The 55793-nt window shown below is 72.0% G+C and carries 54 protein-coding genes and 1 tRNA gene (1 of these 55 running past the window's edge); 15 read left to right on the plus strand and 40 right to left on the minus strand.

What is annotated here, in order from left to right:
• Window positions 1–223: 223 nt before the first annotated feature.
• From ACWEVP_RS12190 to ACWEVP_RS12300, 23 genes are all read right to left on the minus strand, one after another.
• The gene (locus ACWEVP_RS12190; protein ID WP_452062596.1) at window positions 224–979 is read right to left on the minus strand and encodes an SRPBCC domain-containing protein; all 756 of its coding nucleotides are present in this window, start codon (window positions 977–979) and stop codon (window positions 224–226) included.
• Between the two features lie 77 nt (window positions 980–1056).
• The gene (locus ACWEVP_RS12195) at window positions 1057–1911 is read right to left on the minus strand and encodes an FAD binding domain-containing protein (RefSeq protein ID WP_452062597.1); all 855 of its coding nucleotides are present in this window, start codon (window positions 1909–1911) and stop codon (window positions 1057–1059) included.
• A complete protein-coding gene (locus ACWEVP_RS12200; RefSeq protein ID WP_452062598.1) occupies window positions 1908–4349 on the minus strand; it encodes a xanthine dehydrogenase family protein molybdopterin-binding subunit in 2442 nt (813 codons plus the stop codon). The genes ACWEVP_RS12195 and ACWEVP_RS12200 overlap by 4 nt, the downstream gene beginning before the upstream one ends.
• On the minus strand, window positions 4349–4873 hold the full coding sequence (locus ACWEVP_RS12205; RefSeq protein WP_372670547.1) for a (2Fe-2S)-binding protein: 525 nt from the start codon (window positions 4871–4873) through the stop codon (window positions 4349–4351). The genes ACWEVP_RS12200 and ACWEVP_RS12205 overlap by 1 nt, the downstream gene beginning before the upstream one ends.
• A 204-nt stretch (window positions 4874–5077) precedes the next feature.
• Window positions 5078–6190: an XdhC family protein gene (locus ACWEVP_RS12210; RefSeq protein WP_452062599.1), complete on the minus strand. Its 1113-nt coding sequence runs from the start codon at window positions 6188–6190 to the stop codon at window positions 5078–5080.
• On the minus strand, window positions 6183–7292 hold the full coding sequence (locus ACWEVP_RS12215; RefSeq protein ID WP_452062600.1) for a vWA domain-containing protein: 1110 nt from the start codon (window positions 7290–7292) through the stop codon (window positions 6183–6185). The genes ACWEVP_RS12210 and ACWEVP_RS12215 overlap by 8 nt, the downstream gene beginning before the upstream one ends.
• Before the next feature lie 197 nt (window positions 7293–7489).
• Window positions 7490–7563: transfer RNA gene (locus ACWEVP_RS12220), tRNA-Arg, on the minus strand.
• A 256-nt stretch (window positions 7564–7819) separates the two neighbouring features.
• Complete coding sequence (locus tag ACWEVP_RS12225; protein WP_452062601.1) at window positions 7820–9547, minus strand: hypothetical protein; 1728 nt, start codon at window positions 9545–9547, stop codon at window positions 7820–7822.
• Between the two features lie 39 nt (window positions 9548–9586).
• Window positions 9587–10465 carry an AAA family ATPase gene (locus tag ACWEVP_RS12230; RefSeq protein ID WP_452062602.1) on the minus strand — a complete coding sequence of 293 codons (879 nt, stop codon included), beginning with the start codon at window positions 10463–10465 and terminating at the stop codon, window positions 9587–9589.
• A 26-nt stretch (window positions 10466–10491) separates the two neighbouring features.
• Window positions 10492–11079 (minus strand): nucleotidyltransferase family protein, encoded by a 588-nt coding sequence (locus ACWEVP_RS12235; RefSeq protein WP_452062603.1) that lies wholly within the window; start codon window positions 11077–11079, stop codon window positions 10492–10494.
• A gap of 225 nt (window positions 11080–11304) precedes the next feature.
• The gene (locus tag ACWEVP_RS12240) at window positions 11305–12135 is read right to left on the minus strand and encodes an IclR family transcriptional regulator domain-containing protein (protein WP_452062604.1); all 831 of its coding nucleotides are present in this window, start codon (window positions 12133–12135) and stop codon (window positions 11305–11307) included.
• 9 nt (window positions 12136–12144) lie between these two features.
• Window positions 12145–12546, minus strand: coding sequence for a 4-carboxymuconolactone decarboxylase (gene pcaC, locus ACWEVP_RS12245; protein ID WP_372670541.1), 402 nt, complete (start codon window positions 12544–12546; stop codon window positions 12145–12147).
• Window positions 12543–13319 (minus strand): 3-oxoadipate enol-lactonase, encoded by a 777-nt coding sequence (gene pcaD, locus ACWEVP_RS12250; protein ID WP_452062605.1) that lies wholly within the window; start codon window positions 13317–13319, stop codon window positions 12543–12545. The genes pcaC and pcaD overlap by 4 nt, the downstream gene beginning before the upstream one ends.
• A gap of 14 nt (window positions 13320–13333) precedes the next feature.
• Window positions 13334–13888 (minus strand): protocatechuate 3,4-dioxygenase subunit alpha, encoded by a 555-nt coding sequence (pcaG, locus tag ACWEVP_RS12255; RefSeq protein WP_452062606.1) that lies wholly within the window; start codon window positions 13886–13888, stop codon window positions 13334–13336.
• Entirely contained in the window at window positions 13885–14622 is a 738-nt protein-coding gene (gene pcaH / locus ACWEVP_RS12260; protein WP_452062607.1) for a protocatechuate 3,4-dioxygenase subunit beta, read from the minus strand. Before pcaH ends, pcaG begins: the two co-directional genes overlap by 4 nt.
• A gap of 11 nt (window positions 14623–14633) precedes the next feature.
• Window positions 14634–15815, minus strand: coding sequence for a thiolase family protein (locus tag ACWEVP_RS12265; protein WP_452062608.1), 1182 nt, complete (start codon window positions 15813–15815; stop codon window positions 14634–14636).
• Complete coding sequence (locus tag ACWEVP_RS12270; protein ID WP_452062936.1) at window positions 15812–16537, minus strand: CoA-transferase subunit beta; 726 nt, start codon at window positions 16535–16537, stop codon at window positions 15812–15814. The genes ACWEVP_RS12265 and ACWEVP_RS12270 overlap by 4 nt, the downstream gene beginning before the upstream one ends.
• Before the next feature lie 499 nt (window positions 16538–17036).
• Window positions 17037–17846 carry a CoA transferase subunit A gene (locus ACWEVP_RS12275; protein WP_452062609.1) on the minus strand — a complete coding sequence of 270 codons (810 nt, stop codon included), beginning with the start codon at window positions 17844–17846 and terminating at the stop codon, window positions 17037–17039.
• Between the two features lie 166 nt (window positions 17847–18012).
• Complete coding sequence (locus ACWEVP_RS12280; RefSeq protein WP_452062610.1) at window positions 18013–19320, minus strand: glycoside hydrolase family 27 protein; 1308 nt, start codon at window positions 19318–19320, stop codon at window positions 18013–18015.
• Between the two features lie 24 nt (window positions 19321–19344).
• A complete protein-coding gene (locus tag ACWEVP_RS12285) occupies window positions 19345–20184 on the minus strand; it encodes a carbohydrate ABC transporter permease (RefSeq protein WP_452062611.1) in 840 nt (279 codons plus the stop codon).
• On the minus strand, window positions 20184–21086 hold the full coding sequence (locus tag ACWEVP_RS12290; RefSeq protein ID WP_452062612.1) for a carbohydrate ABC transporter permease: 903 nt from the start codon (window positions 21084–21086) through the stop codon (window positions 20184–20186). Before ACWEVP_RS12290 ends, ACWEVP_RS12285 begins: the two co-directional genes overlap by 1 nt.
• Window positions 21083–22351 (minus strand): ABC transporter substrate-binding protein, encoded by a 1269-nt coding sequence (locus ACWEVP_RS12295; protein ID WP_452062613.1) that lies wholly within the window; start codon window positions 22349–22351, stop codon window positions 21083–21085. Before ACWEVP_RS12295 ends, ACWEVP_RS12290 begins: the two co-directional genes overlap by 4 nt.
• 18 nt (window positions 22352–22369) lie before the next feature.
• Window positions 22370–23539: an ROK family protein gene (locus ACWEVP_RS12300; RefSeq protein ID WP_452062614.1), complete on the minus strand. Its 1170-nt coding sequence runs from the start codon at window positions 23537–23539 to the stop codon at window positions 22370–22372.
• Between the two features lie 76 nt (window positions 23540–23615).
• On the opposite strand from ACWEVP_RS12300, the gene ACWEVP_RS12305 reads away from it, so the two are divergent.
• The 4 genes from ACWEVP_RS12305 to ACWEVP_RS12320 all read left to right on the plus strand — a co-directional run bounded on the left by ACWEVP_RS12305 (window position 23616) and on the right by ACWEVP_RS12320 (window position 28787).
• Entirely contained in the window at window positions 23616–25700 is a 2085-nt protein-coding gene (locus tag ACWEVP_RS12305) for an alpha-galactosidase (protein ID WP_452062615.1), read from the plus strand.
• A 106-nt stretch (window positions 25701–25806) separates the two neighbouring features.
• The gene (locus ACWEVP_RS12310; protein ID WP_452062616.1) at window positions 25807–26694 is read left to right on the plus strand and encodes an SGNH/GDSL hydrolase family protein; all 888 of its coding nucleotides are present in this window, start codon (window positions 25807–25809) and stop codon (window positions 26692–26694) included.
• Window positions 26695–26724: 30 nt separating this feature from the next.
• Window positions 26725–27669 carry a 2-hydroxyacid dehydrogenase gene (locus tag ACWEVP_RS12315; RefSeq protein WP_452062617.1) on the plus strand — a complete coding sequence of 315 codons (945 nt, stop codon included), beginning with the start codon at window positions 26725–26727 and terminating at the stop codon, window positions 27667–27669.
• Complete coding sequence (locus ACWEVP_RS12320) at window positions 27666–28787, plus strand: glycerate kinase (RefSeq protein ID WP_452062618.1); 1122 nt, start codon at window positions 27666–27668, stop codon at window positions 28785–28787. The genes ACWEVP_RS12315 and ACWEVP_RS12320 overlap by 4 nt, the downstream gene beginning before the upstream one ends.
• 64 nt (window positions 28788–28851) lie before the next feature.
• Here the strand turns inward: ACWEVP_RS12320 and ACWEVP_RS12325 are convergent, their stop codons facing one another.
• Both ACWEVP_RS12325 and ACWEVP_RS12330 read right to left on the minus strand, forming a co-directional pair.
• Entirely contained in the window at window positions 28852–29145 is a 294-nt protein-coding gene (locus ACWEVP_RS12325; protein WP_020644357.1) for an iron-sulfur cluster biosynthesis family protein, read from the minus strand.
• Between the two features lie 83 nt (window positions 29146–29228).
• Window positions 29229–29639 (minus strand): hypothetical protein, encoded by a 411-nt coding sequence (locus ACWEVP_RS12330; RefSeq protein WP_452062619.1) that lies wholly within the window; start codon window positions 29637–29639, stop codon window positions 29229–29231.
• Window positions 29640–29790: 151 nt separating this feature from the next.
• Here ACWEVP_RS12330 and ACWEVP_RS12335 point away from each other — a divergent pair, with 151 nt between their 5' ends.
• The 4 genes from ACWEVP_RS12335 (at window position 29791) to shbA (ending at window position 32258) form a co-directional block, all read left to right on the plus strand.
• A complete protein-coding gene (locus ACWEVP_RS12335) occupies window positions 29791–30270 on the plus strand; it encodes a GtrA family protein (protein ID WP_452062620.1) in 480 nt (159 codons plus the stop codon).
• Window positions 30271–30281: 11 nt separating this feature from the next.
• On the plus strand, window positions 30282–30635 hold the full coding sequence (locus tag ACWEVP_RS12340; RefSeq protein WP_452062621.1) for a YidH family protein: 354 nt from the start codon (window positions 30282–30284) through the stop codon (window positions 30633–30635).
• 415 nt (window positions 30636–31050) lie between these two features.
• Window positions 31051–31347, plus strand: a complete 297-nt coding sequence (locus ACWEVP_RS12345; protein WP_452062622.1) for a DUF202 domain-containing protein — start codon at window positions 31051–31053, stop codon at window positions 31345–31347.
• Window positions 31348–31601: 254 nt separating this feature from the next.
• On the plus strand, window positions 31602–32258 hold the full coding sequence (gene shbA, locus ACWEVP_RS12350) for an RNA polymerase sigma factor ShbA (protein ID WP_452062623.1): 657 nt from the start codon (window positions 31602–31604) through the stop codon (window positions 32256–32258).
• A gap of 31 nt (window positions 32259–32289) precedes the next feature.
• Here shbA and ACWEVP_RS12355 read toward each other — a convergent pair whose 3' ends face one another.
• The 3 genes from ACWEVP_RS12355 to ACWEVP_RS12365 are packed head-to-tail and all read right to left on the minus strand — an operon-like array spanning window position 32290 to window position 34450.
• The gene (locus ACWEVP_RS12355) at window positions 32290–33141 is read right to left on the minus strand and encodes an amidohydrolase family protein (RefSeq protein WP_452062624.1); all 852 of its coding nucleotides are present in this window, start codon (window positions 33139–33141) and stop codon (window positions 32290–32292) included.
• The gene (locus tag ACWEVP_RS12360; protein ID WP_452062625.1) at window positions 33138–34106 is read right to left on the minus strand and encodes an aldo/keto reductase; all 969 of its coding nucleotides are present in this window, start codon (window positions 34104–34106) and stop codon (window positions 33138–33140) included. The genes ACWEVP_RS12355 and ACWEVP_RS12360 overlap by 4 nt, the downstream gene beginning before the upstream one ends.
• A gap of 5 nt (window positions 34107–34111) precedes the next feature.
• On the minus strand, window positions 34112–34450 hold the full coding sequence (locus ACWEVP_RS12365) for an L-rhamnose mutarotase (RefSeq protein ID WP_364515797.1): 339 nt from the start codon (window positions 34448–34450) through the stop codon (window positions 34112–34114).
• 80 nt (window positions 34451–34530) lie between these two features.
• Here ACWEVP_RS12365 and ACWEVP_RS12370 point away from each other — a divergent pair, with 80 nt between their 5' ends.
• On the plus strand, window positions 34531–35253 hold the full coding sequence (locus ACWEVP_RS12370) for a FadR/GntR family transcriptional regulator (RefSeq protein WP_452062626.1): 723 nt from the start codon (window positions 34531–34533) through the stop codon (window positions 35251–35253).
• A gap of 28 nt (window positions 35254–35281) precedes the next feature.
• Here ACWEVP_RS12370 and ACWEVP_RS12375 read toward each other — a convergent pair whose 3' ends face one another.
• From ACWEVP_RS12375 to ACWEVP_RS12400, 6 genes are read right to left on the minus strand one after another with little or no spacing between them, the layout of a single operon-like run.
• Complete coding sequence (locus ACWEVP_RS12375) at window positions 35282–36295, minus strand: ABC transporter permease (RefSeq protein WP_452062627.1); 1014 nt, start codon at window positions 36293–36295, stop codon at window positions 35282–35284.
• Window positions 36292–37815, minus strand: coding sequence for a sugar ABC transporter ATP-binding protein (locus tag ACWEVP_RS12380; RefSeq protein ID WP_452062628.1), 1524 nt, complete (start codon window positions 37813–37815; stop codon window positions 36292–36294). Before ACWEVP_RS12380 ends, ACWEVP_RS12375 begins: the two co-directional genes overlap by 4 nt.
• The gene (locus ACWEVP_RS12385) at window positions 37812–38852 is read right to left on the minus strand and encodes a sugar ABC transporter substrate-binding protein (protein WP_452062629.1); all 1041 of its coding nucleotides are present in this window, start codon (window positions 38850–38852) and stop codon (window positions 37812–37814) included. Before ACWEVP_RS12385 ends, ACWEVP_RS12380 begins: the two co-directional genes overlap by 4 nt.
• A gap of 32 nt (window positions 38853–38884) precedes the next feature.
• The gene (locus ACWEVP_RS12390) at window positions 38885–39631 is read right to left on the minus strand and encodes an SDR family NAD(P)-dependent oxidoreductase (protein ID WP_452062630.1); all 747 of its coding nucleotides are present in this window, start codon (window positions 39629–39631) and stop codon (window positions 38885–38887) included.
• Window positions 39624–40928: an enolase C-terminal domain-like protein gene (locus ACWEVP_RS12395; protein ID WP_452062631.1), complete on the minus strand. Its 1305-nt coding sequence runs from the start codon at window positions 40926–40928 to the stop codon at window positions 39624–39626. The genes ACWEVP_RS12390 and ACWEVP_RS12395 overlap by 8 nt, the downstream gene beginning before the upstream one ends.
• Window positions 40929–40930: 2 nt before the next feature.
• The gene (locus tag ACWEVP_RS12400; RefSeq protein ID WP_452062632.1) at window positions 40931–41782 is read right to left on the minus strand and encodes a fumarylacetoacetate hydrolase family protein; all 852 of its coding nucleotides are present in this window, start codon (window positions 41780–41782) and stop codon (window positions 40931–40933) included.
• Between the two features lie 205 nt (window positions 41783–41987).
• Between ACWEVP_RS12400 and ACWEVP_RS12405 the strand changes: the two genes are divergently transcribed.
• Window positions 41988–43193 (plus strand): multidrug effflux MFS transporter, encoded by a 1206-nt coding sequence (locus ACWEVP_RS12405; RefSeq protein WP_452062633.1) that lies wholly within the window; start codon window positions 41988–41990, stop codon window positions 43191–43193.
• Here the strand turns inward: ACWEVP_RS12405 and ACWEVP_RS12410 are convergent.
• Entirely contained in the window at window positions 43183–43446 is a 264-nt protein-coding gene (locus ACWEVP_RS12410; protein WP_452062634.1) for a hypothetical protein, read from the minus strand. The two genes, ACWEVP_RS12405 and ACWEVP_RS12410, sit on opposite strands and share 11 nt — an antisense overlap.
• Window positions 43447–43492: 46 nt before the next feature.
• Between ACWEVP_RS12410 and ACWEVP_RS12415 the strand changes: the two genes are divergently transcribed.
• Window positions 43493–44236: a MerR family transcriptional regulator gene (locus ACWEVP_RS12415; RefSeq protein ID WP_452062635.1), complete on the plus strand. Its 744-nt coding sequence runs from the start codon at window positions 43493–43495 to the stop codon at window positions 44234–44236.
• Here ACWEVP_RS12415 and ACWEVP_RS12420 read toward each other — a convergent pair.
• A complete protein-coding gene (locus ACWEVP_RS12420) occupies window positions 44205–45428 on the minus strand; it encodes an NAD(P)/FAD-dependent oxidoreductase (RefSeq protein ID WP_452062636.1) in 1224 nt (407 codons plus the stop codon). The two genes, ACWEVP_RS12415 and ACWEVP_RS12420, sit on opposite strands and share 32 nt — an antisense overlap.
• Before the next feature lie 205 nt (window positions 45429–45633).
• Here ACWEVP_RS12420 and ACWEVP_RS12425 point away from each other — a divergent pair, with 205 nt between their 5' ends.
• From ACWEVP_RS12425 to ACWEVP_RS12435, 3 genes are all read left to right on the plus strand, one after another.
• Entirely contained in the window at window positions 45634–45837 is a 204-nt protein-coding gene (locus ACWEVP_RS12425) for a hypothetical protein (RefSeq protein ID WP_452062637.1), read from the plus strand.
• A gap of 59 nt (window positions 45838–45896) precedes the next feature.
• On the plus strand, window positions 45897–47876 hold the full coding sequence (locus ACWEVP_RS12430) for an SDR family oxidoreductase (RefSeq protein ID WP_452062638.1): 1980 nt from the start codon (window positions 45897–45899) through the stop codon (window positions 47874–47876).
• Between the two features lie 273 nt (window positions 47877–48149).
• Window positions 48150–49931 (plus strand): hypothetical protein, encoded by a 1782-nt coding sequence (locus tag ACWEVP_RS12435; RefSeq protein WP_452062639.1) that lies wholly within the window; start codon window positions 48150–48152, stop codon window positions 49929–49931.
• On the opposite strand, the gene ACWEVP_RS12440 is transcribed toward ACWEVP_RS12435, so the two are convergent.
• Window positions 49928–51052 carry an FAD-dependent oxidoreductase gene (locus tag ACWEVP_RS12440; RefSeq protein ID WP_452062640.1) on the minus strand — a complete coding sequence of 375 codons (1125 nt, stop codon included), beginning with the start codon at window positions 51050–51052 and terminating at the stop codon, window positions 49928–49930. The genes ACWEVP_RS12435 and ACWEVP_RS12440 overlap by 4 nt on opposite strands.
• A 93-nt stretch (window positions 51053–51145) precedes the next feature.
• Window positions 51146–52468: an aminotransferase-like domain-containing protein gene (locus tag ACWEVP_RS12445; RefSeq protein ID WP_452062641.1), complete on the minus strand. Its 1323-nt coding sequence runs from the start codon at window positions 52466–52468 to the stop codon at window positions 51146–51148.
• A 68-nt stretch (window positions 52469–52536) separates the two neighbouring features.
• Here ACWEVP_RS12445 and ACWEVP_RS12450 point away from each other — a divergent pair, with 68 nt between their 5' ends.
• Window positions 52537–53193, plus strand: coding sequence for an O-methyltransferase (locus ACWEVP_RS12450; RefSeq protein WP_452062642.1), 657 nt, complete (start codon window positions 52537–52539; stop codon window positions 53191–53193).
• 1 nt (window position 53194) lies between these two features.
• Here ACWEVP_RS12450 and ACWEVP_RS12455 read toward each other — a convergent pair whose 3' ends face one another.
• Window positions 53195–55108, minus strand: a complete 1914-nt coding sequence (locus ACWEVP_RS12455) for a transglycosylase domain-containing protein (protein WP_452062643.1) — start codon at window positions 55106–55108, stop codon at window positions 53195–53197.
• Window positions 55109–55185: 77 nt separating this feature from the next.
• Window positions 55186–55793, minus strand: the 3' portion of a protein-coding gene (locus tag ACWEVP_RS12460; protein WP_452062644.1) for a FadR/GntR family transcriptional regulator. Its footprint extends 112 nt past the window's final position; only the last 608 of its 720 coding nucleotides appear in the window; its start codon lies beyond the right edge, outside the window; it ends in the stop codon at window positions 55186–55188.

Here is a 55793-nt window from a genome sequence, read left to right on the forward strand (position 1 = left end):
CGAACCGCCTACTCGCCCAGCGCCACCAAACCGACCACCGCCGCGAACCGCCTACTCGCCCAGCGCCACCAAACCGACCACCGCCGCGAACCGCCTACTCGCCCAGCGCCACCAAACCGACCACCGCCGCGAACCGCCTACTCGCGCGGCACCGCCAAACCGACCACCGCCGCGAACCGCCTACTCGCGCAGCGCCACCAAACCGACCACCGCCGCGAACCGCCTACTTGCGCAGCGCCCGGATGATCGCCACCAAGCCGACCACCGCCGCGATCCCCAGCAGCACCGGTGCCACCCTCTTCAGCACCGACTGGCCCGCGTAGTCGAGCAAGTCGATCGCTTCCGTCTCCGGGGCCGCCGGGACGCTGCGCAGTGGCGGGCGGTCCGACGTCGCCGCCGGCGGCTTCGGGTCCGTGTTGATCTCCGCCGTCGTCGGGGCCGGTTTGACCGTCGGGGCCGGCTTGGCCACCGGCTCCGGCGTCGACGTCGGCTCGGGCGTCGGCACCGCGGCCACCGGTGACGGCGCGGGCTCGGCCGCCGGGGCCAGCTTGCCCGACAGGCACCCCGCGAACGTGTCCAGGATCTTGCCGCCCACCTCGCTGATCAGCCCGCGGCCGAACTGGGCCGGCTTGCCCGTGATCGACAGGTCGGTCGCCACCGCGCCGTGGGTTCCGCCGTCGGTCTCCGTCAGCGTCAACGTCACCGTCGCCGCCGCCGTGCCCGCTCCGCGGGAGTCCTTGCCCGAGGCCTTGATCGTCACCTTGTGGGCGGTGTCGTCCTTCTCCAGGAACTCGCCGTTGCCCTTGTACAGGAGGGAAATCGGCCCGAGCTTGACCTTCACCGTCCCGCTGAACTTGTCGCCCTCGACCTTCGTCAGCGTGGCGCCCGGCATGCACGGGGCGACGCGCTCGGGGTCGACGACCGCCTGCCAGACCTCGCCGATCGGTGCCGGGACGGTGAATTCGTGGTCGAGCCGCACGGGCCGACCTCCTTCCTGAAGACGACGGGTCCGGTGCCCACCCTAGCCGCCGCCGGAGCGACGGCCAGGGTGAAGCCTCAGGCTCCGGCCGCCGCCGCGATCGCGCGACCCGTCAGCACCTGGGCCAGGTGCCGGCGGTACTCGACGTCGGCGTTGCTGTCGACCGGCGGGTTCGTGCCCTCCGCCGCGTGCGAGGCCGCCGCCGCGATCGAGTCGGCCGACGCCTGCACGCCGACCAGCGCCGCTTCGACACCCGACGCCCGGACCGGCGTCGAGCCCATGTTCGTCAGCGCGACGCGCGCCTCCTCGATGACGCCCGCTTCGGTGCGGACGGTGACCGCGACCGCGACCATCGACCACGCCTGGGCGACCCGGTTGAACTTCTCGTAGTGCGCCCGCCACCCGGTGTGCTTGGGCACGCGGACCTCGACCAGCAGCTCGTCCGGCGCCAGCGCCGTCGTGAACAGGTCCTGGAAGAACTCCGCGGCCGGCACCGTCCGGCGTCCCGACGGCCCGGCGACCACCAGCGACGCGTCGAGCGCCAGCACCGGCGCCAGCAGGTCACCGGCCGGGTCGGCGTGCGCGATCGCGCCGCCCAGGGTTCCGCGGTGGCGGATCTGCGGGTCGGCGACGGTGTCGGTCGCCTCTTTGAGCAACGCGGCGTGCGAGGCGATCAGGGCGTCACGCTGCACGTCGTAGTGCGTGGTCATCGCGCCGATCACCAGGTCGTCGCCGTCCTCGCGCACGCCGCGCAGCTCCGCGACGCGCCCGAGGTCTACCAGCGTCGTCGGCGCGGCCAGCCGCATCCGCAGCACCGGCAGCAGGCTCTGCCCGCCCGCGATGACCTTGGCGTCCTCGCCCGCCGACGCCAGCGCCTGCACCGCTTCGTCCACTGTGGACGGGCGGACGTAGTCGAAGGGAGCCGGGATCACTGCGCACCTCCGGTGGCGTCGATGGAACCCAGACCGCCGCCCGCTTCGTCGCGGCCGGGGCCGCCCGCGTCGGTCGTGCCGTGCTGGATGGCGTGCCACACCCGCATCGGCGTCAACGGCATCTCGATGTCGTTCACGCCGAAGTGGCGCACCGCGTCGATCACCGCGTTGACCACCGCCGGGGTGGACGCGATGGTGCCCGCTTCGCCGACGCCCTTGGCGCCGAGCGGGTTGGTCGTCGACGGCGTTTCCGTGCGGTCGGTGGTGAACGACGGCAGGTCGGCCGCCGACGGCAGCAGGTAGTCGGCGAACGTGCCGGTGGTGAGCGTGCCGCTGTCGTCGTGTTCGGTGCCCTCGAACAGCGCCTGCGCGATGCCCTGCGCGAGCCCGCCGTGCACCTGGCCTTCGACGATCAGCGGGTTCACCGCGACCCCGACGTCGTCGACGCAGACGTACGAACGCAGCTTGATTCGGCCCGTCTCGGTGTCCACCTCGGCGGCGCACAGGTGCGTGCCGTGCGGGAACGAGAAGTTCTCCGGGTCGAACGTCGCGTCCGAGTCGAGCGACGGCTCGATCCCGTCGGGCAGGTTGTGCGCGAAGAACGTCGCGAGCGCGACATCGCCCATGGTCGTGGACGTGTCGGTGCCCTTGACCGTGAACTTCCCGCCGGCGAACTCGAGGTCGTCCTCGGCGCATTCCAGCAGGTGCGCCGCGATCGGCTTGGCCTTGGCGACCACCTTCTCCGCGGCCTTGACGACGGCGATGCCGCCGACGACCAGCGAGCGCGAGCCGTAGGTGTCCAAGCCCTTGTGCGACGACTGCGTGTCGCCGTGCAGGATCTCGACGTCCTCGAACGCGACGCCCAGCTGGTCGGCGACGATCTGGCTCCACGCCGTCTCGTGGCCCTGGCCGTGCGCCGACGCGCCCGTCGTGACCTCGACCTTGCCGGTGGGCAGCATCCGGATGGACGCGTACTCCCAGCCGCCGGCGCCGTAGTCGAGCGAGCCGAGCACCCGCGACGGCGCGAGCCCGCACATCTCGGTGAACGTCGAGATGCCGATGCCGAGCTGCACCTTGTCGCCGGACTCGCGGCGGCGCCGCTGTTCGGCGCGCAGGCCGTCGTAGTCGAAGAGCTGCTTGGCCTTGTCGGTGGCGGCCTCGTAGTTGCCGGAGTCGTAGGTCAGCCCGCACACGGTCGTGAACGGGAACTCTTCGTGCTTGATCCAGTTCTTTTCGCGCAGCTCCATCGGGTCCATGCCGAGCTCGACGGCGAGCTCGTCCATGATCCGCTCGATCGCGAACGTGGCCTCCGGGCGGCCGGCGCCGCGGTAGGCGTCGGTCAGCGTCGTCGTCGTGTACACGTTGGTGCACGCGAAGTGGTACGCCGGGATCTTGTAGATCGCGTTGAACATGAACGCGCCGAGGATCGGCACGCCCGGGCCGACCAGGCCGTTGTACGCGCCGAGGTTGGCGAGCAGTTCGACCTTGAGGCCGGTGACCTGGCCGTCGCGCGTCGCCGAGATGGTGATGTCCTGGATCTGGTCACGGCCGTGGTGCGCGGCGAGCATCGTCTCCGACCGCGTCTCGTTCCACTTAACCGGCTTGTCGAGCTTCTGCGCGACCAGCAGCGCCATCATCTCTTCCGGCAGGACGCCGATCTTGCCGCCGAAGCCGCCGCCGACATCCGGGGCGATCACGCGCAGCTTGTGCTCGGGGATGCCCAGCGTCAGCGCCGACATCACGCGCAGGATGTGCGGGACCTGCGTGGCCGCCCACACGGTGATCTGCGCGCCGGTCGGGTCGACGACGCAGGCGCGCGGCTCCATGAACGCGGGGACGAGCCGCTGCTGGCGGAACCGGCGCTTGAGCACGACCTCCGACGAGCTGATCGCGTCCTCGACGTTGCCGCCGGTGCCGGCCTCGGCCGAGTCGAACTTCCAGACCGCGTTCGTGTTGGTGCCGAGTTCCTCGTGGACCAGCGCGGCGCCGTCGGCGATGGCGGCTTCCATGTCCAGGACGACCGGGAGCTCGTCGTACTCGACGTCGATCTCCTCGAGCGCGTCGTGCGCCTCGGCCGACGATCGCGCGACGACGACCGCGACGCCCTCGCCGGCGAAGTTGACCCGGTCGGCGGCGAGCACGGGACGGCGAGGCGCCTTCATGTCCGGCGTGATCGGCCACGCGCAGGGCATGCCGATCGCGCCGTCCGGGTCGAGGTCCTTGCCGGTGTAGACGGCGATGACACCCGGCGCGCCCTTGGCCGCCGACGTGTCGATCGAAACGATCTTGGCGTGCGCGAACGGGCTGCGCAGGACCGCCATGTGCAGCATGCCGGGCAGCGTGAGGTTGTCGGTCCAGCGGGTACGGCCGGTGATCAGCCGCTCGTCCTCCTTGCGGCGGCGGGACTTGCCGACCTCCGGTTCGATCGTCGCGGTCATCAGTCACCACCCACGCCGACGTGCTTGGTCTCGGCGATGCGCTCGGCTTCGGGTCCGGCGCCGGGGCTCATGTGCTGGGCGGCGTCGCGGACCGCGCGGACGATGTTCTGGTAGCCGGTGCAGCGGCAGAGGTTGCCTTCGAGGCCTTCGCGGACGGCTTGCTCGTCCGGGTCCGGGTTGTCGGCCAGGAGGTCGATCGACTGCATGATCATGCCGGGGGTGCAGAACCCGCACTGCAGCGCGTGGTTGTCGTTGAAGGCTTTCTGCACCGGGTGCAGCTGCCCGTCGCGGGCGAGGCCTTCGATGGTGGTGACCTCGCAGCCGTCGGCCTGCACGGCCAGGACGGAGCAGGACTTCACGCTGTGGCCGTCCAGGTGGACGGTGCAGGCGCCGCAGTTGCTGGTGTCGCAGCCGACGACGGTGCCGACCTTGCCGAGTTTTTCGCGCAGGTGGTGCACGAGCAGGGTGCGGGGCTCGACTTCGTCGGTGTACTTCGTCCCGTCGACGGTGACGGTGATGCGCATCAGGCCTCCAAAAGCCGGTTCGGGAACGGCCTGCCCGACCGTGATCGGGCTCACAGACTCCCGAGCGTGCTACGCGACCTTCGCGCGGACAAGTCCTGATGTCACACGTTCAACTACCTGTTCCGCAGCTGCGTCTTTCTCGTGCGAAGAAAGCCGCATCTGCGGAAGTCCGGATGGGTGAACTTTTGTGGGCCACCTGGCCTATCAGCCGTGGATGCGTCCAGAGAGCTCCGCGAGGCGTTTTCCGCCGCCGCCCCACCGCAGCGCGATGATTTCCGCGGCGATCGACACGGCCGTCTCTTCCGGGGTCCGCGCGCCGAGGTCGAGACCGATCGGCGAGGACAGCCTGTCCAGCTCCGCCTCGGTGATCCCGGCTTCGCGCAGGCGGGCGAAGCGGTCGTCGTGCGTCTTGCGGGAGCCCATCGCGCCGACGTAGCCGACGTCCAGGCGCAGCGCGACCTCGAGCAGCGGCACGTCGAACTTCGGGTCGTGGGTCAGCACCGCGATCGCCGTGCGCTGGTCGATCCGGCCGGCGTCGGCTTCGGCCTGCAGGTAGCGGTGCGGCCAGTCGACGACGACGTCGTGCGCGTCCGGGAAGCGGCTGGTGGTGGCGAACACCGGCCGCGCGTCGCAGACAGTGACCTGGTAGCCGAGGTAGGCGCCCATGCGGGCCATCGCGGCGGCGAAGTCGATCGCGCCGAAGACGAGCAGCCGGGGCGGCGGCTCGAAGGAGTTGACGAACACCGCCATGCCCTCGCCGCGGCGCTGCCCGTCCGGGCCGTAGTGCAGGGTGCCGGTGCGGCCGCTGGCGAGCAGGCCGCGCGCGTCGTCGGCGACCGCGTCGTCCATCCGCGACGACCCCAGCGAGCCCGCGGTGCGGTCCGGCCAGACGATCATGTGCTCGCCGACCAGGCCTTCCTGCTCGTGTTCGATGATCGTGACGACCGCGACGGGCTCGCCGCCGCGCACCGACGCGACCACGTCGCCGAGCTCCGGCATCGACGCGCGGTCGACGTGCTCGACGTAGATGTCGATGATCCCGCCGCAGGTCAGGCCAACCGCGAAGGCGTCGTCGTCGGTGACGCCGTAGCGCTGCAGGACGGGTTTGCGCTCGGCGACGACCTCCTGCGCGAGCTCGTAGACCGCGCCTTCGACGCAGCCGCCGGACACGCTGCCGGCGACGGTCCCGTCGGGGGCGACGACCATGGCGGCGCCGGGCGCGCGCGGCGCCGACGAGAAGGTCGCGACCACGGTGCCGAGTCCGACGGTTTCGCCGTCGGACCAGCGGCGGAACACGTCGTCGAGTACGTCACGCATCGGCAATCTCCCGGAGCAGTCGTTCCAAGGTGGCCAGGGTGTGCCCGGCCAGGAGCCGGTCGATGTGGGGCAGCGCGGCCACGATGCCCGACTGGACCGGAGCGTAGCCCGCACGGCCGGCGTGCGGATTCACCCAGAATACGGCGTGCGCGAGCCGGCGCAGGTGGGCGAGCTGCTCGCCGAGCAGGCCGGTGTCGCCGCGTTCCCAGCCGTCGGAGAAGACGGTGACGACGGCGCGGCGCGCGACCCCGCGCCGGCCCCAGCGGTCGAGGAAGGCCTGAAGCGTCTCGCCGAGCCGGGTGCCGCCGGCGAAGTCGGGTACCGCCGAGCCCGCGGCGAGCATGGCGCGTTCGGGGTCGCGTTGCCGCAGCTGGCGCGAGACCCGCGTGAGGCGCGTACCGAGGGTGAAGACCTCGACGGACTGGGGCGCGGACCGGGTCAGGACGTGGGCGAACCGCAGCAGCGAGTCGGCGTAGGGCGACATCGAGCCCGAGACGTCGATGAGCAGCACGACCCGCCGCGGCCGGCTGCCACGGCGGACGTGCGCGAGCTTCACGGGTTCACCGCCGCCGGCGAGCATGGCGCGCAGGGTCCGCGAGGGATCGAGCCGCCCCCGGCGCGCGGGGGTCTTGCGCGCGGCCGGCCGTTTCGGGGGGACGGGCTTCAGGGTGGCGAGGAGTTCCCGGAGGTGTTCGCGTTCGGCGGTGGTGAGGGCGGCGAGATCGCGGTGCCGCAGGACTTCCTGAGCGCTGGCGGCGACTTTGAGCTGGTCAGGGGCATCGTCGCCGGCGCCGTCACCACCGTCGGCGTCGACCAGCGGCGCGATGCGTGCCTGCTTGGGCGAGGCGCTTTTCGCGCGTTGCGGCGCGGTCGTTTCGATGGCGAACCACTGGCTGAAGGCTTCTTCGTAGCAGGGGAGGTCATCAGGGCTGGAGCAGAGGGTGAGCCGCCCGGCCCAGTAGAGCTGGGTGGGTTCGGCGACATCGATCTCACCGACGGCGGCCAGGTAGGCCTGGACGCGGTGGGCGTCGCAGGCAACCCCGGCTTCGCGCAAGGCGGCGGCGAACCCGGCGTACCCGGCGACGGGATCGGCGGCGGTCATGACTCCATTGTGCGCTCACCCGGCGAGGAGGGCTCGCCTGTGGACGTGCGGGGCCGCTCTGTGGACAGGCGCCCGGCGGGCACCGGAAACTGTCGGTGCCCTCGGGTAGCGTGGAAAACGGGGGCTGCCGGCTGCGGTTTTGGCGGTGTTGTGCCGTTGCGCGCGCACTCACGGACCTGTCAGCGTGGTGGTTTCGGTGTCCCGGCGAGGATTCGAACCTCGGACCTCGGCGTTCGTAGCGCCGCGCTCTGTCCTGCTGAGCTACCGGGACGGGGCGGTCTGCGCGCACGCCCCTCCCCGGGCGGGCGCAGACCGCGCTCTTCGCCGCGGCCGACCCGAGGTAGCGAGGGGTGGGCGCGAAGAGCCTTCAGGAAGATTCAGCGAACGGCACGGGAGATCGTGCCGCATCGGTTCACTTGCCGGTTCACGATCTCCTCCTCTCGGTGGCGGTTCCCGCTGTACTGGGAAAAGGATGCCGGAGCCCGGTGCGTCGGGCAACGCATTTAATCCTCGTCCTTTGTGGACTGTCAGGCGGTGAAGCCCGGGACGATGTTCGCGCAGCCGCGACGCCGCGCCACGTCGTTGTCCGCCAGCACCGGTGGCAGCGCACGCTGGGCGAACGCCTGCAATTCGGCGAGCTTCGCGTCGTTCACCAGGTCGCGGCGAACGTAGTACGCGGCTTGGTTCTTCGCTTCGTTCCGGACGAAGATCGTCGCGTAGTCGCGCTCGAACCGCGGATCCCGGTCGAACTGCAGGGTGCTGCTCCACGAGCCGACGAAGACGATCAGTTCGGGCTTCGCCGTCGTGAAGACGTAGTCCCGCAGGCCGGCGAAGTCGGCGACGTGCAGGTAGTCCGCGATCGGGGCGTCGCCGAGCCCGGCGAGGTCGAGCAGCCGGAGCCGGCTGCCCAGCGCCGTGCCGCCGAGGTCGATCACGCCGGCCGACGCCGTGCCGGGCAGCCGCAGGATGTCCGCGAACCCGTTGATCGCGGTGTCGTCCCGCTCGGCGACGGCGCACATCGCCGTCTTCACGTCGGCGCGGTACTTCGTGCCCTGCTCGTAGTAGCCGCCGATCGCGCTGACCGACGCGGCCACGAGCAGGCAGGCCAGCACGACGCGGGCACGCACCCGGACCTCGGCGAAGGTCTCGACGACCGCGATCGCGCCGGCGAGGGCGCCGACCGTCCAGACCGGCGTCGCGAACCGCAGGTGCCCCATCCAGTCGTACTCGAGCACGATGAACGCGGCGAAGGCCAAGCCGAGCGGAACCAGCAACGCGATCAGCCCGACGCGCAGCCGTCCCGGCTTGAGCAGCAGCACGGCCAGGCAACCCACGACGACGGCCACGAGCAGCCAGCCCGCGTAGGACACGATTTCGCCGGGCCGCGCGAGGTCGGCGAGGGCGGGCGGTTCCTGGCCCTTCGCGATCGCGGTGTTGGGCAGCAGGCGGCCGAACTCGAACCAGCGGTAGCCGACGTACGCGCCGAAGGGCAGGACGAACGCGACGACCGAGACGGCCACCGCGCGGACGCTGCGGGCGAGCGCGGCCCGCTTGAGGAAGACGGCGACGGCGATCGGGTACGCGCCCGCGTAGACGATGCCATCGGGGCGGGTGAGCGCGGCGAGCATGGCGATCACGCCGGCGCCGATCGCGACGCGGTGCGTCAGCAGGCTGCCGCTCAGCACCGACCGCAGGAGGAGCACGGCCAGCGCGGCGACGGTCAACGCGTAGAAGGAGTTCTCCAGACCGGAAAAGCACCAGATCACGAACGACGGGTTGGCGGCGAGCGCGGCCCCGGCGACGAAGGTGACGAGCGCCGGCCGGCGGGTGAGCGCTTTCGCGCCGGCGTGGAACAGGACCAGGACGCCGGCGCAGCAGGCCAGGGCCAGCGCTTTCGGGAAGAGGATCTGGTCGGAGACACCGAAGAGCGTCCCGTGGTCGAACAGGCCGGCCAGCTTGCCGAGGGCGAGCAGGAGCATCCACGTGGGGTTGGAGTAGCCCTCGACCGGCGCCACGCCGGGCTGGAGCACCGGTCCGAGCCCGTCGGCGACGTTGCGCGAGTAGGCGAAGGTGATGGCGGCGTCGTCGATCAGCCAGTGGCCGTAGAACGAGGCGTGCACGGCGATCAGCGCGGTGCCGCCCAGGACGGCCGCCACGGCGGCGAGCCGGGCCGGCCACCGGCGCCGGGCGGTCGCCTCGGAATCCGCTTCCGGCTTCGTCGCCGGTCTCGCTTCGGTCGTCTCCACCGCGCTCATGCCCCGGGCCCTCCCGTGCCTTCGGATGCCTCGAGCCGGTCAGGCGAACAAGGCGTCGAGCTTGGCCCGTACCCGGTCGAGGTCTTCGCTGTACTTCAAGACAGCTCCGAGCGTTCGCGCCGCCGTCGCCGCGTCCAGCTCGTCCCGCTGCAGAGCCAGCAGGGCTCTCGCCCAGTCGAGTGACTCCGCTACTCCTGGTGGCTTCAGCAGGTCCATTTCGCGGAGTCGATGCACCGCTTCAGCGATCTGCCGAGCCAACACTTCCCCTATTAGGGGGATCCTACGGCGCAGGATCGTGACCTCTCGCGCCAGGTCGGGGTGTTCCAGCCAGTGGTACAGGCAACGGCGCTTGAGGGCGTCGTGCACCTCGCGGGTGCGGTTCGACGTCAGCACCACCAGCGGCGGCTGTTCGGCGCGGACCTCGCCGTACTCGGGGATCGTCACGGCGTGTTCGTCGAGCAGCTGGAGGAGGAAGGCCTCGAACTCGTCGTCGGCGCGGTCGATCTCGTCGACGAGCAACACGCACGGCGCCGTGATCAGGGCCTGCAGCAGGGGGCGCGCGAGCAGGAAGCGTTCGGTGTAGAGCGAGCGTTCGGCGGTTTCGACGTCGACGCGCCCGTCGCCGGCGGCTTCCAGGGCGCGCAGGTGCAGGAGCTGGCGGGGGAAGTCCCACTCGTAGAGGGCTTGGGCGGCGTCGATGCCTTCGTGGCACTGGAGGCGCACGAGCGGGCGGTCGAGCGCCGTCGCCAGCGCGATGGCGAGCGACGTCTTGCCGGTGCCGGGTTCGCCCTCGCAGAAGAGCGGGCGGCCCATCCGGAGCGCGAGGAAGCCGGCGGTGGCGAGCCCGTCGTCGGCGAGGTAACCGGTCGCGTCCAGCGCGGCGGCAAGTTCTTCAGGCGAGGCGAGCGAGTCCGTCACAGTGTCGATCGTAGGCGGCGCGCTGGTCACCGGCCGGGCAGATCGGCCCGGCGGTCGACGTCGCGGCCGCTGCCGAGGTCGCCGCACTCGACGAGCTTCAGGTCGGGCCGGGTCGACAGCCAGTCCCGGGCACCGCGGTCGCCTCGGGCGGACTCGGCGATTTCCGGCCACCAGCGGCGGCCGAGGAGGACGGGGTGGCCGGGGACGCCGTCGTAGGCGGCGCGGGCGACGGTCTCGGTGGTGGCGCCCGCGGCGACGCGGGTGAGGATGCCGGCGCCGACCCACGGCAGGTCGACGAGGTGGACCAGGGCCGCGACCGGGCCGGGTTGTGCGGAGAGCGCGGCCAGACCGGCTTTGAGGGAGGCGCCCATGCCGGTTTCCCAACCGTCGGCGAAGACGGCTTGACCGGGATCGGGCAGGAGGGCGCGCACCTGCTCGGCGGCGGCGCCGAGCACGACGCGGACGGGATCGCAGCCGGCGGCGGAGAGGGTGGCGAGCGCGCGGAGGACGAGAGGCCGGCCATCGAGTTCGGCGAGGGCTTTGGGACCGCCGAACCGTCGCCCAGCCCCGGCGGCGAGCAGCAGGCCGGCGACCGGCGGGGTGGCCGCGGTCATCGGGACACCGGCTTGCCGGCGGCGAGGAGCGGGCCGGCCGGCGGCGGAGTGGCCGCCGTCATCGGCACACCGGCTTGCTGGCGGCGAACAGCAGGCCGCCGACCGGCGAGGCACCAGCGGTCATCGGCGCCCCCGCTTCCTGGCGGCGGGTCGATGGCCGGCAACCAGCGATGCGGCTGGGGTTGTCTGCACGCCGATCACCGTGACCTCCCGGCTCGTTTCTGCTCAGCCATGGGCTCGGCCGGTGGCGCTGATCGCCAGGTCCGCTTCTATCGCCCGGGCCGTCTCCAGCAGTGGGGGCACCAAGTCCCTCTCCACCGACTCCGCCGTTGTGCGGCTCGCGTGCGTTGACAGGTTCACCGCCGCCGCCACTCGGCCTCTGCGGTCGTGGATCGGGGCCGCCACCGAACGGAGGCCCTCCTCCAGCTCCTGGTCGACCATGGCCCAGCCCTGGTCCCTCACCTTGGCCAGCTCCTCGCGGAGGCGGGCGGGGGCGGTGACCGTGCGGTCCGTCAGGCGGTCGAGCTTCGCCACCACGAAGTACGCCTCCAGCTCCGCCTTGCTCAGGCCGGCCAGCAGGACGTGCCCCATCGACGTCGCGTACGCCGGGAAGCGGGTTCCCACGTTGATGCTCACCGTCATGATGCGGGAGACCGCCACCCGGGCCACGTAGACGATGTCCGTCCCCTCCAGGACCGACACCGAGCTGGACTCGTGCACCCCCGCCGACAGGTGCTCCAGGTGCGGTTGCGCCACCTCCGGCAGCGTCATGCTCGACAGGTACGAGTACCCCAGCTCCAGCACGCGGGCCGTGAGGGAGAAGTACTTTCCGTCGGTGCGGACGTAGCCCAGGTCGGCCAGGGTCAGGAGGAACCGGCGGGCCGCGGCCCGGGTCAGGCCCGTCGACCGGGCCACGTCGCTCAGGGTCAGCTCCGCCGCGTCCGCGTGGAACGCCTTGATCACCGCCAGCCCGCGCTCGAGCGACTGCACGTGGTGGGCACCGCGGTGCGCCGGTTCGGTGTCGACCTCGGCTTCGATGTGCCTCCCCACGTCCATGACCGCACCCTATCCGGCGTCGGCGGGGCGAGCGGTCGGCTCGCCGAGCTCGGCCAGGGTGCGCTGGGCGATGGCGAACGCCGCGTTCGCCGCCGGCGCGCCCGCGTAGACCGCCGTGTGGAGCAGGACTTCGCTGATCTCCGCCGCCGTCAGGCCGTTGCGGACCGCGGCGCGGACGTGCATCGCCAGCTCGTTGTGCGCCTGCAGCGCCGTCAGCGCCGCGAGCGTGACGCAGCTGCGCGTCCGGCGGTCCAGGCCGTCGCGGGCCCAGACCGAGCCCCACGCGCCTTCGGTGATGTAGTCCTGGAACGGGCGGCTGAAGTCCGTCGTGCCCGCGACCGCGCGGTCTACGTGCTCGTCGCCGAGGACCTCGCGCCGCACCTTCATGCCCTGCTCGTGGCGGTCGGTCACACTCGCTCCAGGTGGTTCAGGATCAGCCGGGTGAACTCCTCGGGCCGCTCGTAGCTGCCCAGGTGCGCCGCGTCCGCGACGACTTCCAGGCGCGCGCCGGGGATGCCCGCCGCGATCAGGTCGGCGTGGCCTTCCGGTGGGGTGGCCGGGTCTTCCGCGCCCGCGATGACCAGCGTGGGGGCGGCGATCTTCGGCAGCGCGTCGAGCTGGTCCATCCGCTCGATCGCGCCGCAGCAGGCCGCGTAGCCCTCGGCCGGGACCCCGGCGATCATCGATCGCAGGAACGCGGCGCGGTCCGGGTGGCGCTCGGCGTATGCCGGGGTCAGCCAGCGGGCGACGCCGGCCTCGGCCACCGCGGCGGTGCCCTCGGCGCGGACCTTGGCGGCCCGGTCGGCCCACATCCGTGGCGGCCCCAGTTTCGCCGAGGTGCAGCACAGCACCAGGCTCGCGACGCGGTCGGGCGCGTGGGTGCCGAGCCACATGCCGGTCATCGCGCCGAGCGACAGACCGACCAGGTGCGCCCGCGTGACCTCGAGGTCGTCGAGCAGCGCCAGGACGTCGGCCCCCAGGTCCTCGATTTCGTACGGACCGGGCGGCACCGGCGAGGCGCCGTGCCCGCGGGTGTCGTAGCGGACCACCCGGAAGCCGCGCTCGAGCAGCGGCACGACGTGCGGCTCCCACATCCGGACGTCGCTGCCGAGCGACCCGCCGAACACCACCACCGGAGCGTCCTCCGGGCCTTCCACGACCCGGTGCACCCGCACGGCGCCCACGTTCCCACCTCCGTTCATACGGCGAAGAACACCGTCTCTCCTTCGCCCTGCAGCCGCACGTCGAAGCGGTAGCCGTCTTCGGTCTTGGCGGCGATCAGCGTGCCGCGGCGCTCCTCCGGCACCGTCGCCAGCACCGGGTCCGCGGCGTTGTCCTGGTCTTCGAAGTAGATCCGCGTGACGACCCGGTTGAGCAGGCCGCGGGCGAACACCGAGACGTCGATGTGGCGGGCCTGCGTGGCGCCGTGCTCCCCCGGCACCGGGCCCGGCAGCAGCGTCAGGATCCCGTACGTGCCGTCGGTCTCCGTCGGGCAGCGGCCGAAGCCGCGGAACTCGCCGGACGCCTCGCCGCGCGGGTCGTCCGGGTGGCGGAAGCCGCCGCCGGGGTCGGCCTGCCACGTCTCGATCATGGCGTCCGGGACCGGATCGCCGTTGCCGTCGCGGACGGTGCCGCGGATCCAGAACGCGCCGGGCGTGCCCTCGGGCACCACGTGCGGGCCGTCCGGCCAGGGCAGCCCGATCGACAGGTACGGGCCGACGGTCTGCGACGGGGTGGGCAGCAGCTCGGTCATTCGTCCTCGTCCTCTTCCTCTTCGAACACCGACGCGTCGCGCCCGCGCAGCACGATGTCGAACTGGAACCCGAGTGCCCATTCGGCCTGCGTGATCTCGTGGTCGTAGCGGGAGACCATGCGCTGCCGGGCCTTCTCGTCCGGGATCGAGTTGAAGATCGGGTCCTGGTAGAAGAGCGGGTCGTCCGGGAAGTACATCTGGGTGACCAGCCGCTGGGTGAACGCCGAGCCGAACACCGAGAAGTGGATGTGCGCGGGGCGCCAGGCGTTGTCGTGGTTCTTCCACGGGTACGCGCCGGGCTTGATGGTGGTGAACGTGTAGCGGCCGTCGCTGTCGGTCAGAGTGCGCCCGACGCCGGTGAAGTTCGGGTCGAGCGGCGACGGCCAGCGGTCGCCGGTGTGGCGGTAGCGGCCGCCGGCGTTCGCCTGCCAGATCTCGACGAGCGAGTCGCGCACCGGGCGGCCGTCGCCGTCGAGGAGGCGGCCGGTGACGATGATCCGCTGGCCCTGCGGTTCGCCCTCGTGCTGGCGGGTGAGGTCGTTGTCGTGCTCGCCGAGACGGCCGGGGCCGAGCAGCGGGCCGGTGACCTCGGTCAGCATCTGCGGCAGCAGGACGAGGTCCTGCTTCGGGTGCCGCAACGCCGTCGAGCGGTAGCCGGTGAAGCCGAGTGGCGGGTGGGTGCCTTCGGGTTCCCGCCCGTAGCGCGGCAGCCTGAGTTCGGTCGGAGTGCTCACGGTTTCTCTCCTTACCGGCCTTCGAGGACGACGGCCAGGCCCTGGCCGACGCCGATGCAGATGGCGGCCAGTCCCCAGCCTCCGCCGCGGCGGTGCAGGTCGTGGGCCAGGGTGCCGAGGATCCGGCCACCGGACGCGCCGAGCGGGTGACCGATGGCGATCGCGCCGCCGTGGGTGTTCACGATCTCCGGGTCGAGCTTCTTCCAGTCGCGCAGGCACGCCAGGGACTGCGCGGCGAAGGCTTCGTTCAGTTCCACCGCGGCCAGGTCGTCCCAGCCGATGCCGGCCCGCTCCAGGGCGATTTCCGCCGCGCGGACCGGACCGATGCCGAAGACGTCCGGGTCGACGCCCGCCGCGCCACGGCCGGCGATCCGGGCCAGCGGCGCCTTGTTCAGGCGGTTCGCGGTCGCCTCGTCGCCGAGGAGGAGCGCCGAGGCGCCGTCGTTCAGCGGGGAGGCGTTGCCGGCGGTGACGGTGCCGTTTTCCTTGCGGAAGACGGGCTTCAGCTTGGCGAGCTTCTCGGGGCTGGAGTCCGGGCGGATGCCCTCGTCACGGGTCAGGTCGACGCCCTCGACCGGGACGACCAGGTCGTCGTAGAACCCTTCGTCCCACGCCTTCGCGGCGTTGACGTGGCTGCGGGCGGCGAAGGCGTCCTGCTCGTCGCGGCCGATGCCGTAGCGCTCGGCGAGCTGTTCGGTGGACTCGCCGAGGGAGATCGTCCACTGCGACGGCATCGCCGGGTTGACCATGCGCCAGCCGAGCGCGGTGTTGTAGAGGGTCTGGTTGCCGGCGGGAAAGGCCTTTTCCGGCTTCGGCATGACCAGCGGCGAGCGGGTCATCGACTCGACACCGCCGGCGACGACCAGGGACGCGTCGCCGACCTGGATCGCGCGGCTGGCCTGCATCACCGCGTCCAGGCCGGAGCCGCAGAGGCGGTTGACGGTGTTGCCCGGGACGCTCGTCGGCCAGCCGGCGAGGAGGGCGGCCATGCGGGCGACGTTGCGGTTGTCCTCGCCCGCGCCGTTCGCGTCGCCGAGCGTCACTTCGTCCACTGTGGACGGATCGAGGTCGTTGCGGGCCTGGAGCGCCTTGAGGACCCCCGCGGCCAGGTCGTCCGGGCGCACGCCGGCCAGCGCGCCGCCGTAACGGCCGAAGGGGGTGCGGATCGCGTCGAGGACGTAGACGTCGGTCATGCCTTCTCCAGGTCTCGGAGCACGGTCAGCTCCTGCTCGGTCGGGGCGGGGGTGACCTTGAGGTCGTCCGCGACCTTCAGTGTCCACCCCGTGGCCTTGACCGCCTGGTCGAGCTCCACGCCCGGGTGGAGCTCGGTGAGGGTGAGTTCGGCGGTCTCCGGGTCGGGACGCAGCAGGCCGAGGTCGGTCACCACCAGGGTCGGGCCCTTGCCGGGGAGGCCGAGCTTCTCGCGGTCGCCCTTGCCGGAGCCGTGGCCGAAGGAGGTCACGAAGTCGACCTTCTCGACGAAGGCGCGGGGGCTCTGGCGCAGGACGATGAACACCTCGCCGCAGGAGGCCGCGATCTCGGGGGCGCCGCCCGCGCCGGGGAGGCGGACCTTCGGGTCGTGGTAGTCGGAGCCGATGACGGTCGTGTTGATGTTGCCGAACTTGTCGAGCTGGGCGGCGCCGAGGAAGCCGACATCGATCCGGCCGGGCTGGAGCCAGTAGTTGAACACCTCGGGGACGCTGACCACGGCGTCGGCGGTGTCGGCCAGCTCGCCGTCGCCGATGGACAGCGGGAGGCGGGACGGCTTCGCGCCGAGGCAGCCGGATTCGTAGATGAGGGTGAGGTTCGGGGCGTGGGCGCGGCGGGCGAGGTTGGCCGCTTTGCTGGGGAGGCCGATGCCGACGAAGCAGGAGGAGCCGTCGGCGAGGGCGCGGGCGGCCGCGATGCTCATCATCTCGTCGGCGGTGTAGTCGGTGCTCACGCTGGGACCTCCGCGGGGTCGGGCGGGGTGGGGCGGGTTGGGGCGCTGGGGGTGGGTTGGGCGGCAGCGGGGCTGTGGGTCGCGCGGGCTCGCCGGGCCGAGCGGCTTGGGGCGCTGGGGGTGGGCTGGGCGGCGCCGGGGTCGTGGGTCGCGCGGGCTCGCCGGGCCAAGCGGATCGGGACGCCGGAGGTGGGTGGGGCGGCGCCGAGGCCGTGAGCCGCACGAACCCGCCGGACCGAGCAGATCGAGAAGCCGGAGGTGGGCTGGGCGGCGCCGGGGCCGTGGACCGAGCGCACCGGGACGCTGGAAGCCGGACGGGCAGCACCGAGACCGTCAGCCGCACGAACTCGCCGGACCGAGCAGATCGGGAAGCTGGAGGCGGGCCGGGCAGCGCCGGGGCCGTGGGCCGCGCGGGCTCGCCGGGGCCAGGGGCTCAACGCGGCTGAGGGCTGCCGGGCGAGCAGGCTCGTGGTCATGCCTTCACGCCCGTCAGCTCGTTCAGCCACTTCGTGAACGCCTCGCGGTCGCGGCCCACTTCGTCCCAGGCCTGGTACGCCGAGTTGTCGCGCTCGTAGTAGCCCGCCGCGTACGACGGCTTTGCGCCGCCTGGGACTTCGGCCACCGCTGTCAGCGCCCAGGCCGGGAGGACCAGCGCTCCCGGGCGGGGCTCCAGCTCGTCGACGATCTCCTCGACCGTCACGATCGAGCGCTTCGCCGCCAGGACCGCTTCCTTCTGGACACCCGTGATGCCCCACATCTGGACGTTGCCGTCGCGGTCCGCGCGCTGGGCGTGGACGATTGTCACGTCCGGGTTCAGGGCCGGGACCGCCGTGAGGCGCTCGCCGGTGAACGGGCACGTGATCGGTTTGATCGTGTCCGTCTGGGCCGGGAGGTCCGTGCCCGTGTAGCCGCGCAGCACCGCGAACGGCAGGCCGGACGCGCCGGCCACGTAGCGGTTCGCCATGCCCGCGTGGCTGTGCTCCTCGATTTCCAGCGGGACCGGCCAGTCGTGCTGGACCGCGTCGCGGAACCGGTGCAGCGAGCCCACTCCGGGGTTGCCACCCCAGGAAAAGATCAGCTTGCTCGCGCAGCCCGCGCCGATCAGCTGGTCGTACACGATGTCCGGGGTCATCCGCACCAGCGTCAGGCCCCGCCTGCCCTGCCGGATGATCTCCTGCCCGGCCGCGACCGGGATGAGGTGCGTGAACCCTTCGAGCGCGACGGTGTCGCCGTCGTGCACCAGCCGGCCCACGGCCTCCTCCAGCGACAGCAGCTCCGCCATCCCACGCTCCGAATCTGTTCGCATCACGCACACTCGTTCTGAAACCGAACATAGCATGACGGGAAGGCCGCCGACCAGATGTCTTCCACCCAATGGATGACGCACGCACGACGAAGGGGACTTTTCTCGCCGTTCGCGCGAGAAAGTCCCCTTCGCCGGGAAAAGCTCAGCCGATCCGGACCAGCCGGGAGCCGTGCGGAGGTACCGCCGCGGCTGTCCAGGAGCCGCGGAACCGCCCGAGGTCCTTTCGCGCGACGAGGTCACGCACCGGCCGCGCGCCCGGGACACCCAGGTCCACCGTGATGTCCGCGGGCGTGGAACCCAGGTTGTAGACGGCCGCGTACCAGCTGCCGTCGGGCGCGCGCTTCTTCCACACCTGGTGCTCGCCGCCGGTCACCTGCGTCGGGTAGGTACCGGACTGGTCGACCCGGATGACCTCCGGATTCGTCAGGATCGACACCGCGAAGGCGTCCAGGAAGTAGATGTCTCCCCCGACGTACAGCGGCGAAGACGCCATGGACCAGAACGTCATCACGCTCTGCCGCTCGACGTCGGAGATGCCGTCCTGGATGCCGGACCCCGTGTTGTTGCTGATCGGCATCGAGTCCAGGTCCGGCCGGTACCGCGGGCCGAACACGCCCAGCCACGAAGGCAGGTCCGTCCACCGCGCCTTCACCGAGCTGTCCCAGGTGGACACCGTCTCGCAGTAGCACTCGACGTCGGTGTCGACGCGCACGCCGTTCGCGTAAGGGGCCAGCGAAGAGCCGATGGACCGCGGCACCGGCCAGGCGCTGGCCGTCAGCCACATCGGCCGTCGCGAGTGGTCGATGGCGGCGGACCACGCCTTGATGTCGGCGACGTTGTCCGCGGTCGTCCCGTCGACCTTGACGAAGTCGACGCCCCAGGACGCGAACCGGGCCACGATCGAGTCGTAGTACTTCTGCGCGCAGGGGTTGGCGAAGTCGACCTTCCAGTTGCCGCCCCAGCCGTTGGACGGCGTCAGCGGCCGGTAGGCGATGTCCTGCGCGTGGCACGACGTCCCGAGGATCGGCGCGTTCTTGTCGTAGACCTCCTTCTCGAGGCCGGTGACCGCGTACAGGCCGAGTTTGAGCCCGAGCCCGTGCACGGAGGAGGCCAGCGCGGGGATCCCGGACGGAAAGCGGCCCGGATCCGGGGTCGGGATGCCGTTGGCGTCGGTGTGGAACACCCACGACAGGTCGGCGTTCCAGCCCGAGTCGATGTTGACGTAGGTGTAGCCGGCGGGCTTGAGCTTCGTGGCGAGGGCCTGAGCCGCGTCGCGTACGTGCGACTCGTTGAGCCACGAAGTGCCGTAACCCGCGCGGGTCGAGGACTCCAGGCTCCAGCTGCTCCAGCCCATGAACGGCCGGACGAACGGTGTCCGCGCGCCGGCCACCGGAACCAGGAAGGACAAGAACCCGAGCACAGCGAGGAAGACGGAAAAGAAGCGCTTCAAAGGAACACTCCTCGATAGGGGGACTTACTCCTTGAGCCCGCTCGCCGCGATCCCGCGGACGATGAACCGCTGGGCGACCAGGAACATCGCGACGAGCGGCGCGATGGTGACGAGCGCGCCGGCGAACAGCGCCGGCAGGTTGACCGACTGCGCGGTCAGGAAGGTCGAGAGCGCGATCTGCGCGGTCCACGACGACGGGTCCTGCCCGATCACCAGCGGCCACAGGAACGCGTTCCAGCTTTCGATGAACATCAGCGCGCCGAGCGAGGCGATCATGCTTCCCGAGTTGGGGAGCACCAGGCGCCGGTAGACGCCGAGGTAGCCGAGCCCGTCGAGCCGGCCGGCTTCTTCGATCTCGGCCGGGAACCGCAGGTAGAAGTTACGGAAGAGGATGACGGTGAACGCGCTGAACAGGTTCGGCGCGATGATGCCCCACTCCGTGTTGACCCCGCCCATCGACCCGACGACGACGAACGTCGGAACGAACGTCACCGACTGCGGGATCATCAGCGTGACCAGCACGTAGGTGAAAACGAAGCGGCGCCCGGGCACGGTGATCCGGGCCAGCGCGTACCCCGCCATCGAGCCGAACAACGTCCCCACGGGCGCGGTGACGATCGCGACCAGGAACGAGTTCCCGAGAGCGTGCGCCATCGGCACCGACGCGTCGGCGAACAGGTCGCCGAAGTTCACCCACGACAGCGGGTCCGGCAGCCACGACCAGTCCGGCGAGCTGACCTGCTGCCGCGTCATCAGCGCGTTGCGCACCATGATGTAGAACGGCAGCAGGAAGATCAGGGCGAGCACGGACGCCAGGACGTACTTCGGCGCCTTCCGAACGCGGGGAACGGCGAGGACGGCCATCAGTCCTTCTTCCCGAAGCCGACGAACCGGCCCTGCAGCAGGGTGATCACGACGATGATCACGGTGAGCAGGAACGCGCCCGCCGAGCCGACGCCGTAGTTCTGGTCGCCGAGCGCGGAGTCGTACAGGTAGACCAGCGGCGGCTTCACCGGCGCGGTCGCCGTGCCGGAAAGCCCGGTGCCGAACAGGTTGTAGAACTCGTCGAACGCCTGGAACGCAGCGATCAGGATCAGCAGCAGCACCGCCACCGACGTGTTCCGCAGCTGCGGCAGCGTGATGTACCGGAAGGCCTGCCACTTCGTCGTGCCGTCCAGCTCGCCGGCTTCGTACAGCGACGGCGAGATCGCCTGCAGGCCGGCCAGGAACAGGATCATGTACAGCCCGACCTGCAGCCACAGCCGCAGCGTCACGACCGCGACCCAGTACAGCGGCGGGCTCGTCGTCGACAGCCACGGCACCGGGTCGGCGCCGAACAGCCCGCCGACGACGTTCGCGACGCCGGACGGCAGGCCGTTGAACAGCGCCATCTTCCACACCAGCGCCGCGACGACGTAGGACACCGCCGCCGGGATGAGGAAGACCGTCCGGAAGAACGCCTTGCCGCGCTTGATGCTGTTGATCAGCACCGCGAGGCCCAGCGACGCGACGAACGTGATCGGCACGATGAACACCGTGAAGACCGCGATCGTCGACAGCGATGTCAGGAAGGCGTCGTCACCCAGCAGGAACGCGTAGTTGTCGAAGCCGATCCAATGCCCGAGCGAGATCGTGCCACGGGCGTCGTTGAAGCTGAGGAGGAAGCTCCACGCGATCGCGACGTACTTGAACAGCCCCAGCCCGATCACGACCGGCCCGGTCAGCACCGCGAACGCGCCGATCGCGCGCCAGTCGCGACGCTTCATGCCAGCTGCTTGTCGACTTCGGCCTGCGCCTTCTGCGCCGCGTCGCCGAGCTCGGCGGCCGCGTCGGCCTGCCCGTTCGCGATCTTCGTCGCGGCCTGCAGGAACAGCGTCGCCGACGCCTTGTTCCACAAGCCGGAGTAGGACTTGCCGTTCTGCTGCGAGATCGTCACGGCGTCCTTCGCCGCGCCGCTGGAGAACTCGGTGGTTTGCGCGGCAACCGGCTTGCGCGCCGGGATGTGGAAGCCGTACTTGACGCACCAGTCCTTCTGCAGGTCGGCGTTCTTGATCCACAGCCAGTCGATGTACTTCTTGACGGCGTCGAGGTTCTGGCTCTTGGCGTTGGCCAGCTGGTACCAGCCGCCGACGCGGGCGACCTGCTTGCCGGCGTCGCCGAACTTCGGCCACGCGACGACGCCGAAGTCGTCGCCCAGTGCCTTCTTGATGTCCGGCAGGGACCACAGGCCACCCCACTGCATGGCGGTGGCGCCGTTGGCGAACGCGCCAGGGTCGGACCAGTCGGTCGGGTAGCCCTGGAGCAGGCCGCCGGTGTCGTGCAGCTGCTTCAGCCCGCCGATCGCGGCGATCGCCTCGGGCGAGGCGAACGCGACCTTCTTGCCGCTCGAGTCGAAGAAGTCCCCGCCGGACGACCAGAGCAGCAGCGTCGCCGCTTCGCCGACACCGTCGGTGCCGACGTACAGGCCCTTCTGCTTGCCGGTGTTCAGCTTCCGCGTCGCTTCGAGGAGCTCGGCGAACGTCTGCGGCGGCTGGACGCCCGCGGCCCGCAGCGCGCTCTTGCGGTAGTACAGCATCATGACGTCGTCGATCATCTTGACGCCGTAGATCTTGCCGTCGACGGTCACCGTGTCCAGCGCGGCCTGGCTGAAGTCGCCCTTCACCGGGTTCACGATGTCGTCGAGCGGCGCGAGCAGGCCGTTCTTGACGTTCTGGTACCGGAAGTCGCCCAGTTCGAAAAGGTCCGGCGCCTGTGCGGTGAGCATCGCCGAATTCAGCTTGGTCTCGTAGTCGCCGGCGATCCAGCTGACGTTGATCGCGATGTCCGGGTTGGCCTTGGTGAACTCCTGGGCGTAGCGCTGGACGGCTTGCTGCGTCCCGGATTCGCCGTACGCGTGGTACCACTGCTGCAACGTGACCTTCGCGCCGGCCGACGCGCCCGCGTTCTTGTTCAACGGGTCCGAAGTGCAGCCCGCCAGGGCCGCTCCCCCGGCGAAGAGGACGGAACCGACCAGGAAGCTTCTACGATTCATGGGGCTCACAGGGACTCCTTAGACGCTCTCGGCGACGAAAAGACTTTGGATGGCGACGGCGGCCGCCCCCCGCGCCCACTCCTCGAACGGCAGCGGCCGGATCACCAGGCCGCACCGCGCGGCGCTGCCGAACGCCTGGACCGCGAAGGTCCGGCGGATCTGGTCTTCGAACAAGTCGTAGGTGGCGACGCCTTCACCGGAGACGACGACCCGCTCCGGGCCGAACAGGTTGACCAGCGCGGCCAGGCCGAGCCCGATCGCGTGCCCCGCCCCGGCGAAGACCTCGCGCAGCGCGTCATCGCCGCCGCGGGCGCGCGTCACGGCGTCTTCCGTGGTCAACGCGGGGTCGCCGGCGACTTCGCGGGCGCGCGTCAAGATCGCTTCGGTGGAGGCGATCGCTTCGACGCAGCCCTGGCCGCCGCAGTGGCAGGCCGGGCCGCCGTCGGCGACCGGGACGTGCCCGATCTCACCCGCGACCCCGTGCGCGCCGCGGACGAGATCGCCGTTGACGACGAGCGCGCTGCCGATCCCGGTGCCCACGGTGACCAGCGCGAACGAGGATGCGCCGACGCCTTCGCCGAACCACTGCTCGGCGACGGCGAGCGCCTTGACGTCGTTCTCCAGCGTCGCCGTGAGCCCGGTGGCCTCTTCCAGGAGGGCCGCCAGGGGCACGTCCCGCCAGCCGAGGAACGGCGAGTACCGGACGACGCCCGAAGCGCGGTCGACGTCACCGGACACCGCGACGCCCAGGCAGTAGGCGCGTTCGCGGAGGTCGCCGGTCAGCAGCTCGCCGACGAGGTCGGCCAAAGCGCCGACGACGTGCTCGACGTCGTGGCTCTTCAGCGCGTGGTGGGCGCTGGCCCGGACGTCGGCGCGCAGGTCGGTGACGACGCCGATGAGGTCGTCGCCGGTGATCTTGACGCCGACGAAGTACTCGCGGTCCGGGCGGATGGCCAGGGGGTTCGCGGGGCGGCCGGCACCGGGTGTGGTGCGCCCTTCGGAGGCGAGTTCTTCGAGGTAACCGGCTTCGATGAACGGCCGGGCCGCCTTGGTGACCGCGGCCGACGACAGCCCCGTGCGCCGGGCGACGTCGACGCGGGAGACCGGCCCTTCGGTCAGGACCGTGGTGAACACGGTCGCCGCCGCGGGACTGGTGATCGGCGCCCTTGCCGGTGCACTGCGAGGCATGGCCGGAAGGGTAGGCAGGATTAATTAACTTCGTCAAGAATTTATTTTTTCGCTGGTCATGCCTACGCTCGGGATCATGTCGCTCGTCGAACACGACCCCGCGCACCGGCTCTGGCTGCTGCGCACCCCCGACAGCTCCTACGCCTTCCGCCTCGACGCCGACGACCGGCCGCGGCACGTCCACTGGGGCCCGCCGCTCACGCTGGCCCAGGCCACGCAGGTCGCCGCGCGCCGCAATCCGGCCGACAGCAGCTTCGACGAGCCCGGCGACGAACGGCAGGAACTGCCGGCCGAGGGCGGCGCGTTCTTCGGCGTCGCGGCACTGGCCGTGCGGTACGAAGACGGGACGTCGGCGCTCGAGTGGCGCTACGACGGGCACACCAGCACCGAGGACTCCCTGGTCGTGCGGCTCGCGGACCGGCACTACCCCTTGGAACTCTCGCTGCACTACCGCGTCCGCGGCAACGTCGTCGAGCGCTGGACGTCGCTGCGCAACACCGGCGAGGTCCCCATCTCGTTGCTGCGCACCGATTCCGCGTCGTGGACGCTTCCCCGGCGCGACGGCGCGCGGCTGACCCGGACGTCGGGGGCCTGGAGCGCCGAGTACGGCGTGCTGCGCGAAGCCGTGCCGGTCGGCGAAACCACGCTCACCAGCCGGCGCGGCGTGTCCAGCCACCAGGTCAACCCGTGGGTGATGCTCGACGCGGGCGACGCGACCGAGACGGCGGGCGAGGTGTGGTCCACCGCGCTCGCCTGGAGCGGCAGCTGGCGGATCACCGTCGAGCACACGCACACCGGGCGCGTCACGTGGACCGGCGGGTTCGGCCACGAGCACGTCGGCTGGCGGCTGCTGCGCGGCGAAACGTGGGAGACGCCGGTGTTCGCCGGGCTCTACTCGGCCGACGGCTTCGGCGGCACCAGCCGGCGGTGGCACGCCTACGTCCGCGAGTTCGTCCAGCCGCACCCCGAGGAGCTGCGGCCGATCGTCTACAACTCGTGGGAGGCGACCGGCTGGGACGTCGACGAAGCCACCGAGACGGCCCTCGCGGCGGCCGCGGCGGAACTGGGAGCCGAACTGTTCGTCATGGACGACGGCTGGTTCGGCGCCCGCACCGGCGACACCGCCGGGCTCGGCGACTGGACCCCCAACGAACAGCGCTTCCCGGACGGGCTGGGCCCCTTGGTCGACGCCGTCCACGCGCACGGGATGAAGTTCGGGCTGTGGGTGGAGCCGGAGATGGTCAACCCGGACAGCGATCTCTACCGCGCGCACCCGGACTGGGTGCTGCACATGGCCCACCGCGAACGCACCACGCTGCGCAACCAGCTGGTCCTGAACTTCGCGCGCGCGGACGTCGCGGACTGGGCGCACAAGTGGCTCGACCGGCTCGTCGGCGAGCACGGCATCGACTACCTCAAGTGGGACATGAACCGCGCGTTCACCGAAGCCGGCTGGCCCGGCGGCGAGGCCGGGCGGGTGTGGGTGGACCACGTCCGCGCGGTGCACGCGATCCTGGACCGGCTGCGCGCCGACCACCCGGCGCTGCGGATCCAGGGCTGCGCCGGCGGCGGCGGGCGGACCGACCTCGGGATCCTCGCGCGCACCGACGAAATCTGGGCGTCGGACAACACCGACGCCGCCGACCGGATCACCATCCAGCACGGCTACGGGCAGCTCTACCCGGCGGGCACGATGTCGGCCTGGGTCACCGACAGCCCGAACCCGACGACCGGCCGCGAAGCGCCGCTGAGCTTCCGCTTCCACGTCGCGATGGCCGGGGTGCTCGGGCTCGGCGGTGACCTGCCCCGCTGGTCGGCCGCCGAACTCGCGGAAGCGGCGGAACTCGTGGCGCTGTACAAGGAGATCCGGCCGGTCGTGCAGCAGGGCGAGCTGTACCGGCTGACGGACCCGGCGACGTCGGCGCTGACAGCTGTCCAGTACGTCCTGGGCGGCGAGGTCGTCGTGTTCTTCTGGCGGCGTCCCACGGAGTTCGCGCGGCCGGTCACGCCGCCGCGCCTGGCCGGGCTGGATCCGTCCGCGCGGTACCGCGATTCCGGCGGCGTCGCGCACGACGGGGCGGTGCTGCTGAGCCACGGCCTCGACGTCGACCTGCCGGGCAGCGGCTACGCGAGCGCGGTGGTGCGGCTGACCAGGGTCTGATTACCCACGCCGATCGGCGTGACCGGGGCGGGTGAGACCGATTGACTTTTCACGCACCGCGAGCCGAATGTGAAAGTCCTTCACCCTGCTCGCCAACGGAGGCAGCATGCGCAAGCGCCTGTCCGCCCTGCTCACGATCCCCGCGCTCGCCGTGCTCGCCTTCGCCGCCCCGGCGTCGGCGAGCACGGGCTACCACGAGTACGTCGCCCTGGGCGATTCGTGGACCGCCGACGTCTTCGTCACCTTGCCACCCAGCACCGAGTTCACCCCGCTCGACTGCGCGCAGTCCACTTCGGACTACCCGCACGAGCTGGCCGGCGCGCTGGGCGTCGGGACGTTCCGCGACGCCAGCTGCGGCGGCGCGACGACGACCGACTTCACGCAGCCGCAGAAGCTGCCGCTGGGCGGGACGAACCCGCCGCAGTTCGACCGGCTCACGGCCACCACGGACCTCGTCACCGTCGGGATCGGCGGCAACGACATCGGGCTCGCGTCGGCCGTGACGAAGTGCCTGAACCTGCTGCCGGTGAGCACGTGCAAGGCGAAGTTCACCGCGGGCGGCGTCGACCAGCTGGAAAACGCTGTCGCCGCGACGGAACCGAAGATCGCGGCATCGCTGCAGGCGATCAAAGAGCGCTCGCCGAACGCGCGGATCCTGCTGGTGAACTACCTCGCCGGGCTGCCCGCGAGCGGGAAGGGCTGCTGGCCGGTCATCCCGATCGCCGATGGCGACGTCGCCTACCTGCAGGCGAAGTTCCTTTCGATGAACGCGATGCTCGCGCGCGTGGCCGCGGACAACGGCGTCGAACTCGTCGACACCTACTCCCCCACGCTCGGGCACGACGCGTGCCAAGCGCCCACGGTCCGGTACGTCGAGGGCCTGATCCCGATCTCGACGAGCAACCCGCTGCTGCTCGCGTTCCCCTTCCACCCCAACGGAGCCGGGGCCGCGGCGCAGTCGGAGATCGTCCTCGACGCGGTTCAGCGGGGCTGAATTGTCGGTGCCGTGAACTAGTCTGTCGGAGTGGCCAAGATCGTGGTGACCCGATGGATTCCCGACGACGCGGTGAAGCTCCTCGCCGAGGCGGGCGACGTGGTGGTGTCGCCCGCCGACCGGCCGTTGGCGCCGGACGAACTGCGCGAGTTCGTCTCCGGCTCTTCGGCGGTCGTCGGGATGCTGCACGACCGGCTCGACGGCGCGCTGGCCGACGCCGCCGGCCCGGGGCTGAAGGTGGTCGCGAACGTCGCCGTCGGGTACGACAACGTCGACGTCCCGGCGCTGGCATCGCGCGGGATCGTCGTCACGAACACGCCGGGCGTGCTCACCGACGCGACCGCCGACCTCGCGTTCGGCCTGCTGCTCGCCGTCACGCGGCGGCTCGGCGAAGGCGAGCGGCTGCTGCGCTCGCGCACGCCGTGGTCGTTCCACCTCGGGTTCCTGCTCGGCTCGGGCCTGCAGGGCAAGACGCTCGGTATCGTCGGGCTCGGCCAGATCGGCCGCGCGATGGCTCGCCGGGCGCAGGCGTTCGGGATGTCGATCGTCTACTCAGGACGGTCGAAGCAGGACTTCGACGCGGAGTACGTGTCCTTCGAGGATCTCCTGGCGCGGTCGGACGTCGTTTCGCTGCACTGCCCGCTGACACCCGAGACCCGGCACCTCCTCGACGCCGCCGCGTTGCGCGCCATGAAACCCGGCGCGTACCTGGTGAACACGACGCGCGGCCCGGTCGTCGACGAGGCCGCGCTGGCGGACGCCCTCGAGGCCGGGGAGATCGCCGGCGCCGCGCTGGACGTGTTCGAAAAGGAGCCCGAGGTCGAACCGCGGCTGCTCGGCCGCGACGACGTCGTGCTGAGCCCGCACCTCGGGTCCGCCACGGTGGAGACGCGGACGGAGATGGCCGTGCTGGCGGCCCGCAACGTCGTCGAAGTGCTGGGCGGACGGGCCCCGCTGACGGAGGTGAAGCCGTGACCAGGGTCGTCATCGCACCCGACAAGTTCAAGGGCAGTCTCACCGCGGTCGAGGCCGCGGAGGCGATCGCGCTCGGCGTGCGCGACGCCCTGCCGGACGCCGAGGTCGTCACGTGCCCGGTCGCCGACGGCGGCGAAGGCACCCTCGACGTCCTCGAAGCGGCGGGCGCGCGGCTCGTGCGGCTGACGGTCCGCGGCCCCTTGGACGAGCAGGTCAAGGCGTCCTACGCGGTACTGGACGGCACGGCGTACGTCGAGTCCGCGCGCGCGTGCGGGATCGAGTTCGTCGAGCCCAGCCCGGAAACCGCGCTGGCCGCGCACACCTGGGGTGTCGGCGAGCTGCTCATGGACGCGCTCGTGCACGGCGCCCGCCGGCTGGTGCTGACGGTCGGCGGCACGGCCAGCACCGACGGCGGCGCCGGGATGCTGGGCGCGCTCGGCGCCGGTGTGCTGGACGCGTTCGGCGCGCCGGTCGGCTTGGGCGGCGGGACGCTGGGCCGCGTCGCCTCGACCGAACTGACGCCGGTGCGGGAGCGGCTGAACGGGGTGAGCGTCGCCGTCGCGACCGACGTCACGAACCCGTTGCTGGGGCCGTCGGGGGCGGCGGCGGTGTTCGGGCCGCAGAAGGGCGCCGGACCCTCGGAGGTCGCGTTGCTCGACGAAGCGCTCGGGCGGTGGGCGCACGCGCTTCAGGTGGGCGGCGCCCCGGACGTCTCGCGGGTTCCGGGTGCGGGGGCCGGTGGCGGGGTGGCCGCCGCCGCGATCGCGCTCGGGGCGAGCGTCGAGTCCGGGTTCGACCTCATCGCCGGGCTGACCGGCGTCGACCAGGCGCTGGACGGCGCCGATCTCGTCATCACCGGCGAGGGGTCGCTCGACGAGCAGAGCCTGAACGGCAAGGCACCGGCGGGAATCGCGGACCGGGCCCGGCCCCGCGGGGTGCCGGTGCTGGCGCTGGCCGGGCGGATCCAGCTCGATTCCGCCGGGCTGGCGCGGCTGGGCGTGGTGGGGAGCAGCGCGTTGCTCGACCACGCGCCGTCCCTGGACTACGCGCGAGCGCACGCGGCGGAACTGCTGCGGGCTCGCGCGGAGGAGGTGGTGCGCGCCTGGCGGGCCGGCTGACCCGGGCACGGCACCGCCGGCGAACGGACCTCCCGCCGCGCTGCGAAAGGCCCGTCCGCCGTGGTCAGCTCGTGTGCTGCGGCAGCACGGCGAAGGCGACTCCGCCGGCCTCGTCCTCCTGGACGTCGAGCACCTTGTCGTCGAGCAACGCCGCAGCCTGCGGTTCCAGGAAGACCTTCGGGCCTTCCTCGGCGCCGAGCACGCTGTCGCCCTCCGCGGGTTCGGGGGCGACCGACAGCGCGAGCTGCGCGCTCTCGCCGTCGGCGTTCTGCACCGCCAGGCGGAGCCCGGCGTCACCCTCCCCCTGGCTGGTCAGTGCGGTGATCGCCTCGGCGGCGGCTTCGGTCACGGTCAGCATCTACGGCCTTCCCTTCGTCGCGGTCCGATGCACTGGAAGCCCCCACGCTAGGGGGGTCCGTTCGGACACGCAGTCTGAGCGGATCAGCCCTGCCGTGCCTCGCGGATGGCGTCCGCCACGGACCCGCCCGCGTAGTCCGCCTGTTCGCGCGGATCCGGGTCGGCGTGCCGGCGCGGGATCTCGTCGTCCGGGGCCACCGGCTCGAAGTCCGGCGGCGCGTCCTCGACGGACTCGTCGAGCTCGTCCGCCGGGGTCACCGCGAGCGGCCGCTCCGGCACGGGCTCCGGCTCGGCGTCGGGCACCTCTTCGGCGAGGCGCTGGTCCATCGGCTCGCCCTCGCGGATTTCCCGGGGCGTCGTGCCGAAGCGGTTGGCGGCGCTCCAGTGCTCGGGCGGCTCCACCCCTTCTTCGAGGGGGTCCACGCGCAGCTCGTCTTCGTCCAGCGCTTCGCTGGGGTCCAAGCTTTCCGGTTCGGCCGCGTCACGGTCACTCACTGGTCTCTCCCGGCGCGTAGGCAACAAGCATCATCGGTGGTGACCTACCCGGGGTCCCGGAGGCCGAAACTCCGGTGGTGTCGCCGGGATCACATTTCTTCATCTGGTTTAACACATTCACAAGTTTGTGAACGCGAGGTAGCTTGACACCATGGCCACCAGCAGGTGCGCACCGGAGCACCGGCTCCTCGCCACCGACCCCGAACGCCACCACGAGCTCGGCACGCACGCGGCGTGGTACGTCGTGGCCGGCGTGGTGACGACCGGCGTCCAGGCCGTGCTGTTCCTCCTGCTGCGCGACGAGCTCGGCTCCCAGGTGGCGAACCTGGTCGCGATCGCGCTGACGACGGTCGGGAACACGGAGTTCCACCGCCGCGTGACCTTCTCCGGACGGCGGAGCAACGCGGGGAAGCGGCACCTGCAGGACCTGCTGACGTTCGCCTTCTACGCGGGGTACGGCTCGGCGGTACTGGCGGTCCTGGACGCGGTGGTCGACCGGCCGACGTCGTGGGAGGAGACGGGCACGCTGCTGCTGGCCAGCCTGGTCGGCGGGTTCGTGCGGTTCGCGGTGCTGCGCTGGTGGGTGTTCGCGCACCGCACCGAAGGCGCCGCGGCGGCCCACACCGGCTAGCGTCTGGGGACGTGGCCTCGGACGACATCACGCCCCACGAAGGCGGCACCGAACCGGATTACCGCTTCACGCTGGCGAACGAGCGGACGTTCCTGGCGTGGCTGCGGACGGCGCTGGGGTTGCTGGCGGGCGGGGTCGCGGTCCACCAGCTGGTCCCGGCACCCGCGGCGGCGAGCACGGTGCTGGCGGGGCTGTGCGTGGTACTGGCGGCAGCGCTGGCGGCGACGGCGTACCCGCGCTGGCGACGGGTGCAGATCGCGATGCGGGCCGGCGAGCCGCTGCCGCGGAGCTGGATGATCGTGGTGCTGACGGGCGGGCTGCTGGCGCTGATCGTGGCGGCGGCCGTACTGGTGGCCGTGTCGTGAAGAAGGCGGACGACGGGCGAGCGCGACGGGCCCCGACACCACGGCTCGACCGAGGCCGCCACGCCGTGAAAGAGCCCAGCGGAGGACCACCGCCGCCGACCACGACACCGCGGCCCCGCCACGCCGCGAAAAAGCCAAGCGAAGGGCCACCGCCGCCGACCACGACACCGCGGCGCGGCCGCGCCGGGCGGATGGCGGCCGAGCCCGGAGCGCGGTTGCACGCCGGCCCGCGGCCATCCGTGCGACCACGGACCGCACTCACTTGGACCCCACCCGATCGGGTTACCCACGCCCCGGAGGACGGCGCTCGGGCCATTCGGCTCAACCGGGCTTCACCCCATCCCGGTGCCCGAATACCGCTCCCTCGCGATTATCGCGACGTCAGAAGTACCGTCATCCGCCACCGGACCCCCGCGTGACCAGCCCCGGCGGCGCCCAAGCCGAGCGGACCGGGCTGGCCTGGCGGCGAACCGCCCTCGCCTCCGCCGCCTGCACCGTACTGCTCCTGCACTCCGCCGCCCAGCGCCATTGGGGTGTCTCCCTGCTCCCCGTTCTGCTCGCCGCCGTCACATCCGCCCTGCTCGCGGGCGTTGGCGTGCGGCGGGAACGCGCTCTGCGCGCCGGGCGGCCCGCCGCGTTGAGCCCGATTCTGCCCGCGGCCGCGTCGCTCGCCGTGACCGCGACTGCCGCTTCCGTGGCCGTGCTCCACTGACGGGTGAACTCGGCACATCCTGAAACCGATTAATCGCAATGTGCGCGGCCGGGTCGCGGGAACATCACGACCGCTGCTGCTAACGGGGTATTGGTCGTTGAAATCTGGACTGACGGCGGGAGAGGTGCTTACGATTACCCAGCGTCGCACGGACCGCAGGTGAGCCAGGATCTCGTGGAGTATCTGCGATCGGAAAGTCACAGAGAGTTGACCCCCCGGCAGCGACGGTCGAGGGTCGGCCGGGGAGACGACTCATGACAGCACCGCCGAGGACCACCGAGCAATCCGCCAGCGACGTTCGCGATTATCGCACTCCCGAGTCATTGCCGCGGCCCAGCGGACGGCTCACCAAGGAGGATCTCGACCCGCTCGTCAAGGACGCGGGCGAGGGCAACCCCGCCGCCATCCACAACCTGCTCCAGATGATCGAGCCGGTCGTGGTGCGGTACTGCCGCGCGCGGATGGGCGGGCGCGACCTCTCCTACCTCTCGGCCGACGACGTCGCGCAGGAGGTGTGCCTCGCCGTCCTGAAGGCCCTTCCGGATTATCAGGACCGCGGCGGCTCGTTCCTCTACCTCGTCCACGCGATCGCGGCCAACAAGGTCGCCGACGCCTACCGCGCCGTCGCCCGCGACCGCTCCGAGCCCGTCCCCGAGCTCCCCGAGAGCCCGCACGTCGCCGGCAACGAGCCCGAGTCCCACGCGCTGCACCTCGACCTCGGCGCCCGGCTCGGCCGGCTGCTCGCCTCGCTGCCGCGCGTTCAGCAGGAAATCCTGACCCTGCGCATCGCCGTCGGCTTCTCCGCGCAGGAGACCGCCGAAGCGCTCGGCATCTCCGCGGGCAACGTCCGCGTGACGCAGCACCGCGCCCTGACGCGGCTGCGCGCCATGATCAGCGACGAAGAGTTCTAGGCCACCCCAGCGGCGGGCGGGGAAACCTCTTTTACCCCCTGGAAGAGGTTTCCCCGCTCGCATCCAAGCCGTAGACGCGGCGGGCGTTGTGCTCGAACACGTCCAGCCGCTCGGCGTCCGACAGCGAGCCGGTCAGCGCGATCGCCGCGTCCAGCACCACTTCGTACGAGGCCGCCAGCTCGCAGACCGGCCAGTCCGAGCCGAACAGCAGCCGCGACGGGCCGAAGACGTCCAGCACGTGGTCGACGTACCGGCGCAGGTGCCCGACCTCCCAGCCCGTCCAGTCCGCCTCCGTGACCAGCCCGGAGAGCTTGCACACCACGTTCTCGTGCGCGGCCAGCGCCGCGACGCCCGACGCCCACGGCTCCCACTCCCCCGCCGCGATCGGCGGTTTCGCCGCGTGGTCCAGCACCAGCCGCAGCTCCGGCAGCCGCTCCGCCAGCGAAGCCGCGGCGGGCAGCTGCGGCGCGCGGACCAGCAGGTCGTACGCCAAGCCCGCCGACGCCACCGCACCCAGCCCGGCCAGCACCGACGGGCGCAGCAGCCACTCGTCGTCCGGCTCGCTCTCCGCCTGGTGCCGGATCCCCACCAAGGGGCCTTCCAAGGCGGCCAGCCGATCCACGACGTCCGGCGCCGTGAGGTCCACCCAGCCGACCACGCCCGCGATGACCGGCTCCGCGGCGGCGGCCGCCAGGAACTCCGCGGTCTCTTCCGAAGACGACACCGTCTGGACGAGCACGGTCGCGTGCACCCCGGCCGCCTTGGTCACCGCGCGCAGGTCGTCCACCGTGTACGGACGGCGGATCGGGTCCAGGGCCGACCCCGCCATCCACGGGTACTCACGCCGCGCCGGGTCCCACAGGTGGTGGTGCGCGTCGATCATGAGACTCCTTCGGCGGTGACGACGTCGGCGCGCAGCAGGCCCGCGTCGACCAGCTCGGTCCACAGTTCCGGCGGCACCACGGCCCGCGCGCGGCGCGCGTTGACGCTCACCTGCGCAGGATCATGCGCGCCCACGACCACCGACGCCACCGCGGGATGCGCCATCGGCAGCGCCAGCGCCGCTTCCGGCAGCTCGACGCCGTGCCGCGCGCAGACCGCCGCGATCTCGGCGGCCCGCTCGACCAGTTCGGCCGGGGCTTCGGCGTAGTCGTAGAAGCGGCCCGGCTCGGCCGTCGCCAGGATGCCGCCGTTGAACGCGCCGCCGGCGACGACGGAAACCCCGCGGTCGAGGCAGAGCGGCAGCAGCTCGTCGAGCGCCGGCTGGTCGAGCAGCGTGTAGCGCCCCGCCACCAGCAGCACGTCGAGGTCGGTGCGGCGGACGAACTCGGTGAGCATCGGCGCCTGGTTCATGCCGGCGCCGAACGCGCCGATCACGCCCTGCTCGCGCAGTTCGCGCAACGCCGGGAAGGCGCCGCGCAGCGCCTCTTCGAAGTGGTCGTCGGGGTCGTGGACGTAGACGATGTCGACGCGGTCGAGCCCGAGCCGCGTCAAGCTGTCCTCGAGGGAGCGCAGGACGCCGTCGCGGCTGAAGTCCCAGCGCCGCTTGTACGCGGCCGGGACGGCGAAGCCCTGGTCGTCGGTCGCGCCGGCGCCGTCCGGGTTCGGCTCCAGCACACGCCCGACCTTCGTGGACAGCACGTACTCGTCGCGGGGGAACGACCGCAGCGCCGCGCCGAGGCGGGTCTCGGAGAGGCCGAGGCCGTAGTGCGGCGCCGTGTCGAAGTACCGGACGCCCTCGTCCCACGCGCGGCGCACGGTCGCGGCCGCCGTCTCGTCGCTGATCGCGTGGTAGAGGTTGCCCAGCTGCGCGCAGCCGAGCCCCAGCGGGGACAGGGGGATTTCCAACGCCGTCACTCCTTTTCCGGCAGTTCCCAGACCAGCCCGATGCCGGTGTCTCCGCCGGAGTAGTCGTCTTCGACGGCCAGCAGCTCCGCCATCCTGGCCTGCCAGGGGACGTTCGCGGGGTGGTCGCGCAGGGCCGCCCGCATCGCCGCGTAGTCGTCGACTTCGACGACGTGGAAGAGGTCGAGACCGTTACGCCAGATCCGCCAGGTGCGGACGCCGGCTTCGCGCAGGGCGACGTCCAGCTCGGGCGGGATGACGGCGTGGACGGACTCGTACTCGGCTTCCTTGCCGGGCTTGAGCCTCGTGTGCAGAGCCACTCTTTGTGGTTCGCGTTGGTGGGTCATCACCACTCCTTGGCCGGGTCATGGCACGCTGGTGTCGAACACCGAAACATCCGAGGTCTGTTGCAGGGAAGGCGGACGCGATGCCCGTCACCGATGTCGCGATCGACAAGATCAAGGACATGATCATCTCCGGCGAGCTGGCGCCGGGCGACCGGCTGCCGAAGGAGGCCGAGCTGGCCCAGCGGCTCGGGCTGTCGCGCAGTTCCCTGCGGGAAGCCGTCAAGGCGTTGTGCCTGATCAGGGTGCTCGACGTCCGCCAGGGCGACGGTACGTACGTCACCAGCCTCGAGCCGAACCTGCTGCTCGACGCGATGACGTTCGTGGTCGACTTCCACCGCGACGACACCGTGCTCGACTTCCTCGCCGTGCGGCGGATCCTCGAGCCGGCGGCCACCGCGATGGCCGCGCTGCACATGAGCGACGACGACATCACCGAGCTGGGCCAGCTGCTCGGCGAGCTGGAGGACTCCCCGACCGTCGAAGCGCTCGTCGCGAACGACCTGCAGTTCCACCGCAAGATCGCCGACGGTTCCGGCAACCCGGTGCTGTGCTCGCTGCTCGACAGCCTGTCCGGGCCGACGGCTCGCGCGCGGATCTGGCGCGGCCTCACCCAGGAGGGCGCGGTCGCGAAGACCCGCGAGCAGCACACCGCGATCTACGAGGCGATCGCGGCCCGCGAGCCGGAGCTGGCGCGCTCGTGGGCGACCGTGCACGTCGCGGGCGTCGAACAGTGGCTGCGCAACGCGCTGGGCACCGCGGACGACCCGACGGTGGACGACGGGCCGGCCGCGGAAGCCTCCTGACAGTGATCCGATGATCACGGAGTGACCATCAGGTCTGGGGCTTTCCACCCGCGTACCGGGCGATGATCAGCGCGACCAGGATGATGGCGCCGTAGATCGCGCCCTGCCACTCCGCCGTCACGTGCGCGTAGTTGAGCAGGCTCGACACCGATGACAGCAGCAGCACGCCGGTGAGGGCGCCCACGAGGGTGCCCTTGCCGCCGTCGAGCGAGACACCGCCGATCACCGCCGCCGCGAACACCTGCAGGATCATGCCGGAACCCTGGTTGGCGCCCAAGGCCCCGACGTAACCCGTGTACGCGAGCCCGCCGATCGCCGCGAGGATCCCGGCGACGACGAACACCGCCCACGCGATCCGGTCGACGCGCACGCCCGCCGCCCGCGCGGCTTCGCGGTTGCCGCCGATCGCGTACAGCGCGCGGCCGACGCGGTGGTAGCGCAGCACCCAGCCGGCGATCGCGAACAGCACCGCCGCCAGCCACACCGACATCGGCAGCCCGGCGAACGTCGTCGTCGCCAGGTTCGTGAACGAGTCGGGCAGGTTGAACAGCGTCTTGCCCTTGGTCGAGCCGACCTGGACGCCGCGCAGCACGGTCAGCATCGCCAGCGTCACGATGAAGGCGTTCAGCTTCAGCTTCACGATCAGGAAGCCGTTGACGAACCCGACCAGCGCGCCGCACAGCGGGATCACCAGCAGCCCGATCGCGGCCGGCAGCTCGACGCCGAAGCCCGCCGACGCCGCCGGGATCACGACCATCGCGCCGAGCGCCGGCGCCAGGCCCATCGTGGATTCCAGCGACAGGTCGAACTTCCCGGTGATCAGCACCAGCGACTCGCCCAGCACGACCAGCGACAGCGCCGCCGACGCGGTCAGGATGCTGACGATGTTGCTCCAGCCGACGAACGTGTCGTCGACCAGGCCGCCGATGACGAACACCACGACCAGCGCGGGCAGCAGCGCGAGTTCGCGCAGCCAGACGGCTTTGCGGCGCCGCGGTGGAGCGGGCAGCTCCGTCTGGGGAGAGGTCATCACGTCGGTCACGAAAGCTCGACTCCTTCGATGTCGGCCACGAGGTCGCCGTCGGACCACCCGGCCTGGTGTTCGGCGACGACGGCCCCGGCGCGCAGCACCAGGACGCGGTCGCTCAGGCGCAGGTCGTCGAGCTCGTCGCTGACGATCAGCACCGCCTTGCCCTCGGCGCGCACCCGGTCGACGACCGCGAGCAGCGCCTCCTTCGACTTCACGTCCACCCCGGCGGTCGGGTTGATCAGCACCACGACCCGCGGGTCGCCGATCAGGGCCCGGGCCAGCACGACCTTCTGCTGGTTGCCGCCGGACAGGTCGGACACGGGCTGGTCGGCGCCCGCGGCCACGATGTCGTAGTCCTTCAGTGCTTGCGACGCCTTCGCGCGCCGGGCAGTGGGCGACGCGATCCCGCCGCGGCCCATTCGGTCCAAAATGGACAGAGTGGCGTTGTCGGCGATCGAGTGCTCCAGGACCAGACCTTCGTGGTGCCGGTCGCGCGGCACGCAGCCGATGCCCGCCCGGATCGCCGCCGGGATGTCGCCCGGCCGCAGCGGCGAGCCGTCGACGCGGACCGTGCCCGCGGACGGCGTCCGCAGGCCGTAGACGGTCTCGGCGACCTGGTGCTTGCCGCTGGCGTTGCTGCCCGCGAGGCCGACGACTTCGCCGCGACGCAGCCGGAAGGAGACGTCGCGGAAGCCGTCGCCGGTCAGCCCGTCCACCGAAAGGATCTCCGCGACGTCCGCTTCGAGGGATTCCCGGGACGCGGCGTCGCGGACCGACAGGCCGCCCGGCTCGCCGGTCATCGCGTCGACCAGTTCGGCCTTCCCGACCTCGGCGACCGGCGCGGTGAGCACGTGCTTCGCGTCGCGCAGCACGGTCACCGCCTGGCAGACCTCGTACACCTCGTGCAGGTGGTGGGAGATGAACAGGAACGTCACCCCGCCCGCCTGCATCTGGCGCATCCGTTCGAAGAGCCGCTCGATGGCCTGGCTGTCCAGCTGCGCGGTCGGTTCGTCGAGGACGATGAACCGGGCGCCGTAGGACAGCGCGCGGGCGATCTCGACGAACTGCCGGTCCTCGACCGACAGCTCCCCGGCCGGGGTGTCGACGTCGACGTGCACATCCCACGAGTCGAGCAGCTCGCGGGCCTTGCGCCGCAACGACTTCCAGCCGATCGAGAACCCGCCGCCCGCCTGCCGGTTGAGGAACAGGTTTTCGGCGACGGTCAGCTGCGGGACGACCATCGCGTGCTGGTAAACGCAGGCGACGCGCGCCTTCCAGTCGTCCTGCCTGGACAGTGGCGGGGCCGGCTCGCCGCCGAACTCGACGTGCCCGGTGTCCGTGGCGGACAGTCCGGTGAGGATGGAGACGAGCGTCGACTTGCCGGCCCCGTTGCGCCCGACGAGCGCGTGCGACTCGCCGGGGCGCACGGTGAGGCTGACGTCGTGCAGCGCCACGGTCGGGCCGTAGCGCTTTCCGACCCCTACGGCGCTGACCACTCCGGCGGCGGATTCGCCGGCGGGCAGCGCGGTCACAGGTTGTTCCCCCAGAGGGCCTTGTCGTCCACGTTGTCCTTGGTGATGACGGGCGCGGGCAGCTGGTCCTCGAGGATGCCGGGGCTGATCTCGACGATGGTGCTGTCGTGGTCGGTCGGGCCGGCCTTGAACGTCTCGCCCGCCATGGCCTTCTTCAGCCAGTACAGGCCGTACTTCGCGTAGGCGTCGGCCGGCTGGGACACGGTGGCGTCCAGCTCGCCGGCGCGGATCGCGGCCAGCTCCTGCGGGATGCCGTCGTTGGACACGAGCACGATGTGCTTCGGGTCCCCGACCGGGAAGAAGAGGTTCTTGCGCTTGAGGGCCTGCTCGGTCGGGGCCAGGTAGACGCCGCCGGCCTGCATGTAGACGCCCTTGATGTCCGGGTTGGCGGTCAGCATGCTGTCCAGGCCGGAGGACGCCTTGTCGGCTTTCCACTCGGCCGGGATCTCGAGCACCTGGATGCCGGGGTACTTCGATTTCATGCAGTCGCGGAAGGCCTCCGAGCGGTCGCGGCCGTTGACCGAGGCCAGGTCGCCCATGATCTGCACGACCTTGCCGGACTTGACCTTCTCGCCGATCGCTTCGCAGGCCTTGGTGCCGTAGGCCTTGTTGTCGGCCCGCACCACCATGGCGACCTTGCCGCCTTCGGGGGCGACGTCCACGGCGACGACCGGCACGCCCTTGTTCTCGGCCTGCTTGAGCCCGGCGACGATCGCGGCCGAGTCCAGCGGCGTCACGACCAGGCCCTTGACGCCCTGGTTGAGGAAGGTGCCGATGTCGGTGATCAGCTTCGCGGGGTCGCTGTCGGCGTTGACCGTCGGGAGGACGTCGACGCCCTCTTCCTTGGCCATCTTGGGCACGTAGTTGTTGTAGGCCTGCCAGAACGGCGAGGTCAGCAGGGGCAGCGTGGCCCCGACCTTGCCGCCGGCGCCGCCGCCCGCCGCGGGCGCCGCCGCGTTGTCCTTCGTGGACCCACAGGCGGCCAGAACCAGGCCGCAGGCGGCGACCGCGGCCACCTTGATCACCTTCGTGCGCACAGCATCCTCCTTGATGACGGCGGGGAAGTCTTCTAGTCGTGGTGAACGGGGCCGCGAGGACGCAGGCCGTACATGCCGCCGTCGACCGCGAGCGCGGTGCCGGTGGTCGAGGCGGAGAGGGGGCTGGCGAGGTAGACGATCGCGTTCGCGACCTCGCCGGCGGTGACCAGCCGGCCCATCGGCTGGCGGGCGGCGAGAGCGGCGCGTTCGGCCGCCGGGTCGTCGGCCGCGTCGAGCAGGCGGCCGACCCACGGGGTGTCCGCCGTGCCCGGGCACACGCAGTTGACGCGGATGCCGTCGGGCAGGTGGTCGGTCGCCATGGCCAGGGTCAGCGAAAGCACCGCGCCCTTGCTGGCCGAGTAGAGCGCGCGGTTGGGCAGGCCGGCCCAGGCCGCGATGGAGCAGGTGTTGACGATCGCCGCGGACGGCGAGTTCTTCAGGTGCGGCAACGCGGCGCGGGCGAGCCGGACCATGCCGACGACGTTGACGTCGAACACGCGGTGCCATTCGTCGTCGTCGTTGCCGGTGACGTCGCCCTGGGCGCCGATGCCGGCGTTGTTGACGAGGATGTCGAGGCGCCCGAAGCGGTCCACGACGGCGTCGATCGCCGACCGGACTTCGTCGTCGGAGGAGACGTCGCAGCGGATGCCGTCGTCACCCGGCTTCAGGTCCAGCGCCGCCACCTGCGCGCCGCGCTCGGCCAGCAGGTCCGCGGCCGCCTTGCCGATGCCCGAGGCGCCTCCGGTGACGGCGGCCACCAGGCCCTCGAATTCACTCACGTGCGGTCTCCGTCCACTCGGGACCGTCCGGGAAGCGGAACCGGCGCAGCGTGGCGTCGTGCATGCGCGCGGAGAACCCGGGTGCGGTCGGGGCGAGGTACCGGCCGCGCTCGACGACGGCCGGGTCGGTGAAGTGCTCGTGCAGGTGGTCGACCCACTCGATCGAGCGGTCCGCGTCGGTGCCGGACACCGCCACGAAGTCGAACATCGACAGGTGCCGCACGAGTTCGCAGAGCCCGACGCCACCCGCGTGCGGGCACACCGGGACGCCGAACTTGGCGGCCAGCAACAGGATCGCGAGGTTCTCGTTGAACCCGCCGACGCGCGCGGCGTCCAGCTGCAGCACCGAAATCGCGTCCGCCTGCAGCAGCTGCTTGAAGACCACGCGGTTCTGGACGTGCTCCCCGGTCGCGACGCGGATGGGCGCAAGCGCTTTCGCGATGGCCGCGTGGCCGAGGACGTCGTCGGGGGACGTCGGTTCCTCGATCCAATACGGGTCGTACGGCGCGAGCGCGGTCATCCAGGTGACCGCGGCCGAGACGTCCCAGCGCTGGTTGGCGTCGACGGCGATCCGGACGTCCTGGCCCACGGTCTCGCGGGCGAGCTTCATGCGCCGGACGTCGTCCTCGAGGTTGCCGCCGACCTTCAGCTTGATCATCTCGAAGCCGTCGGCGACGGCCTGTTCGGCGAGCCGCACGAGCTTCGCGTCGGCGTACCCGAGCCAGCCGGGGGACGTGCTGTAGGCGCGGTAGCCGTGCGCTTCGAGCTGCTTCACGCGTTCGGCGCGGCCGGGTTCCGCGCGCCGCAGGATCTCCAGGGCCTCGGCCTCGGTGAGCGCGTCGGACAGGTACCGGAAGTCGACCAGGGACACCAGTTCTTCCGGTGTCATGCGCGCCGCGAACCGCCAGACGGGCAGGCTCGCGCGGCGGGCGGCGAGGTCCCAGGCAGCGTTGACGATCGCGCCGACGGCCATGTGCGCGACGCCCTTTTCCGGGCCCAGCCAGCGGAACTGCGAGTCGCCGACGAGGGTGCGCGAGAGGTCGCCGAGTGCGGCCGCGTCCTCGGGGACGTCCCGGCCGACGACGTGCGGGGCGAGCGCCCGGATCGCCGCGGCCTGGACGTCGTTGCCGCGGCCGATGGTGAACGCGAGGCCGTAGCCGTCCGGGCCGCCGTCGGTGTGCAGCACCACGTAGGCGGCCGAGTAGTCCGGGTCGGGGTTCATCGCGTCCGAGCCGTCCAGTTCCTTCGACGTCGGGAACCGGACGTCGAGGACCTCCATGCCGGTGATCTTCGCCATGGTCAGGCCTGCCTCGCGACCTGGCGCTGCCGGCCGAGCCCGTCGATCTCGAGCTCGATGACGTCGCCGTCGCGCAGGTACGGCTTCGGGTCGGGCTGTCCGAGCGCGACACCTTCGGGCGTGCCGGTGTTGATCAGGTCGCCCGGCCGCAGCACCATCACCTGGCTCAGGTGGTGGATGATCTCGGCCACCGAGAAGATCATGTCCTTGGTGGAGGAGTCCTGCTTCTTCTCGCCGTTGATCCACAGGCGCAGGCCGAGGTCCTGCGGGTCGGGCACCTCGCCCGCCGGGACGAGCGCCGGGCCGAGCGGGTTGAAGTTCTCGCACGACTTTCCCTTGTCCCACTGGGCGGTGCGGAACTGCAGCGCGCGCTCGGAGACGTCGTTCGACACGACGTAACCGGCGACGTACCCGAGGGCTTCCTCGACGCTCTCGAGGTAGCGGGCGGTCTTGCCGATGACGACGCCGAGCTCGACCTCCCAGTCGGTGCTGACCGAGCCGCGCGGGATGAGGACGTCGTCACCGGGGCCGACCACGACGTCCGGCGCCTTCATGAAGACGACCGGCTCGGTGGGCGGCGTCGCGCCGGTTTCCTCGGCGTGGCGGCGGTAGTTCATGCCGATGCAGACGACCTTGCCGGGCTGCGCGACGGGCGAGCCGACCCGCAGGCCGCCGACGTCCGCCTTCGGCAGTTCCCCGGCGGCGAGCGCGGCGGCCGCGCGGGCGATGCCGTCCGCGGCGAGGAAACCGCCGTCGACGTCGGCGGTCAGCCCGCCCAGCTCGTAGGTCGTGCCGTCGTCGGCACGCACGAACGGACGCTCACTTCCCGGCTCCCCGAGGCGCACAAGCTGCACGGATTTTCCCTTCACCCGCCCGACCAGACATCCGATGTATATCGCAGCCGGTTCGCTCGATCCAGAGCTGACGCCCAATCGGTCGGAAAATTGATCGGATCAGTACCGGTACAGTGCTCGCCCACCCACGGCGTGTCACCGATCACAGCCCGGAATAGCGCAGGTCAGCGCGTCGCTGGTCGGAACCGAGACCGACGGGAGGCGCATGACCACCACGGCGGAACGCACCGCGCCGAACAGGCGGTCGCGGCTGAAGTTCGTCCTTGTCCTGGGCGGGCTCTCGGCGTTCGGCCCCCTGTCGATCGACATGTACCTGCCCGCGCTGCCGCGGATGGCGGCCGACCTGCGCGCGGCGGACACGACGGTCCAGCTGACGCTCGGCGCGTTCATCGCCGGCCTGGCGCTGGGACAGCTGGTGGTCGGGCCGCTGTCGGACGCGCTCGGCCGCCGCCGCCCGCTGCTGGCAGGGCTCGCGCTGTACGTCGTGGGGTCGGTGCTGTGCGCGGTGAGCCCGGACGCGGGGCTGCTGATCGCCGCGCGGCTGGTGCAGGCCCTCGGCGCGGCGGCGGGCATCGTGATCGCCCGCGCCACCGTGCGCGACCTGTTCTCCGGCACCGCGATGACGAAGTTCTTCTCGACGCTGATGCTGGTCAGCGGGCTGGCCCCGATCCTCGCGCCGCTGATCGGCGGGCAGCTGCTGAACTGGACGTCGTGGCGCGGGGTGTTCGTGGTGCTGACCGCGTTCGGGGCACTGCTGCTGGCCGTGGTGGCGTTCTTCCTGCCGGAGCCCTCGCCGCTCCGCTCCCCCGCACGGCTCGGCCGCGTGATGCGGACCTACGGACGGCTGGTGCTGGACCGGTCGTTCGCCGGGTACGCGCTGGCGTCCGGGCTGCTGTTCGCGTCGATGTTCGCCTACATCTCGGGGTCGTCGTTCGCGTTGCAGGGCGTGTACGGGCTGAGCCCGCAGGCGTACAGCGTGGTGTTCGGCGTCAACGGCGTCGGCATCGTGCTGGCCGGCCAGCTGAACGGCCGGCTCGCCGGGCGGGTGCCGGAACGCGTCCTGCTGCTTTCCGGGCTGCTGCTGGGCGTTTTCGGCGGGGCCTCGGTGCTGGCTTCGGCGCTCTTCCGGGCGCCGCTGGCCCTGCTGCTGGTGTCGTTGTTCCTGCTGGTGTCGAGCGTCGGGCTCGTGACGCCGAACGCGAGTTCGCTGGCGCTGGCGTCCCACGCGCGCTCGGCGGGCGCGGCGTCGGCGTTGCTGGGCGTGCTGCAGTTCGTGGTGGGCGCGGTGGCGACGCCGCTGGTCGGGCTCGGCGGGCCGGGGACGGCGGTGCCGATGGCCGCGACCATGGCCGGGTTCGCGCTGCTGGCCCTGCTGGCCTACCTGACCCTGGCGCGCGAAGTCACTTCCTGAGCAGGCGCTCCAGTTCTTCACCGGCCGGTTCGTGGCCGGCGTCGGCGATGCGCTGCAGCTCCAGGAGGTCTTCCGCGGCGACCGCGCGGCGGGTCAGCAGCGCGCCGGCGTGGTCGCAGCCTTCGTCGAGCAGCTCGCTCAGCCCTTCGACGTCGCCGCGGGCGTCGGCGAGGTCGGCGAGCCGGTCGAGCGCCGTTTCGTTGCCCTCGTCGGCCAGCGCGCGCAGGGTCTCGTAGTCCGCCATGCCGGTCATCCTGCGACCTTGCCCCTGGGGCAAGGTCAAGTGCGACGATGGCGGGGTGCTCACCATCGGACAGCTCGCCGGGTACGTCGGGGTGACGACCAAGGCGATCCGCGTCTACCACGCGAAAGGGCTTCTCCCGGAGCCGCCGCGCGACGCGTCCGGCTACCGCCGCTACAGCGCGGCCGACGCCGTCGAGCTGATCAAGATCCGCACGCTGGCCGAGGCGGGCGTGCCGCTGGCGCGCATCCGCGAGCTCCGCTCGGGCGAGGACCTCCTTCCGGCGCTCAAGCAGATCGACGACGACCTCGCCGCCCGCATCCGCGGCCTGCAGGACACCCGGGCCCGGCTCCGGCGGCTCGCCGACGGCCGGCTGTCCGCGTTGCCCGCCGACGTCGTCGAGTTCCTTTCCCGCCTGCCCGATCTCGGGTTCAGCGAGCGCTGGGTGACCCTGCAGAACGACTTGTGGCTGCTGGTGTTCGCCACCCACCCGGAGACGGCGCGCGCGAACTTCCGCGACCAGTCGTCGATGCTGGCCGACCCGGCACTGCTTTCCCTGGTGCTGGAGTACGACGGGGTGCACGACGTCGACCCGCACGACCCCCGCGTCGACGCCTTGGCCGAGCGGCTGGTCACGGCGACCCGAGCGCGTTACGGCGCGGAACTGCCTTCCTACGAACGGGGTTCCGCGATCCCGGAACTGGTGCAGGGCGCGGTCAACGCGTCGTCGCCCGCTTGGCGGCGGCTCGACGCGCTGATCCGCGACCGCCTCAGGTCAGCGACGCCAGATCGGCCGTCTTGAGCTGCTCCGCCGTCACCTTCGCGCGCCCGTCCACCAAGGCTCCCAGCGCGTCCCCGTCGTCCCACTGGTTCACGTTCATCGCCGCCGCGACTTCGCCGTCGCGCAGCCAGAACGCCGTGAAGTCGCGGGCCGCCAGGTCGCCGCGGACCACCAGCTCGTCCACGGCCGGGTCCGCGAGCCCCCGGTACTCGCACCCCAGGTCGTACTGGTCGGTGAAGAAGTACGGTGACTTGAGGAACGGCTCGTTCTCCCCCAGCAGGTTCTGCGCCACGTGCGTCCCCTGGTCCTTCGCGTTCGCCCAGTGCTCGACGCGGATCCGGCGGCCGTAGCGCGGGTGGAAGTGCGCCGCGATGTCGCCCACCGCGTACACGTCCGGGGCCGCCGTGCGCAGGCCCGCGTCCACGCACACCCCGCCGTCGTCGGACAGTTCCAGGCCAGCCGCGTGGGCCAGCTCGACCCGGGGTGCCGCGCCGACCGCGATCAGGACCACGTCCGCCGTGATCTCGTCACCGCTGCCGAGCCGGACCCCGCGGACGCCGTCCGGGCCGCCCGTGATTTCCGCGACCTGCTCCCCCAGGCGGTAGTGCACGCCGTTCGCCACGTGCAGGTCCCGGAACACCCCGCCGATCGTCTCGCCGACGACGTTCGCCAGCGGGACCGCTACCGGGTCCACGACCGTCACGTCCGCGTTGTGCGTCCGGGCCGCCGCCGCGGCCTCCGAGCCGATCCAGCCGGCGCCCACGATCACCACGCGCTCCGCTTCGGCGAAGGCCGAGCGCAGCTTGAGCGAGTCGTCGAGGCTGCGCAGCGTGTACAGGCCGGGCAGGTCGCCGCCGGGCACCGGGAGCGAGCGCGGCCGGGAGCCGGTCGCCAGGACCAGGCGGTCGTAGCGGTGCTCGCCGCCCGCGTCGTCCAGCACCAGGCGGGCGCCCAGCTCGATCCGGGTCGCCGTGACGCCGGGGGTGAACCGGATGTCCTTCTCGGCGTAGAACTTCTCCTCGTGCACCCAGTCGGGTTCGTCGCCGTTGCCGAGCAGGACGCCCTTCGACAGCGCCGGCAGCTCGTACGGCCGGTGCGGGTCGGACCCCATCAGCAGGACCTCGCCGGGATAGCCGCGTTCGCGCAACGCGGCCGCGGCGGACGCCCCGCCCAGGCCCGCACCGACGATGACGATCTTCCGCGGCTCCGACATCAGTGACCTCCCACGTCGACGAGACGGTGCGGACGGTACTCCCGAACGGGCGTCGCCACGACCGGGGGATACGCCGGAAATCCGCGAAGCGCAAGAGAAAACCCGCGAGTAGGCAGATCGGGTGAACCGGCGTCATAGCGTCTCCGCGCTTCGCTCCCACCCTCGCACGGAGCACGACCACGAGGAGAAAACGGAGGCGGCGACCATGAGTCGGGGCGAATGGTCGGTCGGCTGCCGGGATCTGGCCGGCAGGCGGAGGGACGTGACGGTGTTCGTCAGCAACGACAAGGTGGTGCTGGTCGCGCCGCCGGGTGAGGCGGCCGTACTGGGCCCGCTCGACGTCGGACGGCTGCGCGCCGCCCTGCGCGACGCCGTCGTGGCGACCGCCGACGACCAGCCGGAAACCTGACAACTACCGTTCCTACTTTCCAGTAGGTTAGAGTCGGTCCCCTACCGAAGGGACCGGCCATGACGACCTACTTCGTGACGGGCGCGACGGGCTTCATCGGCAAACGCCTGGTCGCCCGCCTGCTGCGGCGACCGGAGACGTCCGCCGTGTACGCCTTGGTCCGCGAAACCTCCCGCGACCGCCTGACCGCCTTGGCCGCGGCCTGGCCGGGCGCGGAGAAGCTGCACCCGGTGGTCGGCGACCTCGCCGAACCGCGGCTCGGCGCCGACCCCGCCGGGCTGCCCCACCTCGACCACGTCGTGCACCTCGGCGCGATCTACGACCTGACCGCCGGCGAGGAGGCCAACCGGCGCGCCAACGTCGACGGCACCCGGCACCTGCTCGCCTTCGCCGCCGCGGCGGAGGCGGGCCTGGTGCACCACGTGTCCTCGATCGCCGTCGCGGGCGACCACGCCGGGCGGTTCACCGAGGCCGACTTCGACCTCGGGCAGCGCTTCTCTTCGCCGTACCACGCGACGAAGTTCCAGGCCGAGAAGCTCGTCCGCGAGCAGGCCCTGCCCTTCCGCGTCTACCGGCCCTCGGCCGTCGTCGGCGACTCGCGCACCGGTGAGATGGACAAGGCCGACGGCCCGTACTTCTTCCTGCCCGCCATCTCGCGGCTGGCTTCCCTGCCCGCGCGGCTTCCCTTGGCCGCGCCGGACCTCGGCGCGACGAACCTGGTGCCGGTCGACTACGTCGTCGAGGCGATGGACTTCCTGATGCACCGGGACGCACCGTCCGGGGCGACCTACCACCTCGCCGCCGCGCGGCCGCAGTCGCTGAACTCCGTCTACAACGCCTTCGCGCGCGCCGCCGGCGGTCCCACGATCCGCGCGGTGCTGCCCGCGCGGCCGTCCGGCGTGCTGCGGCGGGTCGGCACCCGGCTGGCGCACGCGGCGGCGAACGGCGTCGACCGCGTGCCCGGCGGCCGAGCCACCCGGGCCGCCGTCCTGGAAGAACTCGGCATCCCGCTGGACGTGCTGCCGCACCTCAGCATGGACGTCGTCTTCGACACCGCGCGGACGACGACCGCGTTGTTCGGCAGCGGGATCGAGCTGCCCGAACTCCGGGACTACGCCGCGCCGCTCTACCGCTACTGGCAGGCCCACCTCGACCCCGACCGCGCCCGGCGGCAGCACGGGCTCGCCGGGCGGACCGTGCTGATCACCGGCGCGTCGTCGGGGATCGGCCGGGCGTCGGCGCTGGCCGTCGCGCGCAAGGGCGCGAAGGTGATCCTCGTGGCGCGGCGGGAACCGGAGCTGGCGGAGGTCCGCGACGAGATCACCGCGGCCGGCGGCGTGGCCGCGGCGTACCCCTGCGACCTCACCGACGGCGACGCCGTCGACGCGCTGGTCAAGGACGTCCTCGGCGAGCACGGGGCGGTCGACATGCTGGTGAACAACGCCGGCCGGTCGATCCGGCGCTCGGTCGCGCTGTCCACCGAACGCTTCCACGACTTCGAGCGCACGATGGCGATCAACTACTTCGGGCCGGTGCGGCTGATCCTCGGGTTCCTGCCGTCGATGGCGCGGCGGCGGTTCGGCCACGTCGTCAACGTGACGACCCAGGGCCTGCAGACCGACACCCCGCGGTTCTCGGCCTACCTGGCGTCGAAGGCGGCCCTGGAGGAGTTCGGGCTGACGGCGGGGCGCGAGACGCTTTCGGACGGCGTCACGTTCACGTCGGTGCGGATGCCCCTGGTGCGGACGCCGATGATCGCGCCGACCGGGTACCGCGGCATCCCGTCGAGCAGCCCGGAGCGCGCGGCCGCGCTCGTCGTCAAGGCCCTCGAGGAGCGGCCGGAGATCCTGAGCCTGCCCGAGGGCCGGGCCGCCGAGCTGGCGACGCTCGCCGCGCCGCGGGTGGCGCGGTTCGCCGCGCACCTGGCGTACTCGGCGATGCGGGAGTCCGCGCCCGAGGCCCGGGGGCTGGCCCGCCGGCCCGCGCCGGCGGCGGTCGCGGCGGCGATCACCCGCCTGATCTGGCGCCGTCGTGCCTGATCTCCGCGAATTCCGCCGAAACGCTGGATCTGGGCACGACGGTACTTCTACCCTCGCGCGAGTCCCGTACACCGGTACGGGCGTGAACTGGGGAGTTCGAAATGCGCGAAATCAGCAGTACTGGGGAACGATCCGCCACGGCCGATGAGACGGCCGCGATCGGCACGGCTCGCTGAGCCTGGGCCGGGCCCGGTGGTGCTGTTCATGCCGGCGCCGGGCCCGGCCGCTACCATCGCTTTCCGGGTGTGATCGGGGAGTGGAAGGCGGGCAGGCGTGGACGTGGCGAGTCCTGCGCGCGCCGCCGCGCCGGAACCCGTGTCCGCCAAGGCCGCCCGGCCGCTGCTGCGCTGGGGCGCCCACGCCGGCTGGGTCGTCCTGCTCGCCCTCGCCACCGAACTGCGCGTCGGCCGCTTCGGGTTCCACCCCTCCGACCAGGGCTTCATCCTCGCCCAGGCGTGGCGTGTGCTGCACGGCGAAGTCCCGCACGCCGACATCATCTCCGCGCGCCCGCTCGGGTCCGCGGTGCTGCACGTCGCCGACTTCGCGCTGCCGATGCCGCTGTTCTTCGGCTCCAGCTTCCTGTCGATGATCGAGATCATCGTCGCCACCATCGCCTTCGCCGCGCTCGTCACGCGCCGCCGCGTACTCGGCTGGGGCCCGGGCATGACCGCGATGGTCGCCGCGGCGTCGCTGATCAACCTCAACGCCTTCCCGCTGATGGCGTGGCACACCGTCGACGGCATCGCGCTCACCGCGTGCGGTGCCTGGGCCCTCGACACCGGGCTCTCGAAGAACCACGCGCTCGCCCGCCGCGGCGGGCTCGTGCTGCTCGGCTGCGCGGTGTTCGTCAAGCAGAGCTTCGTGCTGGCCGCGGTGATCGGCGTGCTGTGGCTGCTGCTGCACCCGGCCACCCGGACGGGCACCGGGCGCGTGCTCCGGTTCGTCCTCGACCTCCTCGCGCTCGGCGCGCCCGGGCTGCTGTACGTCGCCTGGGTCAGCCTCGGCGGCGGCTTCGCCGAGATGGTCGAGCAGCTGACCGGTGGCGTCCCCGCGTACGGCGAACGCCTGCTCGGGCTCTGGCTGGAGGACCCCGAAGCGCTGACCCGGGCGCCCGTGCGGGAGCTGGCCTTCTTCGCCGCGATCGCCGTGGTGCTGCTGGCCGTCCGGCTGCCGGGTGACCGGCTCGGCGCGGCCGGGCGGATCGCGTCCTGGGTGCTCGTGCTCGCCGGCGCCGCCGCGGTCGTCTGGACGGTCGTCGACGGCCGGTTCACCGGCTCCTCGCGCTGGGCCGACGTCCTGTGGTGGATCGTCGCGGTGAGCGTGCCGGTCAACGCGGCCGTCACGCGCAAGGTGCCCTGGGCCGGGCTGCTCGTGCTCGCCACCGGGTTCATGACCAGCCTGTCCTGGGGCAACGACACGCCGACGCTGCTCACCGGCACCCTCGCGCTGACCGCGTTGCTGCTGCTGAGCCACGTCGTCCCGCCGCGGCCGCGGCTGGCCCGCCGCTGGGTGACCGCGACGGCGGGCCTGACCGCGGTGGCGGTGTGCGGTTGGGTGGTCGTCGCCCGCCACGACCAGGCCGCCTACCTCGACCTCGGCCACGACCGGCTGACCGAGGACCTCGGCGACGTCACCCCGGCGATGGCCGGCATCCGCACGAACCCCTCGACGCACACGTTCGTCCGGCAGATCCGCGACTGCCTCGACCGCTTCCCGGCCGCGAAGACGGCGATCCTGCCGGACAGCCCGTTCGCCTACCCCGCGTTCGGCCTGCGCAACCCGTTCCCGCTCGAGTGGCCGCTGCCGTTGGAGATCGTCGGCGACGCGCCCGAGCGCATGCTCGCGCGGGCCGACGAGCTGAACCGCGAGGGCGGCTACCTGGTGCTGTTCGAGACCGACTCGATCCGGCAGCTCGCGACGGGCGGCCCGGTGCCGGAGTCGATCCCGGTGGACACGCCGGTGTTCGACTACCTCGGCCTGGAGAAGGCGATCCAGGCCCGGCTCACGGGCCGCGCCGTCACGTGCGGCAGCTTCGTCGGGAAGTACGCACCCTAGTTCTGCTCGCCCCGGACCAGCTCCAGCAGGCTTTCCGGGACGTCGTCGCCGAACAGGCTCTCGAGGAGGACGGTGTCGTCCACGGGCGTCGCGGCGCGGACGAACATGGCCTCCTCGTACTGGTTCAGCGCCGCTTCGACGTCGCCCGGGTGCGCGGCGAGCGCCTGCCCCAGCTCCGCGCCGTCGAGCATGGCCAGGTTGGCGCCTTCGCCGTTCGGCGGCGCGAGGTGGGCGGCGTCGCCGACGAGGGTCACCCCCGGCACGCGCTTCCAGCGCAGCCCCACCGGCAGCGTGTAGTGCGGACGCAGCACCGGGCCGGTGTCGCCGTCGGTGATCAGCGCCGTCAGCTCCGGGGCCCAGCCCTCGAACTCCGCCGCGATCCGCGCGGCGGCCGCGGCGGGGTCGGTGAAGTCGATGGCCTCGAACCACTCCAGCGGCCGGGACAGCGACACGTAGGTGTGCACGGTCTCGCCGCTTTCGCGGTGGGCGTTGATCCCGTCGTCGGGCGAGCCGCCGTGGGCGACCATCGACCCCGCGCCGACCGCCGCCGCGGTGGCCGGGTGCTTCGACTCGACGTCGAACAGGTAGGTCTCGACGAACGCCGTGCCCTCGTACTCCGGCGTGGCGCCGGTGAGCAGCGGCCGGATCTTCGACCACGCGCCGTCGGCGCCGACCAGCAGGCTCGTGACGGTCTTCGAGCCGTCGGCGAAGGTCAGCTCGTGGCAGCCGTCGTCGAGCGTGCGGGCCCCGGTGACCTTGTGCCCCCAGCGGACGGTGCCCGGCGGGAGGGCGTCGATCAGCAGCTGCCGCAGCTCGCCGCGCTGCACTTCGGGGCGGCCGCCGATGCCGTCGTCGACCTTCTCGTACACCAGGTTCCCGTCCCGGTCGAGGATCCGCATCGCCTGGCGGCCGTCCAGGACGAGACCGCGGAACTCGTCCACCAGGCCGGCGGCTTCGACGGCGAGCTGCCCGTTGTAGTCGTGGATGTCGAGCATCCCGCCCTGCAGGCGCGCCATCGGGGACGCGTCGGCCTCGTAGACGGTGACGGGGACGCCGTGGACGTGCAGGACCCGGGCCAGGGTGAGGCCGCCGAGGCCGGCGCCGACGATCGTGACGGTCATGGTCGCTCCTTCGGTTCGTTGTGCCAACCGAAGAGTGGCGCGGGGCGCTGGTCTGGCCCGCACACCGCGCTGGCACGCCGCTGGCACCCGCTGTCAGTCGGCCAGGAGGTCGTCCGGGCTGCCGCTCGCCAGGGCCGCCAGGACGTCGAGGGCGGCCGCCAGCGTCGGCACCGGCGGCGCGGACACGGCGAGCCGCACGGCGTTCGGCGCGTGGCCCGGCAGGACCGCGAACGCCGCGGCGGGCAGCAGCGCGATGCCGTGCCGCGCGGCCGCCGCGACGAACGTCTCCGCCCGCCACTGCTCCGGCAGCTCCCACCAGCGGTGGTAGGACGCGGGGTCGCCGCGCAGCTCGGGGAGTTTCTCCCGCACCACCAGGGCCCGTGCGGCGGCGTCACGGCGTTTGGCGGCTTCGACCTCGGCCAGGGTGCCGGTCATGATCCACCGCGTCGCCGCTTCGACGGCGAACCGCGAAGCGGCCCACGCACCCGACCGCACCGACGACGCCAGCCGAGGGGTCCACGCCGGCGGCGCCACCAGGAACCCCGCCGTCAGGCCCGGGGCGACGCGCTTGGAGAGGCTGTCGGCGAACACCGTGCGCTCCGGCGCGTACGCGGCGAACGGCCGGACGTCGTCGCGCAGGAACGTGTAGATGCCGTCCTCGATCACCGGCAGGTCCAGCCGGTTCACGACGTCCGCCAGCTCCTCGCGGCGGCGTGCGGGCATGGTCGTGCCGAGCGGGTTGTGCAGCGTGGGCTGGACGTACAGCGCGCGGACCGGCCCGGCCGCGGCCAGCGCGCCGGGGACCAGGCCGTGCTCGTCGGTCTCGATCGGCACCAGCTCGACGCCGAGGCGGGCGGCGAGGCCCTTCACCACCGGGTAGGTCAGGGACTCGACCGCGAGCCGTTCCCCCACCGGCACGAACGCGGCGACCGCGGCCGCGATGGCCTGCCGCCCGCTGCCGGTGAACAGCACCGTCGCGGGGTCCGGCCGCCAGTCGCCGCGGGCGAGCAGCGCGGCCGCGGCCTGCCGGGCGGCCGGGGTGCCCGCGGCGCCGATCGGGTGCAGTGCGGCGGTGAGGACGTCGTCGCGCAGCAGGGGCTGCAGCGCCTGGGCGAGCTTCGCGGATTCGCCGGGCAGCACGGCGAAGTTGAGTTCGAGGTCGACGCGCGCGTCCCCGGGTTCGGCGAGCGCGGGTTCGGGCGGCGGCTTCGCGGCCCGGACGAACGTGCCGCGGCCGACCTCGCCGACCGCCAGGCCCCGCCGGACGAGCTCGCCGTAGACGCGGGCGGCGGTCGAGCCGGCGATCCCGCGCTGCCGGGCGAACCGGCGCTGCGGCGGCAGGCGGTCGCCGGGCCGGAGGCGGCCGGCTTCGATGTCGGCGGCGAGGGCGTCCGCGACGACGCGGTAGTCGTCCATGTCCACCTTCCCGCCTACGAGCACTCCTCAGCATGATCCCAGTTCGCTAGTTTGGCGGTGGAGGTGCCATGACCGACAAGACCTGGGCCGAAGTCGACGACTACCTCGCCGGGGCGCTGCTCCCGGCCGATCCCGTGCTCGACGCGGCGCTCGCCGATTCGGCCGCCGCCGGGCTGCCGCACATCGCCGTCGCGCCCAACCAGGGCAAGCTGCTGAACCTGCTGGCCCGCCAGGCCGGTGCCCGCTCGATCCTGGAGATCGGCACGCTCGGCGGGTACAGCACGATCTGGCTGGCCCGCGCGCTGCCGTCCGGCGGCAAGCTGGTGACCTGCGAGTACGAGCCGCGGCACGCCGAAGTCGCGCGCGCGAACCTGGCGCGGGCGGGCTTCGGCGAGGACGTCGTCGACATCCGCGTCGGCGCCGCGCTCGACACGCTGCCGACGCTGACCGGGCCGTTCGACTTCGTCTTCGTCGACGCCGACAAGAGCAACCTCGCGAACTACGTGCGCGCGTCGCTGGAGCTGGCGCGGCCGGGCACGACGATCGTCGTCGACAACGTCGTCCGCCAGGGCCGGGTGGCCGACGCCGGCAGCACCGACCCGAACGTCCTGGGCGCGCGCGAGATGTTCGACGTCCTCGCCGCCGAGCCGCGGCTGGACGCGACGGCCGTGCAGACCGTGGGCGCCAAGGGGCACGACGGGTTCGTGCTGGCCCTGGTCCGCTGACTCACCGCGGTGGCCGCACCACCGGCGGCGGTCCCCCGGCGATCGGCTGCGCCGGTTGCCCCTTCAGGGCCGCCGCCGTGTACGCGCGCCAGACGTCGGCCGGGACGACGTCGCCGGTGAGCTTCGCGCCGTTCGCGTCCTTCAGCTTGCGCTCGTCGTCCGAGCCGATCCAGACCGCGGTCGAAAGCCGCGGGGTGTAGCCGACGGCCCAGGCGTCCTGGAAGTCGGGGCTGGTGCCGTGCTCGGCTTCGCCGGTGCGCAGCGCGGCACCGGTGGCGTCGGTCAGGGTGGCGGTGACGTCCCGGGCGATGCGGCGGCTCTCGTCGCCGTCGGAGTCGAACGCGGGCACCGCGGTGTCAGTGTGCTCCCAGACGACCGCGCCGCTTTCGTCCCGCACCTTCGCCACCAGGTGCGGGGTCGTGCGGCGGCCGTCCGCGGCGAAGGTCGCGTAGGCGCCCGCCATGTCGAGCGGCCGCAGCGGGTACCGGCCGATCGCGATGCCCGCGCCGATCAGGAAGCCGTCCTTCTCCCGCATCGTCGGCGTGCCGTCGACGGTCTCGGGGATGCCGGCCTGCCGCGCGGTCTCGCTCAGCGCGTCCGGCCCGAGCTTCTTGGCCAGCGCGATGAACGTGCCCTGGGCGTGGGCCTGCATCGCGGTGCGCGGGGTGCACTTCGGGCCGCAGGCGTCCGGGTACTTGAACTTTTCCCCGAGGAACTCCTGCTCCTCGGGTGCCGGGACCGGTGCGTCCGGGCTGTAGCCGCGGCGCAGGGCGGCGGCGAGCGTGAAGGGGTGGAACGCCGAGCCCGCCGCGTGCGGGGTGCTCGCGTAGTCGCGGACACCCTGGTCGCCACCCTGGTAGGCGCGGACGGCGCCGGTCTTCGGGTCGACGGAGACCAGCGCGCCGCGGAACTCCTTCGGCTCGCCCCTCAGCCTGTCCTGCAACGTCTTCTTCGCGGCGTCCTGCAGGCCGCGGTCCAGCGTCGTCTCGACGGTCATGTTCCCCTGCTGCAGCCGCCCGAGCGGGAAGCCGTCCTGTTCCAGTTCGGCGAGGACCTCTTGCTTGACGTGGAACTGGTCGTAGGTGAGGCGGCCGGCGCGGGTCTCCGACGGCGACTGGATCTCGGCGCCGGGGTAGGCCATGGCCTCGCCGGGCTTGACGTACCCGCGGGCCACGAGCTTGTCGTGCACGTACTGCCAGCGCCGGGCGGCGTGCCCCTCGCCGGACGCGGCCGGGTCGTGCACCGACGGCGACTGGATCATCCCGGCGAGGAAGGCCGCTTCGCTCCAGGTGATCGAGCCGTCGAGCTTCTTGCCGAAGTAGGCGTTCATCGCGGCGGCGGGCCCGAACGTGCCGCGGCCGAAGGAGATGATGTTGACGTAGCTTTCGAAGATCTGCTCCTTGCTCTGCTCCTGGGTGATCTTCGTGGCGAGCACGAGCTCGGCGAACTTGCGGCCGAGGGTGGCGTCGTCGTCGCCGGTGGACTTCTTGATGTACTGCTGGGTGATCCCGGACCCGCCGCCGACGCCGGTGAGGAACGCACGGCCGATGCCGGTCGGGTCGAAGCCCTGGTTGTCCCAGAAGGTCGGGTCCTCGGTGGCGATGATGGCGTCGCGCAGCTTCGCGGGCACCTGCGCGTAGGGCACGAAGGTGCGGTCGCCGTCGGCCGGGACGACCTTGAGCAGCTCGGAACCGTCGGAGTAGGTGAGCACGACGGTCTTGTCGAGCCCGGCGAGGACTTCCTGCGGGCTGCGGACGTCGAGCACGAGGTAGGCGACCCAGAAGGCGATCAGCGGACCGCCGACGAGCGTGCCCACGCTCCAGTAGGCGGTCCGCCGGACGCGGCGCCATCGCCGGCGGCGCGGGGTGTCCGGCTTCGGGTCTGGTTCGTCGTTTTCCTCGGTCGCCAAGGTCACGAATGGATGACGGCCGGACGAGTGAAGAGGTTCTGTGGAGAACTACCGAGAGTTGTTCGAATCCTGTCAAGACCCGGTCAGGAGAGGAACGCGCGCAACAGGGACGCCGTGCCTTCGATGTGCTCGGCCATCGCCTGGCGGGCCGCGGGCGCGTCGCCGGCCAGTATCGCGTCGACGATCGCCTCGTGCTGGGCGTTCGAGTGCTCGAGGTTGGGCGGGAGCAGCGGGATGCGGTCGAGCAGCTGGTTGACGCGGGTGCGGGCGTCAGCCATCGCCGTGGTCAGGGAGCCGGACGCCGTCACCTCCGCGATCGCCAGGTGCAGGCGGGAATCCTTGCGGCGGTAGTCGCCGAGGTCGGCGCCGGCGGCTTCGGCGAGCGTGCCGGTGAGGTGGCGGCGGTCGGCCGGGCTCAGCGACCGGGCGGCGGCCATCTCCGCGGCGCCGGTCTCGAGGACGTACCGCAGGCACAGCGCGTCCTCCAGCCCGGCGGCGTCGATCTTGCCGTCGGGCTCCGGCGGGCCGGGCAGGGTGTCGTGCACGAACGTGCCGCCGTAGCGGCCCCGCCGTGACTCCACGTAACCGGCATCGGAGAGGGCGCGGATGGCTTCGCGGAGCGTGACGCGGCTGACCCCGAGGCGCTCGGCGAGCTCCCGCTCCGACGGCAGCCGCTCCCCCGCGCCGACCA

The sequence above is a fragment of the Amycolatopsis sp. NPDC003865 genome (assembly GCF_053605345.1).

What these genes read in the sequence shown, in the direction of transcription:
- ACWEVP_RS12210 (WP_452062599.1), bottom strand. Translation starts at nt 6,190, where the DNA reads ATGCGTGACGTACTCGACGACGTGTTCCGCCGCTGGTCCGACGGCGAA.
- ACWEVP_RS12410 (WP_452062634.1), bottom strand. Translation starts at nt 43,446, where the DNA reads ATGACCGGCATGGCGGACTACGAGACCCTGCGCGCGCTGGCCGACGAG.
- ACWEVP_RS12325 (WP_020644357.1), bottom strand. Translation starts at nt 29,145, where the DNA reads ATGCTGACCGTGACCGAAGCCGCCGCCGAGGCGATCACCGCACTGACC.
- ACWEVP_RS12270 (WP_452062936.1), bottom strand. Translation starts at nt 16,537, where the DNA reads ATGATGAGCATCGCGGCCGCCCGCGCCCTCGCCGACGGCTCCTCCTGC.
- ACWEVP_RS12355 (WP_452062624.1), bottom strand. Translation starts at nt 33,141, where the DNA reads ATGATCGACGCGCACCACCACCTGTGGGACCCGGCGCGGCGTGAGTAC.
- ACWEVP_RS12425 (WP_452062637.1), top strand. Translation starts at nt 45,634, where the DNA reads ATGAGTCGGGGCGAATGGTCGGTCGGCTGCCGGGATCTGGCCGGCAGG.
- ACWEVP_RS12200 (WP_452062598.1), bottom strand. Translation starts at nt 4,349, where the DNA reads ATGACCGCGACGATCGAACCGGAGGTCGGCAAGTCCCGCCGCCGCAAG.
- ACWEVP_RS12310 (WP_452062616.1), top strand. Translation starts at nt 25,807, where the DNA reads ATGCGCAAGCGCCTGTCCGCCCTGCTCACGATCCCCGCGCTCGCCGTG.
- ACWEVP_RS12235 (WP_452062603.1), bottom strand. Translation starts at nt 11,079, where the DNA reads ATGACCGCGGCCACCCCGCCGGTCGCCGGCCTGCTGCTCGCCGCCGGG.
- ACWEVP_RS12450 (WP_452062642.1), top strand. Translation starts at nt 52,537, where the DNA reads ATGACCGACAAGACCTGGGCCGAAGTCGACGACTACCTCGCCGGGGCG.
- pcaG (WP_452062606.1), bottom strand. Translation starts at nt 13,888, where the DNA reads ATGACCGAGCTGCTGCCCACCCCGTCGCAGACCGTCGGCCCGTACCTG.
- shbA (WP_452062623.1), top strand. Translation starts at nt 31,602, where the DNA reads ATGACAGCACCGCCGAGGACCACCGAGCAATCCGCCAGCGACGTTCGC.
- ACWEVP_RS12405 (WP_452062633.1), top strand. Translation starts at nt 41,988, where the DNA reads ATGACCACCACGGCGGAACGCACCGCGCCGAACAGGCGGTCGCGGCTG.
- ACWEVP_RS12305 (WP_452062615.1), top strand. Translation starts at nt 23,616, where the DNA reads ATGTCGCTCGTCGAACACGACCCCGCGCACCGGCTCTGGCTGCTGCGC.
- ACWEVP_RS12420 (WP_452062636.1), bottom strand. Translation starts at nt 45,428, where the DNA reads ATGTCGGAGCCGCGGAAGATCGTCATCGTCGGTGCGGGCCTGGGCGGG.
- ACWEVP_RS12215 (WP_452062600.1), bottom strand. Translation starts at nt 7,292, where the DNA reads ATGACCGCCGCCGATCCCGTCGCCGGGTACGCCGGGTTCGCCGCCGCC.
- ACWEVP_RS12225 (WP_452062601.1), bottom strand. Translation starts at nt 9,547, where the DNA reads ATGAGCGCGGTGGAGACGACCGAAGCGAGACCGGCGACGAAGCCGGAA.
- ACWEVP_RS12205 (WP_372670547.1), bottom strand. Translation starts at nt 4,873, where the DNA reads ATGCGCATCACCGTCACCGTCGACGGGACGAAGTACACCGACGAAGTC.
- ACWEVP_RS12290 (WP_452062612.1), bottom strand. Translation starts at nt 21,086, where the DNA reads ATGAAGCGTCGCGACTGGCGCGCGATCGGCGCGTTCGCGGTGCTGACC.
- ACWEVP_RS12395 (WP_452062631.1), bottom strand. Translation starts at nt 40,928, where the DNA reads ATGGCGAAGATCACCGGCATGGAGGTCCTCGACGTCCGGTTCCCGACG.
- ACWEVP_RS12365 (WP_364515797.1), bottom strand. Translation starts at nt 34,450, where the DNA reads ATGACCCACCAACGCGAACCACAAAGAGTGGCTCTGCACACGAGGCTC.
- ACWEVP_RS12240 (WP_452062604.1), bottom strand. Translation starts at nt 12,135, where the DNA reads ATGGACGTGGGGAGGCACATCGAAGCCGAGGTCGACACCGAACCGGCG.
- ACWEVP_RS12445 (WP_452062641.1), bottom strand. Translation starts at nt 52,468, where the DNA reads ATGGACGACTACCGCGTCGTCGCGGACGCCCTCGCCGCCGACATCGAA.
- ACWEVP_RS12265 (WP_452062608.1), bottom strand. Translation starts at nt 15,815, where the DNA reads ATGACCGACGTCTACGTCCTCGACGCGATCCGCACCCCCTTCGGCCGT.
- ACWEVP_RS12295 (WP_452062613.1), bottom strand. Translation starts at nt 22,351, where the DNA reads ATGAATCGTAGAAGCTTCCTGGTCGGTTCCGTCCTCTTCGCCGGGGGA.
- ACWEVP_RS12285 (WP_452062611.1), bottom strand. Translation starts at nt 20,184, where the DNA reads ATGGCCGTCCTCGCCGTTCCCCGCGTTCGGAAGGCGCCGAAGTACGTC.
- ACWEVP_RS12335 (WP_452062620.1), top strand. Translation starts at nt 29,791, where the DNA reads ATGGCCACCAGCAGGTGCGCACCGGAGCACCGGCTCCTCGCCACCGAC.
- ACWEVP_RS12430 (WP_452062638.1), top strand. Translation starts at nt 45,897, where the DNA reads ATGACGACCTACTTCGTGACGGGCGCGACGGGCTTCATCGGCAAACGC.
- ACWEVP_RS12370 (WP_452062626.1), top strand. Translation starts at nt 34,531, where the DNA reads ATGCCCGTCACCGATGTCGCGATCGACAAGATCAAGGACATGATCATC.
- ACWEVP_RS12300 (WP_452062614.1), bottom strand. Translation starts at nt 23,539, where the DNA reads ATGCCTCGCAGTGCACCGGCAAGGGCGCCGATCACCAGTCCCGCGGCG.
- ACWEVP_RS12275 (WP_452062609.1), bottom strand. Translation starts at nt 17,846, where the DNA reads ATGGCGGAGCTGCTGTCGCTGGAGGAGGCCGTGGGCCGGCTGGTGCAC.
- ACWEVP_RS12440 (WP_452062640.1), bottom strand. Translation starts at nt 51,052, where the DNA reads ATGACCGTCACGATCGTCGGCGCCGGCCTCGGCGGCCTCACCCTGGCC.